48 protein-coding genes, 1 tRNA gene and 1 pseudogene (1 of these 50 only partly in view) are annotated in these 57528 nt (G+C 60.3%); 24 read left to right on the forward strand and 26 right to left on the reverse strand.

Annotated features, from left to right (window positions below):
• Positions 1 to 129, forward strand: a pseudogene (locus tag HGP17_RS25185) (bifunctional methylenetetrahydrofolate dehydrogenase/methenyltetrahydrofolate cyclohydrolase); the annotation flags it as partial.
• 81 nt (positions 130 to 210) lie between these two features.
• On the opposite strand, the gene HGP17_RS25190 reads toward HGP17_RS25185, so the two are convergent.
• Entirely contained in the window at positions 211 to 1236 is a 1026-nt protein-coding gene (locus HGP17_RS25190) for a substrate-binding domain-containing protein (protein WP_168813216.1), read from the reverse strand.
• Positions 1237 to 1543: 307 nt separating this feature from the next.
• On the opposite strand from HGP17_RS25190, the gene HGP17_RS25195 reads away from it, so the two are divergent.
• From HGP17_RS25195 to HGP17_RS25220, 6 genes are all read left to right on the forward strand, one after another.
• Entirely contained in the window at positions 1544 to 2905 is a 1362-nt protein-coding gene (locus HGP17_RS25195) for an ABC transporter substrate-binding protein (RefSeq protein ID WP_168813217.1), read from the forward strand.
• A 122-nt stretch (positions 2906 to 3027) separates the two neighbouring features.
• A complete protein-coding gene (locus HGP17_RS25200; protein WP_168813218.1) occupies positions 3028 to 4044 on the forward strand; it encodes a sugar ABC transporter permease in 1017 nt (338 codons plus the stop codon).
• Between the two features lies 1 nt (position 4045).
• The gene (locus HGP17_RS25205) at positions 4046 to 5200 is read left to right on the forward strand and encodes a carbohydrate ABC transporter permease (protein ID WP_168813219.1); all 1155 of its coding nucleotides are present in this window, start codon (positions 4046 to 4048) and stop codon (positions 5198 to 5200) included.
• Between the two features lie 35 nt (positions 5201 to 5235).
• The gene (locus HGP17_RS25210; protein ID WP_168813220.1) at positions 5236 to 6888 is read left to right on the forward strand and encodes an alpha-glucosidase; all 1653 of its coding nucleotides are present in this window, start codon (positions 5236 to 5238) and stop codon (positions 6886 to 6888) included.
• Positions 6889 to 6910: 22 nt separating this feature from the next.
• A complete protein-coding gene (gene ugpC, locus HGP17_RS25215) occupies positions 6911 to 7999 on the forward strand; it encodes a sn-glycerol-3-phosphate ABC transporter ATP-binding protein UgpC (RefSeq protein ID WP_168813221.1) in 1089 nt (362 codons plus the stop codon).
• A 191-nt stretch (positions 8000 to 8190) separates the two neighbouring features.
• Positions 8191 to 8544: a hypothetical protein gene (locus HGP17_RS25220; RefSeq protein WP_168813222.1), complete on the forward strand. Its 354-nt coding sequence runs from the start codon at positions 8191 to 8193 to the stop codon at positions 8542 to 8544.
• Positions 8545 to 8608: 64 nt separating this feature from the next.
• On the opposite strand, the gene HGP17_RS25225 is transcribed toward HGP17_RS25220, so the two are convergent.
• From HGP17_RS25225 to HGP17_RS25250, 6 genes are all read right to left on the reverse strand, one after another.
• The gene (locus HGP17_RS25225; protein WP_246704212.1) at positions 8609 to 9238 is read right to left on the reverse strand and encodes a hypothetical protein; all 630 of its coding nucleotides are present in this window, start codon (positions 9236 to 9238) and stop codon (positions 8609 to 8611) included.
• Positions 9239 to 9378: 140 nt separating this feature from the next.
• Positions 9379 to 11202: a phosphogluconate dehydratase gene (edd, locus tag HGP17_RS25230; protein ID WP_168813223.1), complete on the reverse strand. Its 1824-nt coding sequence runs from the start codon at positions 11200 to 11202 to the stop codon at positions 9379 to 9381.
• A 181-nt stretch (positions 11203 to 11383) separates the two neighbouring features.
• Positions 11384 to 12082, reverse strand: coding sequence for a 6-phosphogluconolactonase (gene pgl, locus HGP17_RS25235; protein WP_168813224.1), 699 nt, complete (start codon positions 12080 to 12082; stop codon positions 11384 to 11386).
• Positions 12083 to 12097: 15 nt separating this feature from the next.
• Positions 12098 to 13573 carry a glucose-6-phosphate dehydrogenase gene (gene zwf / locus HGP17_RS25240; protein ID WP_168813225.1) on the reverse strand — a complete coding sequence of 492 codons (1476 nt, stop codon included), beginning with the start codon at positions 13571 to 13573 and terminating at the stop codon, positions 12098 to 12100.
• Positions 13574 to 13703: 130 nt separating this feature from the next.
• Positions 13704 to 15002: an FAD-binding oxidoreductase gene (locus HGP17_RS25245; protein ID WP_168813226.1), complete on the reverse strand. Its 1299-nt coding sequence runs from the start codon at positions 15000 to 15002 to the stop codon at positions 13704 to 13706.
• A 13-nt stretch (positions 15003 to 15015) separates the two neighbouring features.
• Positions 15016 to 16452, reverse strand: coding sequence for a glutamine synthetase family protein (locus HGP17_RS25250; RefSeq protein WP_168813227.1), 1437 nt, complete (start codon positions 16450 to 16452; stop codon positions 15016 to 15018).
• 138 nt (positions 16453 to 16590) lie between these two features.
• Between HGP17_RS25250 and HGP17_RS25255 the strand changes: the two genes are divergently transcribed.
• From HGP17_RS25255 to HGP17_RS25265, 3 genes are all read left to right on the forward strand, one after another.
• Positions 16591 to 17772, forward strand: coding sequence for an NAD(P)/FAD-dependent oxidoreductase (locus tag HGP17_RS25255; RefSeq protein ID WP_168813228.1), 1182 nt, complete (start codon positions 16591 to 16593; stop codon positions 17770 to 17772).
• 156 nt (positions 17773 to 17928) lie between these two features.
• A complete protein-coding gene (locus HGP17_RS25260) occupies positions 17929 to 18069 on the forward strand; it encodes a hypothetical protein (protein WP_168813229.1) in 141 nt (46 codons plus the stop codon).
• Positions 18070 to 18391: 322 nt separating this feature from the next.
• Complete coding sequence (locus HGP17_RS25265; RefSeq protein WP_168813230.1) at positions 18392 to 20929, forward strand: HAMP domain-containing methyl-accepting chemotaxis protein; 2538 nt, start codon at positions 18392 to 18394, stop codon at positions 20927 to 20929.
• On the opposite strand, the gene HGP17_RS25270 is transcribed toward HGP17_RS25265, so the two are convergent.
• Positions 20905 to 21162: a hypothetical protein gene (locus tag HGP17_RS25270; RefSeq protein WP_168813231.1), complete on the reverse strand. Its 258-nt coding sequence runs from the start codon at positions 21160 to 21162 to the stop codon at positions 20905 to 20907. The two genes, HGP17_RS25265 and HGP17_RS25270, sit on opposite strands and share 25 nt — an antisense overlap.
• Positions 21163 to 21251: 89 nt before the next feature.
• Here HGP17_RS25270 and HGP17_RS25275 point away from each other — a divergent pair, with 89 nt between their 5' ends.
• Positions 21252 to 22124 (forward strand): LysR family transcriptional regulator, encoded by an 873-nt coding sequence (locus HGP17_RS25275; RefSeq protein WP_168813232.1) that lies wholly within the window; start codon positions 21252 to 21254, stop codon positions 22122 to 22124.
• A gap of 36 nt (positions 22125 to 22160) precedes the next feature.
• On the opposite strand, the gene HGP17_RS25280 is transcribed toward HGP17_RS25275, so the two are convergent.
• Positions 22161 to 23159: an aldo/keto reductase gene (locus HGP17_RS25280; protein WP_168813233.1), complete on the reverse strand. Its 999-nt coding sequence runs from the start codon at positions 23157 to 23159 to the stop codon at positions 22161 to 22163.
• A gap of 339 nt (positions 23160 to 23498) precedes the next feature.
• On the opposite strand from HGP17_RS25280, the gene HGP17_RS25285 reads away from it, so the two are divergent.
• From HGP17_RS25285 to HGP17_RS25305, 5 genes are all read left to right on the forward strand, one after another.
• Positions 23499 to 24587 carry a polyamine ABC transporter substrate-binding protein gene (locus tag HGP17_RS25285; RefSeq protein ID WP_246704223.1) on the forward strand — a complete coding sequence of 363 codons (1089 nt, stop codon included), beginning with the start codon at positions 23499 to 23501 and terminating at the stop codon, positions 24585 to 24587.
• Positions 24588 to 24676: 89 nt separating this feature from the next.
• Complete coding sequence (locus HGP17_RS25290; protein WP_168813235.1) at positions 24677 to 24817, forward strand: hypothetical protein; 141 nt, start codon at positions 24677 to 24679, stop codon at positions 24815 to 24817.
• Entirely contained in the window at positions 24817 to 25959 is a 1143-nt protein-coding gene (locus tag HGP17_RS25295; RefSeq protein WP_168813236.1) for an ABC transporter ATP-binding protein, read from the forward strand. Before HGP17_RS25290 ends, HGP17_RS25295 begins: the two co-directional genes overlap by 1 nt.
• Before the next feature lie 2 nt (positions 25960 to 25961).
• The gene (locus HGP17_RS25300; RefSeq protein ID WP_168813237.1) at positions 25962 to 26873 is read left to right on the forward strand and encodes an ABC transporter permease subunit; all 912 of its coding nucleotides are present in this window, start codon (positions 25962 to 25964) and stop codon (positions 26871 to 26873) included.
• Between the two features lie 3 nt (positions 26874 to 26876).
• The gene (locus HGP17_RS25305; RefSeq protein WP_168813238.1) at positions 26877 to 27692 is read left to right on the forward strand and encodes an ABC transporter permease subunit; all 816 of its coding nucleotides are present in this window, start codon (positions 26877 to 26879) and stop codon (positions 27690 to 27692) included.
• A 28-nt stretch (positions 27693 to 27720) separates the two neighbouring features.
• Here HGP17_RS25305 and HGP17_RS25310 read toward each other — a convergent pair whose 3' ends face one another.
• Complete coding sequence (locus tag HGP17_RS25310; protein ID WP_168813239.1) at positions 27721 to 29619, reverse strand: AsmA family protein; 1899 nt, start codon at positions 29617 to 29619, stop codon at positions 27721 to 27723.
• A gap of 165 nt (positions 29620 to 29784) precedes the next feature.
• Between HGP17_RS25310 and HGP17_RS25315 the strand changes: the two genes are divergently transcribed.
• From HGP17_RS25315 to HGP17_RS25325, 3 genes are all read left to right on the forward strand, one after another.
• Positions 29785 to 31737: an acetoacetate--CoA ligase gene (locus HGP17_RS25315; protein ID WP_168813240.1), complete on the forward strand. Its 1953-nt coding sequence runs from the start codon at positions 29785 to 29787 to the stop codon at positions 31735 to 31737.
• A 352-nt stretch (positions 31738 to 32089) separates the two neighbouring features.
• Positions 32090 to 34012, forward strand: coding sequence for a DEAD/DEAH box helicase (locus tag HGP17_RS25320; protein ID WP_168813426.1), 1923 nt, complete (start codon positions 32090 to 32092; stop codon positions 34010 to 34012).
• A 120-nt stretch (positions 34013 to 34132) separates the two neighbouring features.
• Entirely contained in the window at positions 34133 to 34621 is a 489-nt protein-coding gene (locus HGP17_RS25325; protein WP_168813241.1) for an AAA family ATPase, read from the forward strand.
• A gap of 18 nt (positions 34622 to 34639) precedes the next feature.
• Here HGP17_RS25325 and HGP17_RS25330 read toward each other — a convergent pair whose 3' ends face one another.
• Positions 34640 to 35536 carry a DMT family transporter gene (locus HGP17_RS25330; protein WP_168813242.1) on the reverse strand — a complete coding sequence of 299 codons (897 nt, stop codon included), beginning with the start codon at positions 35534 to 35536 and terminating at the stop codon, positions 34640 to 34642.
• A 174-nt stretch (positions 35537 to 35710) separates the two neighbouring features.
• On the opposite strand from HGP17_RS25330, the gene HGP17_RS25335 reads away from it, so the two are divergent.
• Positions 35711 to 36601: a LysR family transcriptional regulator gene (locus HGP17_RS25335; RefSeq protein WP_168813243.1), complete on the forward strand. Its 891-nt coding sequence runs from the start codon at positions 35711 to 35713 to the stop codon at positions 36599 to 36601.
• A 109-nt stretch (positions 36602 to 36710) separates the two neighbouring features.
• Positions 36711 to 37112, forward strand: coding sequence for a GFA family protein (locus tag HGP17_RS25340; protein WP_168813244.1), 402 nt, complete (start codon positions 36711 to 36713; stop codon positions 37110 to 37112).
• A gap of 17 nt (positions 37113 to 37129) precedes the next feature.
• On the opposite strand, the gene HGP17_RS25345 is transcribed toward HGP17_RS25340, so the two are convergent.
• Positions 37130 to 40729: an ATP-binding protein gene (locus HGP17_RS25345; protein ID WP_168813245.1), complete on the reverse strand. Its 3600-nt coding sequence runs from the start codon at positions 40727 to 40729 to the stop codon at positions 37130 to 37132.
• A gap of 222 nt (positions 40730 to 40951) precedes the next feature.
• Between HGP17_RS25345 and HGP17_RS25350 the strand changes: the two genes are divergently transcribed.
• Together HGP17_RS25350 and HGP17_RS25355 are read left to right on the forward strand one after the other, a co-directional pair.
• On the forward strand, positions 40952 to 41398 hold the full coding sequence (locus tag HGP17_RS25350; protein WP_168813246.1) for a phasin: 447 nt from the start codon (positions 40952 to 40954) through the stop codon (positions 41396 to 41398).
• Between the two features lie 223 nt (positions 41399 to 41621).
• Positions 41622 to 41698, forward strand: a tRNA-His gene (locus HGP17_RS25355).
• An 88-nt stretch (positions 41699 to 41786) separates the two neighbouring features.
• On the opposite strand, the gene HGP17_RS25360 is transcribed toward HGP17_RS25355, so the two are convergent.
• A complete protein-coding gene (locus HGP17_RS25360) occupies positions 41787 to 41960 on the reverse strand; it encodes a hypothetical protein (RefSeq protein WP_168813247.1) in 174 nt (57 codons plus the stop codon).
• Positions 41961 to 42360: 400 nt separating this feature from the next.
• Between HGP17_RS25360 and HGP17_RS25365 the strand changes: the two genes are divergently transcribed.
• Positions 42361 to 43542, forward strand: a complete 1182-nt coding sequence (locus HGP17_RS25365) for an acyltransferase (protein ID WP_168813248.1) — start codon at positions 42361 to 42363, stop codon at positions 43540 to 43542.
• Positions 43543 to 43544: 2 nt separating this feature from the next.
• Here the strand turns inward: HGP17_RS25365 and HGP17_RS25370 are convergent, their stop codons facing one another.
• The 13 genes from HGP17_RS25370 to HGP17_RS25430 form a co-directional block, all read right to left on the reverse strand.
• The gene (locus HGP17_RS25370; protein ID WP_168813249.1) at positions 43545 to 44096 is read right to left on the reverse strand and encodes a DUF4376 domain-containing protein; all 552 of its coding nucleotides are present in this window, start codon (positions 44094 to 44096) and stop codon (positions 43545 to 43547) included.
• On the reverse strand, positions 44089 to 46893 hold the full coding sequence (locus HGP17_RS25375) for a hypothetical protein (RefSeq protein ID WP_168813250.1): 2805 nt from the start codon (positions 46891 to 46893) through the stop codon (positions 44089 to 44091). The genes HGP17_RS25370 and HGP17_RS25375 overlap by 8 nt, the downstream gene beginning before the upstream one ends.
• A 2-nt stretch (positions 46894 to 46895) precedes the next feature.
• Positions 46896 to 47489, reverse strand: a complete 594-nt coding sequence (locus HGP17_RS25380; RefSeq protein ID WP_168813251.1) for a putative phage tail protein — start codon at positions 47487 to 47489, stop codon at positions 46896 to 46898.
• Positions 47489 to 48628 carry a baseplate J/gp47 family protein gene (locus HGP17_RS25385; RefSeq protein WP_168813252.1) on the reverse strand — a complete coding sequence of 380 codons (1140 nt, stop codon included), beginning with the start codon at positions 48626 to 48628 and terminating at the stop codon, positions 47489 to 47491. Before HGP17_RS25385 ends, HGP17_RS25380 begins: the two co-directional genes overlap by 1 nt.
• 1 nt (position 48629) lies before the next feature.
• Positions 48630 to 49100, reverse strand: a complete 471-nt coding sequence (locus HGP17_RS25390; protein WP_168813253.1) for a phage GP46 family protein — start codon at positions 49098 to 49100, stop codon at positions 48630 to 48632.
• Between the two features lie 54 nt (positions 49101 to 49154).
• Entirely contained in the window at positions 49155 to 49670 is a 516-nt protein-coding gene (locus HGP17_RS25395) for a phage baseplate assembly protein (protein WP_168813254.1), read from the reverse strand.
• A complete protein-coding gene (locus HGP17_RS25400) occupies positions 49667 to 50899 on the reverse strand; it encodes a phage baseplate assembly protein (RefSeq protein ID WP_168813255.1) in 1233 nt (410 codons plus the stop codon). Before HGP17_RS25400 ends, HGP17_RS25395 begins: the two co-directional genes overlap by 4 nt.
• On the reverse strand, positions 50899 to 52143 hold the full coding sequence (locus tag HGP17_RS25405) for a DNA circularization N-terminal domain-containing protein (protein ID WP_168813256.1): 1245 nt from the start codon (positions 52141 to 52143) through the stop codon (positions 50899 to 50901). The genes HGP17_RS25400 and HGP17_RS25405 overlap by 1 nt, the downstream gene beginning before the upstream one ends.
• 2 nt (positions 52144 to 52145) lie before the next feature.
• A complete protein-coding gene (locus HGP17_RS25410) occupies positions 52146 to 55022 on the reverse strand; it encodes a phage tail tape measure protein (protein ID WP_168813257.1) in 2877 nt (958 codons plus the stop codon).
• 134 nt (positions 55023 to 55156) lie between these two features.
• Positions 55157 to 55630 (reverse strand): hypothetical protein, encoded by a 474-nt coding sequence (locus tag HGP17_RS25415; RefSeq protein WP_168813258.1) that lies wholly within the window; start codon positions 55628 to 55630, stop codon positions 55157 to 55159.
• On the reverse strand, positions 55627 to 55989 hold the full coding sequence (locus tag HGP17_RS25420; RefSeq protein WP_168813259.1) for a phage tail tube protein: 363 nt from the start codon (positions 55987 to 55989) through the stop codon (positions 55627 to 55629). Before HGP17_RS25420 ends, HGP17_RS25415 begins: the two co-directional genes overlap by 4 nt.
• 18 nt (positions 55990 to 56007) lie before the next feature.
• Positions 56008 to 57495, reverse strand: coding sequence for a phage tail protein (locus HGP17_RS25425; protein WP_168813260.1), 1488 nt, complete (start codon positions 57493 to 57495; stop codon positions 56008 to 56010).
• Positions 57495 to 57528 carry the end of a DUF2635 domain-containing protein gene (locus HGP17_RS25430; RefSeq protein WP_168813261.1) on the reverse strand. The gene runs 212 nt beyond the window's last position, so only the last 34 of its 246 coding nucleotides appear in the window; its start codon lies off the right edge, out of view; its stop codon occupies positions 57495 to 57497. The genes HGP17_RS25425 and HGP17_RS25430 overlap by 1 nt, the downstream gene beginning before the upstream one ends.

A 57528-nucleotide genomic window follows, 5' to 3' on the forward strand; every position in this document is an offset into this window, starting at 1 on the left:
GCCGCCGATGTTGCGGCTGCGATCACGCCGGTTCCGGGCGGTGTCGGACCGATGACGATTGCCATGCTGATGGCCAACACCGTCATCGCAGCCCACCGCACCGCCGGCAGAAAGCCGCCGAAGTTTTAAAGCATTACAGGAAAGCGCGCAGCGATTTCCCCATGCGAAAGACTTGAACGGATGCAGTGTTTTCGCGGTAAAGCGAAAGCCTCACTCGGCAGGCGCAACGCCGGTCGAGGCGCGCACGATCAGCTCGGCCTTCCATAATTCCTGTGCCGGAAACGTCTCCGTGTGCTTGATTTCGCCGATCAGCCGCTCGGCGATGCGCACGCCTGCGGCTCGAAGCGACGAGCGCGTCGTCGTCAGTGGCACGGTGAAGCTTTCCGGCTTCAAAAGTGTCAGCACGTCGTCATGGGCAATCAGCGAGATATCCTCGCCAAGCTTGAGCCCGGCCTGATTGATGGCGCGTACGGCGCCAAGCGCCAGCACCGTACTGGAACAGAGCACGGCGGTTGGGCGCTTCTCCAGTTGCAGAATGCGCTCCATGGCGAACAGGCCCTGTTCGTCGGTCATCGGCGTGTGACTGGTGCAGGTCTCGTCCAGCGCAAGGCCGCGTTCGGCGAGGGCCGCTTCCATGCCGTTCCTTCGGCGAATGGCGAAATCGAGATAGATTGGCCCGTTCAGCAGGGCGAAGTGCCGATGTCCGAGTTGCAGCAGCAGCTTCGTGGCATCATAGAACGCCGCTTCGTTGTCGAGATCGAGGAAGGGATAATCCGGCTCGGAGCCGATCGATCGTCCATGCACGAGAAATGGCATGGATAGCGATTTCAGCATCTCCAGGCGCGGATCGTGGCCGCGCATGTAATTGACGAAGAGCGCATCGACATTCCCGCTGGCAGCCAGTCGTCTGAGCGCGCCCACCTCGTCGTTCGGATCGGCGGGCGTCAATACGAAATGAAAGTCATGCCGCAGGGCTTCCTCGCCAAGGCCGGTCAGGAACTCGCTGAAATGAACGTCCGAGGAATTGCCGGGCGAGGTGGGCATCACCAGCCCGATCGACCCGGCTTTGCCGGTTGCCAGTCTCTGCGCCGCTTTGTTGGGACGATAGCCGGTTTCCCGAACCGCTTTGAGGACGCGTTCGCGCGTCTCGCGGTTAACCTCGGGATACCCGTTCAATGCTCGGCTGACTGTCGTCTGCGACAGCCCGAGCAATTCCGATAGCTGTTTCAGATTCACGAATTTCGGCTCCTCCAATTCCCCGCCGCCAAATGCCGGGGCACCTCCCGAAAGCCCACAGCGTTCAAAGCGCTTTCAATTATGTAGCATCTGATGCGCGGCAAACAAGGCGATTGGCGTAAATATCAGTGCCAAACTATGCTGCAATGCGAGAAATTAAGCCGCTATCGGCCGGAATCTGAAAATCGCTTGACTTTAGCACGCGCTCAATGGATGACAGAAGCAGCCAAAGCGCTTTGAGGAATGGGGCGCACAGCACAAAACAGTGTTTGGGCTCATGTGTTTCGTTATTTGGGAGGACAATCGCATGAAGAAACTGCTTTTGATGACCGTTGCTGTTGCTGCCTTGGCGGCCGGTACGGCGATGGCCGCGGATCTGAAGTTCCAGCCCGGCCAGGACTCCAAGTTCAATTGGAAGAGCTACGACGATTTCAAGGCTGCGCACGCCGATCTGAAGGGCGAGACGCTGACCATCTTCGGACCCTGGCGCGGCGAGGATGAGGCGCTCTTTACCAGTGTCCTCAACTACTTCACTGAAGCGACGGGCGTGAACGCCAAATATTCGTCTTCTGAGAACTATGAGCAGCAGATCGTCATCGACACGCAGGCCGGTTCGCCGCCGAACGTTGCCATCCTCCCGCAGCCGGGCCTTTTCGCCAACCTCGCCAGCAAGGGCTATCTGACGCCGCTCGGCGATGATCTGGCAAGCTGGGTCAAGACCAACTACGGCGCCGGCGACAGCTGGGTCGGTTATGGCACCTACAAGGGCAAGGACGGCAAGGATGCCTTCTACGCCTTCCCCTACAAGGCCGACCTGAAGTCGCTGGTCTGGTATGTGCCTGAGAATTTCGAGGAAGCCGGCTACAAGGTCCCGACCACGATGGAGGACCTGCTCAAGCTGTCCGACCAGATCGTCAAGGACGGCGGCACGCCCTGGTGCATCGGTCTCGGTTCAGGCGGCGCAACGGGCTGGCCTGCGACCGACTGGGTCGAAGACCTGATGCTGCGCCTGAACACGCCGCAGGATTATGATCACTGGGTCGACAATACGCTGAAGTTCAACGATCCGAAGGTCGTTGCCGCCATCGAGGAATTCGGCAAGTTCGCGAAGAATCCGAAATACGTCGCCGGCGGTGTTGCAGCGGTTGCCTCGACGGACTTCCGTGATAGCCCGAAGGGCCTCTTCACCGTTCCGCCGAAGTGCTACATGCACAAGCAGGCGTCGTTCATTCCGTCCTTCTTCCCGGAGGGCACGAAGCTCGGCCAGGACGCGGACTTCTTCTACTTCCCGCCCTATGCCGCTCATCCTGAGCTTGGCAAGCCTGTCGAAGGCGCCGGCACGCTCGCCGCCATCACCAAGGACTCCAAGGCCGCTCGCGCCTTTGTCCAGTTCCTGCAGACCCCGATCGCCCAGGAAATCTGGATGGCACAGTCCGGCTTCCTGACCCCGTACAAGGGTGTCAACACTGCAGCCTACGCCAATGACACGCTGCGCAAGGAAGGCGAGATCCTGACGACGGCCACCACCTTCCGCTTCGACGGATCGGATCTGATGCCGGGCAAGATCGGCGCAGGCTCCTTCTGGACCGGCATGGTGGACTTCGTTGGCGGCAAGTCCGCACAGGATGTTGCCGACGGAATCCAGAAGTCCTGGGACGCCATCAAGTAAGACATAGCAATGAGGCGCCGTCGGCAGAAGCCGGCGGCGCGCTGCATCCTATTGCGATGTGCCTCGGCGCGTTGCCGATGTCTGGCGGGTGATCTCAAGCAGGTAGATTCGGGGAGGGAAGGATGTTTTCGCAGATAGTGTCAGCGATTGGCGCCATGATATTTGGCGTTGCCTTTTGCGCCGCATATTTCTGGTGTTCCAACAAGCTTCTGGACGCAATTTTCCCGGCAAGGGAAGGGTCTGACGTTCATCAGGCCGCCGTCAACCTTCGCCGGCGTGGTCTCATTCGCCCCTGGCTCTTCCTGGGACCGGCGCTCTTCCTGCTCGTGGTCTACCTCGTCTATCCCGTGATCGCGACGCTCATCCTGTCTTTCTACGGACCGGATGGCAGCCAGTTCGTCGGCGGCGCCAATTATGTTTGGGCCTTCAACGACACCGAATTCCGCCAGTCGATCTTCAACAACATCCTCTGGCTCGCCGTCGTACCGGCAGCGTGCACCTTCTTTGGCCTCGTGATTGCCGTCATGACCGACCGCATCTGGTGGGGCAATATCGCCAAGGCCGTCATCTTCATGCCGATGGCGATCTCCTTTGTCGGCGCCTCGGTCATCTGGAAATTCATTTATGAGTATCGCGGCGGCACGGATGCGCAGATCGGCCTTCTGAACGCTGTCGTCCAGCTCTTCGGCGGCACGCCGGAAGTCTGGATCACCATTCCCTTCTGGAACAACTTCTTCCTGATGGTCATGCTCATCTGGATCCAGACCGGCTTTGCCATGGTCATCCTGTCGGCGGCGCTGCGCGGTATTCCCGAGGAAACCATCGAAGCGGCCGTCATCGACGGCGCCAACGGCTGGCAGATCTTCTGGAAGATCATGGTCCCGCAGGTCTGGGGCACGATCGCCACGGTCTGGACCACCATCACCATTCTCGTCCTCAAGGTCTTCGACATCGTGCTCACCATGACCAACGGTCAATGGAATACGATGGTGCTCGCCAACCTGATGTTCAACTGGATGTTCCGCGGCGGCGGCGATAGCGGCCGAAGCGCCGTCATCGCTCTCGTCATCATGGCGGCGGTGACGCCGATCATGATCTGGAACATCCGCCGTGCAAACGCAGAAACGAAGGAGCGCTGATATGATTGGAACTCTCGGTCGCATCGGCCCCGCCCGCATCTTCGTTCATGCCGCGGTGCTGCTCATCGTCCTTCTCTGGCTATTGCCGACGCTCGGCATCTTCGTTACCGCACTGCGCGACAAGGACCAGATCGTCGTTTCCGGCTGGTGGACGGCATTTGCCGGCTCCTCGCGCACGACCGCTGCCCGTCTCGACGGGCCGGACAAGGCCAAGCCCGATGGCGCGAACTTCGTGATCTCGGGTAAGCTTGACGTCGAAGGCGGCGGCAAGATCCAGTCTTATGGTCTGCGCGTGCAGGAACCTGCCGCCTACAAGGCAGGCACCGCCGCCGAACTGGACAATGGCGAAGCGCTGACGATCAACGCCGACGGCAGCTACCGCTACCAGAAGAACGGCGCTTTTGAAGCTGATGCCCGTGCCAAGCGTGTCTATCTGACCGTCGCCACACCCCCGCAATTCACGCTCGACAATTATCGCAGCGTGCTCGGCGGCGAGGGTATCGGTCAATCCTTCATCAACTCGCTGACGGTGACCATCCCGGCGACGGTCATCCCGATCCTGATTGCGGCCTTTGCCGCCTATGCATTGGCCTGGATGGAGTTTCCCGGCCGCGCGCTGCTGATAGCGCTGGTCGTCGGCCTCATCGTGGTGCCGCTGCAGATGTCGCTGATCCCGCTCCTGCGCATTTACAACGAGATCGGCCAGATCTTCGGCGTGCCGTCCAAAACCTATCCCGGCATCTGGCTGGCGCACACGGCCTTCGGCCTGCCGCTCGCCATCTATCTCCTGCGCAACTACATTGCCGGCCTGCCCAAGGAGATCATCGAATCCGCTCGTGTCGATGGCGCCAGCGACTTCGATATCTTCGTCAAGATCATCCTGCCGTTGTCGTTTCCGGCGTTGGCCTCCTTCGCGATCTTCCAGTTCCTGTGGGTCTGGAACGACCTGTTGATCGCCATGGTGTTCCTCGGAACGGACAAGGATCATCTGGTCCTGACGGCGGCCCTGAACGCGCTGCTCGGCTCGCGCGGCGGCAATTGGGAGATCCTGACGGCATCGGCCTTCGTGACTATTATTATTCCGCTCCTCGTCTTCTTCGGTCTGCAGCGCTATCTCGTACGTGGTCTGCTCGCCGGGTCGGTGAAGGGGGGCTGACCGAAACATTTTCATCCCAACAGGACCTACTCAGCATGAGCATTGCCCCTCAATCGACTTCGGACGTTGACAAGGACTGGTGGCGCGGCGCCGTGATCTATCAGATCTATCCGCGCTCCTATCAGGATTCCAACGGTGACGGCATCGGCGATCTCAAGGGCATCGCCATCCGTCTGCCGCATATCGCGGCCCTTGGCGTCGATGCGATCTGGGTCTCGCCCTTCTTCACCTCGCCGATGCGCGATTTCGGCTACGACGTCTCGAATTACGAAGACATCGATCCGATCTTCGGCTCGCTCGCCGATTTCGATGCGATGGTGCAGGAAGCCCACCGCCTCGGCATCAAGGTGATGATCGACCTCGTGCTGTCGCATAGCTCGGATCGTCATCCCTGGTTCGTCGAAAGCCGCTCGAGCAAGAGCAACCCCAAGGCTGACTGGTATGTCTGGGCCGATGCCAAGCCGGATGGCACGCCGCCCAACAACTGGTTGTCGATCTTCGGCGGTTCCGCCTGGGCGTGGGATCCGACCCGCATGCAATATTACATGCACAACTTCCTGACCTCGCAGCCGGATATGAACCTTCATAATCCGGAGGTGCAGGATCGGTTGCTGGATGTCGTCCGTTTCTGGCTCGACCGTGGCGTCGATGGCTTCCGCCTCGACACCATCAACTTCTATTTCCATGACAAGGAACTGCGCGACAATCCGGCGCTGGATCCGTCGCGCCGCAACGCCTCGACGGCACCGGCCGTCAATCCCTATAACTTCCAGGAGCATCTCTACGACAAGAACCGTCCGGAGAACCTGGCATTCCTGAAGCGTTTCCGCGCCGTACTCGACGAGTACCCGGCCATTGCCGCCGTCGGCGAAGTCGGCGACAGCCAGCGTGGCCTTGAAATCGTCGGGGAATACACCTCCGGCGGCGACAAGATGCACATGTGCTACGCCTTCGAATTCCTGGCGCCGGATGCGCTGTCGCCGGAGCGTGTCGAAGAAGTGATGAAGGATTTCGAGGCAGCGGCCCCCGAAGGCTGGGCCTGCTGGGCTTTCTCGAACCACGACGTTGTGCGGCACGTCACCCGATGGGGCAATCTGGTCGCCGACCGCGATGCCTTCGCCAAGCTCTACGCTACCTTGCTTTTGACCCTGCGCGGTTCCGTCTGCCTCTATCAGGGCGAGGAACTGGCGCTGACGGAAGCCGACCTTGCCTATCAGGACCTGCAGGACCCCTACGGCATTCAGTTCTGGCCGGAATTCAAGGGGCGGGATGGCTGCCGCACGCCGATGGTCTGGGATAGCCAGGTGGCGCAAGGCGGCTTCTCCACCGTGAAGCCCTGGCTGCCGGTGCCGGTCGAACACATCCTGCGCGCCGTCAGCGTCCAGCAGGGCGATGAGAATTCGGTGCTTGAGCACTACCGGCGCTTTCTTGCTTTCCGCAGGCAGTATCCAGCCTTCGCCAAGGGCGAGATTGCCTTTGCGGAGCCGCAGGGTGATAGCCTGATCTTCACCCGCACTTACGGCAACGAAACCGTTCTCTGCGTCTTCAACATGAGTGCCGTCGAGGCAATGGTGACCTTGCCGGAAGGGCAGTGGCAGGCCTTGGCAGGACACGGCTTCATCAGCAACAATTATGGCAACAAGATCGATATTCCGGCCTGGGGCGCCTATTTCGCGCGTCTTGCCTGAACCTTTGGGAGGAGGGAGCATAATGACGGGACTTGTTCTGAAGGATATCAAGAAATCCTACGGCAGCGTGCATGTGCTGCACGGCATCGATCTGGAGATCAACGAGGGCGAGTTCATCGTCTTCGTCGGCCCCTCTGGCTGCGGCAAGTCCACCTTGCTGCGGATGATCGCCGGGCTGGAGAGCATCACTTCCGGCGACATGATGATCGCCGGGCAGAAGGTGAATGAAGTGCCGCCGTCGCGGCGCGGCATTGCCATGGTCTTCCAGTCCTACGCGCTTTATCCGCATATGACCGTCTATGACAACATGGCTTTCGGCATGCGCATCGCCGGCGAAAGCAAGCAGGAGATCGATCGCCGTGTGCGCGCGGCGGCGGCCAGCCTGCAGCTGACCCAATATCTGGAGCGTCTGCCGAAGGCGCTGTCGGGTGGCCAGCGCCAGCGCGTCGCCATCGGCCGCGCCATCTGCCGCAACCCGAAGGTCTTCCTTTTCGACGAGCCGCTGTCGAACCTCGATGCCGCCCTTCGCGTCGCGACCCGCATCGAAATCGCCAAGCTCAGCGACTCCATGCCCGAGACGACGATGATCTACGTCACCCACGATCAGGTCGAGGCAATGACGCTTGCCGACCGCATCGTCGTGCTCTCGGCCGGCCGCGTCGAGCAGGTGGGTGCTCCGCTCGAGCTTTACGAGCGCCCCGCCAACCTCTTCGTCGCCAAGTTCATCGGCTCGCCGGCCATGAACATTATCCCGGCGACCGTAACCGAGGCCGGTGCGACAACCACGGTGACGCTGACCGGCGGCAAGTCGGTGACGCTCGATATGCCCACCGATCCCTCGCAGAAGGGCAAGCCGGCGAGCTTCGGCGTTCGTCCGGAAGATCTGCGCATCGCGACCGACGACGATTATCTGTTCGAAGGCGAGGTCTCGATCGTTGAGGCCCTCGGCGAAGTGACCCAGCTCTATATCGAAGGCCTGGTCGATGGTGAGCCGATCATCGTCAAGATCCCCGGCATTGCCGATATTCAGCGTGGTCACAAGATGCGCTTCGCGGCCGATCGACAGAAGCTGCATCTCTTCGATTCAGACGGCCATTCCTATCGCAGGTAGCCGCTTACGAAACTGCGCCGGTTCAAGCAAAGGTGAACAATAAAATTCATCTTGGGCCGGCGCGCTCAAACCTTCTGTTAAAGACCCGCTGATAGTCTTGTCTTCGTAATATACCCCAGGGATTTACTAAGATGGCTGCTTTCGGCAGAGCTAATTCAGGACAACATTTTCTTAATAAGGAAGAATCCTTCATGTATGACCGCGAAGTGCGGTTCCGTATGGAGGACACGATGAACGCAGCGCGCCTCGAATACACCGAAAAGGGCGTGATGAACCTTGCGTCCCGTCGTTGCGATATTATCCGCATTTCACAGAGCAGCGCCGTTCTGGCAATTCTCACCCAGTATAATCTGCCCAAGCAATTCTATCTGGATATCCCGGATGCGCGCCTCTCCAAGATCGGCTGCGTGCTCATGAAGGTGTTCCCGAACAACACGGTCGAAGTTCGCTTCCTGCGCCTCCTGACGGAGAAGGAAATGAACAAGATCTTCGTCTACAGCACGCATCCGGCTCACAAGAACCGCGTGCTCGATATCCGCGGCTGATTGCCGAAAAGACAAAGCCCGCGCGATCGAAACCGCGCGGGCTTTTCGGCTTTGTAAGCGTGACTCAAATGCCCTTGCGTACGCGCTCGGAATTGGTCAGAGCTTCGCCGAGCCTGCCAAGCGTTTCCTTGAGCGCATGCTCTGCGGATTCCACAAGAGACTTGGCGCCACCCTCGCATGCGAAACCTGCATCGGTTTGGCCATTGCCCGTTCCCGATACCGTCGCGCCAAGAAGGCGCCCGTTAATCCCGTCAACTGTGATGGAAGCCGCGAGCTCAACTTCCGTTTCCATTCCAGCGGACCAGAAGCCCGGCACGACACGAAGACGGCCGTTTAATTCTTCGCCGCGCACAATGATCATCCCGCGCGCGCCTCGAGCTTTAAGCTGGCCGCGATCGACCGGTTGTTGGACGACTTCCAACTCGGTCACGAGGTTTGTGAATGTCTGTCGAACCGAACTCGCAAAGCTCGTCGATAGATTAAGAGGGAATGTATGGGCGGCACAATTGAAGTCTGATGGCTTAATTGGCCTGTCGAGCTTCGTCGCGTCGACATAGAGTAGGTACTTGCCTGGAAGCTTTCCGTCGTACGACGAATAGACATTATATGTTGCTACAGGAAGCGGCTCTGCTTTGTATTGGCATGCGGAAAGTAGTGCGCTCATAGCGAGCGCAACTGCGATCTTAAATTTCATGATAGTCCCCCGATTTCCGTTCAAAATGAAACAGAATCTCAACTAAAAGTCGAGGTTTGCTCGGAGCTTTTTCAATTATACACAGGTTTGAAAGTGACCACTCTGAACGGAGGTAAAACGCCATTCAGAGTGGACGCACTTCAGTGACGGAACAGCACGCTTGCGCCGTGGTCCGCAGGCCCTGCGGCGTGACGGAAGGGGGCGAAGAGTTCGCGGCCCATGCCGAACTCGTTTTCCGAGAGATCGACGACGACAGGCTCGCGCTCGGCCATGTCTGCGGCATCGACAAGCACCTCCAGCGTGCCGGCGATGGCGTCGATGCGGATCATGTCGCCTTCCTTGATACGGGCGATCGGACCGCCGTCGACGGCTTCCGGGGTCACATGGATCGCAGCCGGAACTTTGCCCGACGCGCCAGACATGCGGCCGTCGGTTAGAAGCGCCACACGGAAGCCGCGATCCTGCAGCACACCGAGTGCCGGCGTCAGCTTGTGCAGCTCCGGCATGCCGTTGGCCTTCGGCCCCTGGAAGCGCACGACGGCGACGAAATCGCGGTTGAGCTTGCCGTCCTTGAAGGCCTGCTGCATTTCCAGCTGGTCATGGAAGATGACCGCCGGCGCTTCGACGATGTGGCGCTCCGGCTTGACGGCAGAGATCTTGATGACCGCCTTGCCGATGTTGCCGCGCAGCATCTTCAGGCCGCCGCTGTTCTGAAAGGGCGTCTCGATGCTTGCCAGCACCTTCGGGTCGTGGCTCTTTTCCGGCGCCGGCTCGCGCAGAACATTGCCATCGGCGCCAAGCTTGACGTCGATCGAGTAATTGCCAAGGCCCTGACCGTAGACGGTGCGGACATCGTCGTGCAGCAGCCCCTTTTTCAGGAGCTCCTTGATAAGGAAGCCCATGCCGCCGGCGGCGTGGAAATGGTTCACGTCAGCAAGCCCGTTCGGATAGACGCGTGCAAGCAGGGGCACGACGTCGGAAAGCTCGGAAATATCCTGCCAGGTGAGCACGATGCCCGCCGCACGCGCCATCGCGACGATGTGCATCGTATGGTTTGTCGAGCCGCCGGTGGCATGCAGGCCGACGACGCCGTTGACGATCGAGCGCTCGTCGATCATTTCGCCGGCGGGCGTGAACTCATTGCCCATGGCGGTAATGGCGAGTGCGCGCTTGGTCGCTTCGCGCGTGAGGGCTTCGCGCAACGGCGTGCCGGGATTGACGAAGGAGGCGCCCGGCATGTGGAAGCCCATGATTTCCATCAGCATCTGGTTCGAGTTCGCCGTGCCGTAGAATGTGCAGGTGCCGGGGCCATGATAGGACTTCGATTCCGCCTCGAGCAGCTCGGGGCGGCCAACCTTGCCTTCGGCATAGAGCTGGCGCACGCGCGACTTTTCGTCGTTCGGCAGGCCCGAGGTCATGGGTCCCGCGGGAATGAAGACCGCAGGCAGATGGCCGAAGGAAAGGGCGGCGATAACCAGACCGGGAACGATCTTGTCGCAAACGCCGAGGAAGACGGCCGCGTCGAACATGTTGTGCGACAGGCCGACAGCCGCCGACATGGCGATCAGATCGCGGGAGAAGAGCGAGAGTTCCATCCCCGGCTGGCCCTGCGTGACGCCGTCGCACATGGCGGGGACGCCGCCGGCAACCTGTGCGATCCCGCCTGCTTCGGCTGCGGCCTCGCGGATGATGGCCGGATAGGTCTCGAACGGCTGATGCGCCGACAGCATGTCGTTGTAAGACGTGATGATCCCGAGATTCGGCACCTGGTCTCCCGCCAGTGCGTCTTTCTCGGAGGGGGAACAGATGGCGAAGCCATGCGCAAGATTGGCGCAGCCAAGCACCGAGCGTTGCGCGCCTTTCGTTGCGGCGTTGCGCAGGCGGTCCAGATAGCGCTCGCGCGTCGGCTTCGAGCGCTCGACGATACGTGCGGTAATCGCGGAAATGCGGGCGTCAGCGGCCATGGTCGATCTGCCTCCGTCTGTTCTGCGCGATGTCCCGGCAGATCGGCTTAGATCTGCCTTGGTCAAGGACCTGGCGCGGGGTCAAAAATGTCAATGCGATGCCGTTGCGCCCGTAAGGGCGCATTTCGCAGCACATGTTGCTGTGTCTTTCAGGGTTCGATGACGAGGCCGGTCGGCCGTGTCACGGAGCCCAATAAATCTCGACCGGAGACGCGGCCCGGCGCAGTATGGCGCGGATCGGCATCTCGGTTTCCTCACCGGCCGCTTCGGCCTTGGCGAGGACATCCTTCTTGCCTTCTCCCTCGATGTGGAGCACGAGCAAACGAGCATCCTGAAGGCTGGAGAAGGTGAATGTCAGGCGCGGTTCGCCGGCACCTTCCGCGTCCATCGTGATGATGCCGCGCGGGGTGTTCGGATCGATTGCGGTCTGGAGATTGCTGCCGCCCGGAAAAAAGGAGGCCGTGTGTCCGTCATTGCCCATGCCGAGTATCGCGACATCGAAGGGATGGCCGAGAGCCTTGGTCTTTTCGGTGGCGATGGTGGCGGCTTCCTCAACGGAAGCCGCAGCCTGATAGAGCGGAAGGAAGTTGGCTGCCGCCGCCTTGTCCTTCAGCAGGTTTTCTTTGACGAGCAGATGGTTCGAGCGCGGATTGTCCGCCGGCACGAAGCGTTCGTCGACCAGGGTGATGGTCACCTTGCTCCAGTCGATCGAGCGCGATGACAGCGCCTGGAAGAACGCCTTGGGCGTCGAGCCGCCGGAGACCGCAATGCTTGCGGAACCGCGTGCGGAAATGGCGTCCGAGAGGGTCTCGGCGACCTTGTCCGCGAGCTTGCCGGCGAGTTCGGCACCATTGGCAAATGCATGCATGTTCGCTGTCATCGTCATCGTCCCAGATTAGAGATCGTCATGCCAGGTGCGGCCGTCACGCTCGATGAGCGCGATAGCCTGGCTCGGACCCCAGGTGCCGGACGTATAGCCCTGTACCTGCTGGCCGGTTGCTTCCCAACCCTTGAGGATCGGGTCGACCCATTCCCACGCCGCTTCCACTTCGTCGCGGCGCATGAACAGGGTCTGGTTGGAGCGGATGACGTCCATCAGCAGGCGCTCGTAAGCATCCGGATTGCGGACGTTGAAGGCCGAGGCGAAGCTCATGTCGAGCGAGACGTTGCGCAGGCGCATGCCGCCCGGGCCCGGGTCCTTGATCATCAGCGACTGCTTGACGCCTTCATCCGGCTGCAGGCGGATGATCAGCTGGTTGGCGACAATGCGGCCAGCAGCCTGATCGAAGATGTTGTGCGGGATCGGCTTAAAGGTGATGACGATCTCGGACACGCGGCCAGCCAGACGCTTGCCGGTGCGGATGTAGAAGGGAACACCAGCCCAGCGCCAATTGCCGATCTCGGCCTTGATGGCGACGAAGGTTTCGGTGTTGGACACGCCGCCTTCGAGTTCATCGAGGTAGCCCTTGACTGCGCCGCCGGCAGAAGCACCTGCACGGTACTGGCCGCGAACGGTTGCCTGCTCGACGTTGGATGCGTCGATCGGCTTCAGTGCGCGCAGAACCTTGAGCTTCTCGTCGCGAACGGCTTCCGAATCCATGGAGGAGGGGATTTCCATCGCGGTGAGGCAAAGCAGCTGCAGGATGTGGTTCTGCACCATGTCACGCAGGGCGCCGGCGGTGTCGTAGTAGCCGGCACGGCCTTCGAGGCCGACCGATTCCGCCACGGTAATCTGGACGTGGTCGATATGGTTGGCGTTCCACAGCGGCTCATAAAGCGCGTTGGCAAAGCGCAGAGCCATCAAGTTCTGCACGGTTTCCTTGCCGAGATAGTGGTCGATACGGAAGATCTGCTCTTCCTTGAAGACCTTGCCGATCGTGTCGTTCAGCTGCAGAGCGGAAGCGAGGTCGCGGCCGATCGGCTTTTCGACGACGATGCGGGTCGACTTGGTGATCAGCTTGTGGTCATGGATCTTCTGCGAGATGTCGCCGAAGATGCCCGGAGCGACTGCGAGGTAGAAGGCGCGAACGCGGTCCTTGCCCTCGTCGAGGAGCTTCTTGAGCTGGTCCCAGCCGGCATCGCTGCGGGCATCCACCGGCACGTAATACAGGCGAGCGAGGAACTTCTTGACTTCCGCTTCGTCGTACTCGCCCTTCTTCAGGTGTTCCTTGAGGGCTGCGTCCGCGAACTTGCGATATTCTTCGTTGGAAAGCGCGCTGCGCGAAGCGCCGATAACGCGAGTCGGCTCGGAAAACTGGCCTTCGACCTGACGATGATAAAGTGCGGGCAGGAGCTTACGTTCTGCAAGGTCGCCGCTGCCGCCGAAAACGACATAGTCAAATGGTTCAACGGGAATGATTTGGCTGCTCATGAGCTATCTCTCAGTCGGTATTGGTTGGGGCCCTTTTAATCTAATCGATTTAAAAAGGCCAGTGTGCATCGCAAAATTCAGACTCGGCTTTTAGAGCGGGTTGCCGATGAAAGAAATCATCTTCCGGTTTTTAAAACCTGTCGCGCAACGCAAACCACGAGAGCGCCAGGAACAGCAGAGGCGCCCGCATGCGCGCACCACCGGGGAAGGGGGGAACGTTCAGCTCCTTGAAGAGATGAAGTTCGTCCGCATTCCCGAGAACCGTTTTCGCATAGAGTTTACCGCAATAATTTGACAGCATCACCCCATGGCCGGAATAGCCGCCTATCGAGGTGACGCCGGGCATGACCTCGCGCACGAAGGGCTGCCTCGGCATTGTGATGCCGACAGAGCCGCCCCAGGCATAGTCGATCCTGATATCGTTCAGATCTGGATAGATTTCCGCGATCTGCCGGCGGATGTGCTGCGTTATGTCGCGCGGGTTATCGGCCGTGTAGGCTTCGCGGCCGCCGAACAGCAGCCGTCCGTCCTTCGATTTGCGGAAATAGCGCACGACAAAGCGCGAATCGGCCACCGCCTCGTTGCCGGGCAATACACCTGGAAAGCGATCGAGCGGCTGCGTGGCGCCGATAAAGGAGCGGATCGGCATGACATGGCTTGCCGTGACGGGCTCGAGATTGCCGATATAGCCGTTGCAGGCAATCAGCACCCGATCGGCGGTGATCTCGCCGCCATCCGTGATGATCGTCGTCTTTCCGCCCGATTGCCGGAAGGACTTGGCCTTCGTCATCTCGAAAAGCGACGCGCCCGCCTCCGCCGCGACACGGGCAAGGCCGATCAGCAGTTTCAGCGGATGGATATGGCCCGTGCCCGTGTCCCGCACGCCGTAGAGATAGAATTTCGAGCCCAGCCGCTCCTGGGTTTCGGCCTGTTCCATGAACTTCATATGCGGATAGCCATAGCGGGTCGCTGCGATTTCCGCGCTATCCATATAGTCACGCTTGTAGCTGCGCTTGTGCGTGACATTCATCTGGCCGGGCAGGAAGTCGATGTCGATGCCGTGCTCGGAGGCAAAATCCAGAAGATGCCGCTTGGCATCCTCGGCAAGATCGAAGAGCGCCTTCGAGCGCTCGTAGCCGATCTTTTCTTCGATCTCCTCCGGCCACCAGCGCTGCCCGGTGCCGAGCTGGCCGCCATTGCGGCCCGATGCGCCGTCGCCGAAGCGATTGGCGTCGATCAGGACGACATCGACGCCGCCCTTGGCCAGATTATAGGCCGCCTGGAGGCCGGTATAGCCGCCGCCGACGATCGCAACGTCGGCCCGGCGCGATCCGTCGAGCTTTGGATAGCTCGCGCGCGGCCCGACGGTGGCTTGATAGAAGGAAAGGCCCGGCGCGATAGGGCTCTGCCATGTTTCCTGCAAAGTCATCAGCGGTCTCCCTTCACACGTTGAGCAGAAGGAATTCCCGCTCCCACGGGCTGATCACCTGCATGAAGGTCTCGAACTCGCCGCGCTTGACGCCGGCATAGATGTCGATGAAGTCCTTGCCGAGCACCTCTTCGAAAGCGGGCTCGTCCTCCATCAGCGCGATAGCCTCGAGAAGGCCGCGCGGCAGGTCGATCGAGCCTTCATTGGCCGAATCCTCGGTCGGAGCCGTCGGCTCGACTTTCTTCATGATGCCGAGCAGGCCGGAGGCGAGTGAAGCGGCAAGCGCCAGATAGGGGTTGGCATCGGAGCTCGGCAGCCGGTTTTCGACACGGCGCGCCTGCGGATCGGAGACCGGAACGCGGAAGGCCGTTGTGCGGTTGTCGTAACCCCAAGCATTGTTGACCGGGCAGGACATGTTCGGCGCCAGACGACGGTAGGAATTCACATAGGGCGCCATCATGGCGAGTGCGTTCGGCACGTAGCGCTGCATGCCGCCGATGAAGTGGAAGAATTCCTGCGACGGACTGCCGTCCGGGTTTGTGAAGACGTTCTTGCCGGTCTCGATGTGGACGACCGACTGATGGATATGCATCGCCGATCCGGCCTGGCTCTGCATCGGCTTGGCCATGAAGGTGGCGTAGATGCCGTGCTTCAGCGCTGCCTCGCGGATGGTGCGCTTGAACATGAACACCTGGTCCGCAAGCTCGATCGGGTCGCCATGGCGCAGGTTGATTTCCAGCTGTGCCGGACCTTCCTCGTGGATCAGCGTGTCGATCTCCAGACCCTGCTTTTCCGAGAAGTGGTAGATATCGTCGATCAGTTCGTCGAATTCGTTGATGCCGGCGATCGAATAGCCTTGTCCGCCAAGGATCGATCGGCCGGAGCGGCCTTTCGGCGGATGCAGCGGATAGTCGGGGTCGTCGTTCTTGGCGACGAGATAGAATTCGATTTCCGGTGCCACGACGGGCTTCCAGCCGCGCTCGCTATAAAGCCCCATGATGCGCTTCAGCACGTTGCGCGGCGTATAAGACACTTCCTCGCCTTCGGAATTGACGATATCGCAGATCACCTGCGCAGTCGGGTCGCTCTCCCAGGGTACAACCGAGAGTGTCGAAAGATCCGGCACGAGTTTGAGGTCGCTGTCGCGCGGCTCGTAGCGGAAGCTCTCTGTCTCCTCCGGATATTCGCCGGAGATCGTATGGCGATAGATTGCCGAGGGCAGCGCCAGCGACGTGTTGGAGGTGAATTTCGACGTCGGCATCATCTTGCCGCGGGGAACGCCGGCAAGGTCCGGCGTGATGCATTCTATGTCCTCGATCCCGCGTGCCCGGAGCCATTGAGCCGCTTCTTTCCAGTTTGCCACACCGCGTGCCGATCTCAGGCTGGGAGGCACCGTCGGGATTTTGGAGGCAGGCACGGAAGCTTTCAGCGGGGTCTTTCTCGCGGGCATAAAACACCGTATTTGGTTGATCGGTGATTGCATCATAACCGCAGTTTGCCAATTGGCGAGGGGGAAAACCGCTCGGACTTTCGCCGTATGATGGAAAAATCGGCAATAAATAGACGTGAATGACAAGGGGTTCGAGGCGTGGTCGGCAGATATGATGTGGTCGTTCTTGGCGCCGGCGCTGCTGGGATGATGTGCGCCGTGCGGGCCGGGCAGCGAGGGCGCTCCGTCGCCGTTCTCGATCACGCCGCGGCACCAGGCGAGAAGATCCGCATCTCCGGCGGCGGGCGCTGCAATTTCACCAACATCCATGCCGCGCCGAAAAACTTCCTGTCGGCCAACCCGCATTTTGCCAAATCGGCCCTGGCGCGTTTCACGCCCAGAGACTTTCTCGGCATGGTCGAGGCGCACGGCATAGTCTGGCACGAGAAGACGCTCGGTCAGCTTTTCTGCGACAACAGCGCCAAAGATATCATTCGCATGTTGACCGACGAGATGCGGGCGGCGGGCGCGGAGCTATGGTTGAGGACGGAAGTAGCCAGCGTTGAGCAGGCAGCAGGCGGCTATCGCATCAGCACATCCGAAGGCGTTTTCGAGGCCTCGTCTCTGGTTGTCGCAACCGGCGGCAAGTCGATCCCGAAGATGGGAGCCACCGGCTTTGCCTATCGCGTTGCCGAACAATTCGGGCTGCCGCTCATCGAGACGCGGCCCGGCTTGGTTCCCTTGACGCTCGATCCGCAACTGCTGCAGCGTCTTGCGCCGCTTTCCGGTATCGCCGCACCCGCTGAAATCCGCAGCGGCAAGACGTCCTTCCGTGAGGCGCTGCTTTTCACCCATCGCGGTCTCAGCGGCCCTGCCATCCTGCAGATCTCTTCTTATTGGCGGGAGGGCGAGGAGATCACTCTCTCGATCGAGCCGGATGCCGACATAGTGGCGCGTCTCAAGCAGGCAAAGCAGACCAACGGCCGCCAGTCGGCCCAAACGGTCCTTGCTGAAATTCTGCCGAAAAGGCTGGCGCAATATATCGTCGAGAACGAGGGCTTGACGGGCAATCTGGCCGATCAGTCCGACAAGCGCCTGCAGCAGCTTGCCGCCGCCATCCAGTCCTGGCCCGTCAAGCCATCCGGTTCCGAAGGTTACCGCACAGCCGAAGTCACGCTCGGCGGCGTCGACACAGCCTGCCTCGATTCAAGGACGATGCAGGTGAAAACAGTCCCCGGTCTCTTCTTTATCGGCGAATGCGTCGATGTGACCGGTTGGCTCGGCGGCTATAATTTTCAATGGGCATGGGCATCCGGCCATGTCGCCGGCGAGGCTGCATAAACCATCCGGTTTCAACTGTTTGTGTGATGTGCGCGAAAATGGAACTCGCCTCTGGTTCTCGCGTTTTCCTTTCCTACATCTTTGCTGGATACATTGACAGTTGCCTTAAAGACCATTTGCCGGTTATCGTGTCAGTGCGAAAATGGGAATATACTCATGAACAGAACACAGCGTCGCGCTCGCGCCATTGCAATCGCCCAGACCCAGGACAATGCCAAGCTCTTGGCCGTAAAGCTTCTGATGCTCGCCACAGGCGTGACCGCCGCTTGCATCGCTCTTCTTTTGACACGCTACTGACATCTCGCTTTTAGACGTCCGAGCCGTCGGCCGACGGCGGCTCGCCGCGATGCGCGTAAACAGGTTCTTGCCGCGCGCTTTTTCAGCGTTTGATTGTATCTTGCGCGCCGCACCACTGCCTTATCTGAATATTAATTAATCAGACCCACACTTCCTGACGATTTATTGGGACGCTCCGCCATATGCTGGAGCCAAAGCAATGATTGCTTGCCGAGAATACTCGGGAATCCCGTCTGCGAATATTTCAAGAACGATGGTTATACATCCGGTCAACGCCTTGGCGGCGTCGACGGGGAGCGGTGTGTGAGAGGTTTGAGCCACTATGTTCATTGATAAGATACTGTCGCGTTTCAAGATCAAGACGAAGGTTCTCATATTCGTCCTTCCGTTCGTCATCAGCATTTCCGCGGTCGGTCTTACCGGGCTCTACGCATCCGGCCTCCTGCAGGGACGCATGGAAATTTCCAACAGCGTGCTGCAATCGCTGACGGGCTTCAAGAATCTCTACGGTTCGATGGACGACTTCCTGCGCATCACCAACGCGCAGCAGCGCGACAAGCTCTACGAAGACATCAAGTCGCAGCAGCAGCTGCTGACGGCAACGCTCGGCCAGCTTGGCAAGGATGCAGAAGGTCGCGACAATCTGACCGACGCGGCATCGAAGACCGCTGATCTCTCCACTCTCGTCGGCAGATTGTGGACGCTGCACGATCAGGAGCTTGGCTTTCGCAAGGTGATCGACGATGCGCAGAGAGCGCTGATCAGCGCCCGCTTCAATGTCGATTTCAACAGCCAGCAGCTGGAAGACCAGATGCGTCAGGATCAGGCCGATGCCACTTCGACGCTGCGCTCCGCCGACCGACTGTTGAAGGGCGGCGACCTGCTCGTTGCCGTCGCCGAAGATTTCAGCAAGGCCGCAACGCCTGCCGACAAGCTCAAGCTGCTCAAGGATCGCATACCCGATCTCAACAAGGCGCAGCGATCCATCGATCTGGCGCTTCCCCAAAACCAGAAAAGCGTGGTCCAGTCGCTGGTCAGCACCATCAAGGATCTGACCGTCTTTACCGAGAGCAACGATGCGCCGACCGATGACACCATCACCAATATCGGCCGCCTTCTGTCGCGCTTCCGTCAGACGTCGACCTATACGCAGCTGACCGCCACGCAGATGATGCGCCAGGCGACCACGACCTTCGTGTCGCTCGATGCCCGCGTCGCGCAGACGAACTCCGTTCTGCAGGATACGCGCCGCCTGGAAGACTCGGTGTATTCGCTGCAGCTCGTCCTTGCCGATTTCAACGCCAACACGAACAAGGACAACCTCGTTCGTCTTCGCCAGGAAATCTCCAAGCTCGCGGGCGATATCGATACGCTGAACCAGAGCGCCAAGAGCATGGACTTCGCCACTGATATCGATGCGGCCATCCGTCCGGCAATCAAGTCGATGGATGACGCCGGCGGCAAGCTCGTCGATACCATTACACAGCGGATTGCCGATTATGCAGGTGCGCGCCAGCAGCTCGATCAGGTCTGGGGTCAGCTCACGGCCTTTGCCGAGACGCAGAAGCAGAGCGCCGGTACGGAACGCAACCAGGCAAACTACATCTCGATCCTTGCAACCGCTCTCGGCATCATTCTTTCGGTTGCCGGCGGTATCGCGCTGGTCCTGACCCTGCAGCGCCCGATCGGCCAGATCACCGCCGCCATGCGCCGCATTGCCGACGGCAGGCTCGAAACCGCGATCTCCGGCGAGCAGCGTCATGACGAAATCGGCGACATGGCGCGTGCGCTCGGCATCTTCAAGGAAAACGCGATCTCGAAAATCCGCATCGAGGAACAGAGCGACGAAGAGCGCGCTGCCGCCGAGCACGAGCGCCAGCGCAATGACGCCGAGAAGCGCGAGCTCGATCGCCAGATCGACTTTGCAGTCAGCGAGCTTGCAGCCGGCCTCGAGCGTCTCGCTCAGGGCGATATCTCGGCGACCATCGAGACGCCCTTCATCGGCCGCCTCGAACAGCTCCGGCAGGACTTCAACAGCTCGCTGTCCCGCCTGCAGGAAACGCTGAGCCAGGTGCGCGGCAACGTCGTGATGATCCAGAGCAACGGCAGCCAGATGGCCGCCTCCGCCGAGGATCTCTCAAAGCGCACCGAGCAGCAGGCGGCATCGCTCGAGCAGACCGCCGCAGCCGTCGACGAGATCACCGTTACCGTGCGCTCGTCGGCCGAGCGTGCCAAGGATGCGGACGCCATCGTGCGCGAAGCCAAGCGCAGCGCCGATGACAGCTCTGTCGTCGTTGGCAATGCCATCGACGCCATGACGCGCATCGAGGATGCCTCGCGCAAGATCGAGCAGATCATCGGCGTTATCGACGAGATCGCCTTCCAGACCAATCTCCTCGCCCTCAATGCCGGTATCGAAGCCGCACGCGCCGGGGAGGCGGGCAAGGGCTTCGCCGTCGTCGCCATGGAAGTGCGCGAGCTTGCACAGCGCTCGGCCGCTGCCGCCAAGGAGATCAAGGGCTTGATCAACAAGTCGACGCAGGAGGTCAATTCCGGCTCGCAGTTCGTTCAGGAGGCCGGTTCGGTCCTCGCGCAGATCAGCAGCCAGATTGTCACGATCAGCCAGCATGTCGAAATGATCGCTCGCGCCAGCCACGATCAGGCAAGCGCGCTGCAGGAGGTCAACGCTTCTGTGAACCACATGGACCAGATGACCCAGCAGAATGCCGGCATGGTGGAAGAGACCACGGCGGCCAGCCGCGAGCTGGCCAGCGAAGCCGATGCCCTGTTGCATCTGATCCAGCAGTTCAAGATCGAGGCCGGACACAACGTCAGCTACATCCGCGAACAGGCGGCCTGAGGAAAACAATCCTTGCGATCACAGGCGGATTGGCTGGTTTCCAGCCGGTCCGCCTTTTTCGTTGCCGTGCCATGGCCGCGCATGGCTGCCAACATTCGCAGGAGCCAGACAAGCAAGGGCGAGGGATCTCGCGCATTGTCGATATAGAATAGATCTTCGTTGCGGCGCCACTCTTCTTCGCGGGCACGGTTCTGCAATTCGATGGCCTTGGCCAAAGCGAAACTTTCCATCATGAGATGTCTCCATAGGTTTGAGGCATCCCTTTAATTACGCATCCGAATTTTCTTTATAAACAGCCGTTTTCGCCCTATGTTTTTCAATTATGAAAAACATTACTTGGGATGCCTATCAGCTTTTTCTCGATGTCGCCCGGGGCGGTGGGCTTACCGGCGCAGTCGGTTCGAGTGGCCTCAGCCCCGCGACGATCGGTCGACGCATGCTCGATCTGGAGGGACAGATCGGTCGCCTTCTGTTCGAGCGCAGCCAGACCGGATATGCGTTGACGGGTGACGGTCAGGCCTTGTTCGACCAGCTGCTGGAGATGGAGGCGGCCGCCCGCAAGGTCGATAGCTGGCAGCGCGATGCTCAGGGCATGTCCGTCGTACGCATCGCAGCCGGGACATGGGTTGGATGGCTGCTGAGCCAGAACATGCCGACGATCTGTTCGCAACGCGATCCTTTTCGGATCGACCTGCATCTGGGTGAGCGCCGCGCCAGTCTTGCCCATCGCGAGAGCGATATAGGCATCCGCGCTTTCGAGCCGGAGGAAGTCAATCTCGCCGCGATCAAGACCGGCGATGTTGCCTACGCTGCCTATCAGGCCCGCAACATGCGCTTTGCCGGACCGCAGCGCTGGATCGCGGTGGCGGAAGACGAGGCGATCTCAGCCTATCTGCGTTGGCCGCACCAGAACCGGCGGGACGAGATTGCGTTTACCGTCAGCCGCCCGCGTTCGCTTCACGATCTGGTGTTGGCCGGATCGGGTATTGCCGTCCTGCCGTGTTTCGTCGGCGACCAGGAGCCCCGGCTGGAGCGCGTCGGCGAGGAAATTGCCGAGCTGCGGCATCGGCAATGGATCGTCATGAACAATGCCGATCGTCACCGCAGCGAAATCCGCACGGTGGTCGACCGTATGACGCGGCTGCTGAAAAGCCATGCGGACCTGTTTGCCGGCAAGCGCCCGACCTACGCTTGAGAAACCGACGGCGATCTGCCGCCGGTTTGTGTCTGCTCAACGTGGTGCGTCGCCCCAGCGGTATTCGACGGTAGCGTCGTCCAGCCTGGCTTTCAGCTCAGGATCGAGCTTGTAGTCGATGGCGGCGAGCGTGTCGGTCAGCTGCTCGGGGCGGCTCGCGCCAATGATGGCCGATGTGATGACCGGATTGGCTGCCACCCAGGCAACGGCTAGCTTGATAAGCGGCTCGCCGGCTTCGGCGGCAATGCCGCGCAGTTTTTCGACCGTCGCGAATTCCCGTTCGTGCCAATAGCGCTGAAGGTAGTTGGTGCCGGCGCCGCGCAGCTGGGCGCTGAAGCGACCCTCGGTCGGCGCCACATCGTGCTTGTGCTTGCCTGTGAGCAGGCCGCCCGCAATCGGATTGTAGGGGATGACGGCGATACGCTGCTCTTCCGCAAGCGGCAGCAGTTCGCGTTCGATTTGGCGAAACAAAAGATTGTAGCGCGGCTGCACGGAAACGAAGCGGGCGGTCCGCAGGAAATCCGCGCGGCCGAGCGCCAGCGCCAGCCGGTAAGCCAGGAAGTTCGACACGCCGACATAGCGGGCCTTGCCCGAGCGCACGATGATGTCGAGTGCTTCCAGCGTCTCGTCGATCGGCGTTTCCCGATCGTCCGAATGCAGCTGGTAGAGGTCGACGTAATCGGTGCCCAGGCGCCGCAGCGATGCGTCGATGGCGTCGAGAAGGTGCTTGCGCGATGCACCCTGATCCCATGGCGACGGACCGACCTTTCCGACGGCCTTGGTCGCGACGATGAAGCGATCGCGCTTGCCCTTCAGCCAGCCGCCGACGATTTCCTCGGTGCGGCCGGCAAGCTGCTCGCCACCGCCCAGCGGATAGACGTCAGCCGTGTCGATGAAGTTGACGCCGGCATCGGCCGCCTTGTCGAGAATGGCATGCGCCACGTTTTCCTGTTCGATCTGCAGACCGAACGTCATCGTGCCCAGACACAGGCGCGAGACGCTGAGACCGGTATTGCCGAATTTTTGATACTGCATGATGAGTCCCCGGTGATGGGTTTGAGTTTGCCCGCTGGGCAGGATGGCGAACCAGATTGAGAATGTTCGCAAGGTAGAGCTGCCCGATGTTAGCAAAGCCGCTTTGCGCATTCACGCATGAAGCGGACCTTGAGTTCACAATCGCGTGCTCGGGTCATGGTCTCTCTGCGGGGAGCCTCCGGCAGCGCATCGATGCTCTGCGGGTAAAATAGCCAAAGCTCATCTTGCCTTGCTTTTTCCCTTGTCGCCTTCCGATTTCCTTTCTAGTCTAACGGGAAAAACAGAGGGTTGGGTGTCGCCTGGATACCCGTGAACAAAACAGGAGAGACTATGAAGTCCATGTTCGCACGGCTTGCAGCAACGGCTTTTGCGGTCGTTTCGCTGGCGACAGTCGCTCAGGCTGAAGACAAGGTCGTCAATATCTACAACTGGTCGGATTATATCGATAATTCGATCCTGGACGATTTCACCAAGGAAACCGGCATCAAGGTTGTCTACGACACGTTCGATCAGAACGAGACGTTGGAAACGAAGCTGCTCGCGGGCAAGACCGGCTATGACGTCGTCGTGCCAACGGCCTACTTCCTGCAACGCCAGATCAAGGCCGGCGTCTTCCAGAAGCTCGACAAGTCCAAGCTGCCGAACCTCTCCAACATGTGGGACACGGTGCAGCAGCGCATCGCCACCTACGACCCCGGCAACCAGTACGCCATCGACTATATGTGGGGTACGAGCGGCGTCGGCTATAATGTCGACAAGGTGAAGCAGATCCTCGGCACCGACGCGGCGCCGGATATCGATGTCATCTTCGATCCCAAGCTCGCCGCCAAGTTCAAGGACTGCGGCATCTACATGCTCGATTCCGCGACGGACGTCATTCCCGCGGCCTTGCGTTATCTCGGCCTCGATCCGAATTCGACCAAGCCGGAAGATTTCAAGAAGGCCGAGGAGCTGTTGACCTCGATCCGGCCTTTCGTCCGCAAGTTCCACTCCTCGGAATACATCAATGCGCTCGCCAACGGCGATATCTGCATCGCCTTCGGCTATTCCGGCGACGTGCTGCAGGCCCGCAATCGTGCGGCCGAAGCCAAGAACGGCGTCAACATCGGCTATTCGATCCCGACCAAGGGCGCGCAGATGTGGTTCGACGTCATGGCGATCCCGGCCGATGCGCCGCATGTCGAGGCGGCGCATATTTTCCTCAACTACATCATGAGGCCGGAAGTCATCGCCAAGGCGAGCGATTCCACGACCTATGCCAACGGCAACAAGGCGTCACAGCAGTTCGTGAGCAAGGACGTGCTCGATGATCCGGCCGTCTATCCGACCGATGCGGTGCGTGAGAAGCTGTTCACGCTGACCCCGTGGGACGCGAAAACGCAGCGCGTGGCAACGCGGCTGTGGACAAAGGTCACCACCGGCCAATAATTCGAAGCGGCCCGGACGGCAACGTCCGGGCCTTTCCTTAAGAGGATGGGCTTGAGAACTATGAGACTGCGGCGAAGGGAAACCCCGCCGTGACTGCGTTTCCGGAAAAGCTGCTGCGCGGTTTCGCTCCGAACGCGGAAATCAATAAAAAGATGGGGCATTGGGCGTTTCAACGAAAAGCGGCAATGCTCGGGGAAAGCCCGAAAGGGCATCCATTTGGGGATAGATGATGAAGTCACTCGGTAATATCCGGCGTTCCTTTGCTCCTTGGACCGATCCCTCGGCCAAGCCGTACATTTCCTTCAAGAACGTTACGAAGAAGTTCGGTGATTTCACCGCCGTCGACAATCTCTCCCTCGATATCTACAACCGTGAATTCTTTGCTCTGCTGGGCGCTTCCGGCTGCGGCAAGTCCACCTTGCTGCGCATGCTCGCGGGCTTCGAGCAGCCGACGACCGGCGAAATCATCCTCGATGGCCAGAACCTTGCGGGCACGCCGCCCTATCGCCGGCCTGTCAACATGATGTTCCAGTCTTACGCGCTGTTTCCGCACATGTCGGTGGAAAAGAACATCGCGTTCGGTCTGCGCCAGGACGGCATGCCGAAAGCCGAGATCGACGATCGCGTCGCGCAGATGCTGAAGCTCGTGAAACTCGAGCAGTTCGCCAAGCGCAAGCCCAATCAGCTCTCCGGCGGCCAGCGCCAGCGTGTGGCCCTCGCTCGCTCTCTTGCCAAGCGCCCGAAGGTGCTGCTGCTCGACGAACCCCTTGGCGCGCTCGACAAGAAGCTGCGTGAGGAGACGCAATTCGAACTGATGGACTTGCAGCAGAGCTTGGGGTTGACCTTCGTCGTCGTCACCCACGATCAGGAAGAGGCAATGACGATGGCCGACCGCATCGCGGTCATGAGCCACGGCAAGGTGGTGCAGGTGGCAACGCCTGCGGAAATCTACGAGGCGCCCAACTGCCGCTTCGTTGCCGATTTTATCGGTGATGTGAATATCCTCGACGGCAACGTGACGTCGGCGCAATCGGGCATCGTGGAAATATCCGTCGATCCCGATCTGACGCTGCGCACCGCCTCCAGCGATACGCCGTCCACCGGCAGTCGCGCCAGCCTCGCCATCCGGCCGGAGAAGCTGAGAGTATCGCCGCGCCCGCCCGCCAACGCGTCAGTCAACGCGGCCGAGGGTGAAATCTGGGATATCGCCTATCTTGGTGACATGACCGTCTTCCACGTAAAGCTGAAGAGCGGGAAGGTCCTCAAGGCCTCGTCGTTGAATGCGGTTCGTGCCGTCGAAGAACCCTTCGCCTATGACCAGAACGTCTGGGTCTCCTTCGACGAGAATGCCGGCGTGTTGTTGAAGGACTGATCATGAGAGCGCTCGGTTCCTCCATCTATCAGCGCCTTGTCATCATCGTTCCCTATGCTTGGCTGCTGATCTTTTTCCTTGCACCGTTCCTCATCGTCTTCCGCATCTCGCTGTCGACGAAGGCGCTGTCGGTCCCGCCCTACGACCCGTCCTTCAACTGGACGGACAGCTTCGGCGACTGGTGGGACAAACTGCAAGCCATGTCGTTCGACAACTACGTATGGCTGACCGGCGATCCGCTCTATATGAACGCTTACATACAGAGCCTTCAGATCGCCGGTATCTCGACGCTGCTGACCCTGATTATCGCCTATCCGATCGCCTATGGCATGGCGCAGGCCCCGCGCACGATCCGGCCGACGTTGTTGATGCTGGTCATCCTGCCGTTCTGGACGAGCTTCCTGATCCGCGTCTATTCCTGGATGTCGATCCTCAGCACGACCGGCCTCCTGAACCAGCTTCTGATGGGGCTTGGCATCATTCATCAGCCGCTCGTTATCCTGAATACCAACACCGCCGTCTATATCGGCATGGTCTATTCTTACCTGCCTTTCATGGTGCTGCCGCTCTACTCGTCGCTCGAGAAGATGGACGGCACGCTGATCGAGGCGGCTCAGGATCTTGGCTGCACGCAGATCGGCGCGTTCTGGCGCGTTACCTTTCCGCTCTCCATCCCGGGCGTCATCGCGGGCTGCATGCTGGTGTTCATTCCGGCGGTCGGCGAATTCGTCATTCCCGATCTGCTCGGCGGTTCGGAGACGCTGATGATCGGCAAGGTGCTCTGGACCGAATTCTATAGCAACACCGACTGGCCGCTGGCCTCGGCGGTGGCGACCATCCTGCTTCTGGTGCTGGTGGTGCCCATCGTATTCTTCCAGCATTTCCAGGCCAAAGCAGACGAGAAGGGGAGATAGTCCATGATCCGCTGGTCCCGCTTCAACATCGTCTCCGTCACCCTCGGTCTGGCCTTCCTCTATCTGCCGATCCTGCTGCTGGTGATCTATTCCTTCAACAGCTCGCGCCTGGTCACCGTCTGGGGTGGGTTTTCGACGCAATGGTACGTGCATCTGTTCAGCAACGATACGATGCTGAGCGCCGCATGGCTGACGGTGCGCATCGCGCTGCTCTCGGCGACGATCGCGACCGTGCTCGGCACCTTCGCGGCAATCACGCTCGTGCGTTACACGCGCTTTCGCGGCCGCATCCTGTTTTCGGGCATGATCTATGCGCCGCTCGTAATGCCTGACGTCATCACCGGCCTGTCGCTGCTGTTGCTCTTCGTCACATCGGGCGTCGACCGTGGCTTCTGGACGATCGTCATGGCGCACACGACGCTGACCATGTGCTTCGTCGCAGTCGTCGTGCAGTCTCGGCTCCTGACCTTCGATCGTTCGATCGAGGAGGCGGCGATGGATCTCGGCGCGCCGCCGGTGCGCACGTTCTTCGAGGTCACCTTGCCGATCATCGCGCCGGCCGTCTTCTCGGGCTGGGTGCTGGCTCTGACCTTATCGCTCGACGATCTGGTGATTGCAACCTTTGCCTCTGGTGCTGGCGCCAAGACACTGCCAATGCTAATCTACAGCCAGGTGAAGCTCGGCGTGACGCCGGAAATCAATGCCATCTGCACCATCCTGATCGGCGTCGTCGCCTTCGGTGTAATCTGCGCCTCGATCGTCACGAAACGCCGTGAAGTGCAGCGGCAACGCGACGAGCATGCGGCGGCTGCTGCCTGACGCGCATCGGTCGCTCAGGCGGTCATGATTACTGCTGGACGGGCTGCGGCTTCTGCAGCAGGGTCGTGACCGGTGAGACGACGGGATTAGGCCAGCTGCCGCCAAGGAAGAACGGCAGCATCGGCAGCTCGTCCGCGTCGGACGGCGATGTCGCCTCGATCGCTCCGGACAGTGCCAGACCGTTCGTCCGGAAGGGAACGACGCCGTTCAGCGTAATGGTTTCGTTGCGGCCGGCGATGGTCGCGTTTTGCACTTCGGCAGAGCCTTTGGCGAAGGTCGCATCGACATTGATGCTGTCGAAATCGAATGCCGCGTCGCCGATATCGCTCATCCGGAAAAAGGCCTTCTCGGCAGCCTGCGAGCGGAAGGTCGAGATATCGAACTGGCGGAAAGAGCCTGCCGCAGATCTGAAATGCATCTGCCCGGCAACGTCGCTCAAGGTGGCCACCCAGATTGGCCTTGTGGTGCTGAGGGAGAGATCCAGGGAGCCGCTCGAAGTCAGCGGCAGCGGTCCAGGCAGTTTCAGGCGGGCAAACAGGCCGCCGAAATCGGCATTGCGGATCGAAATCTGCAATTTGCCGCCACCATCGAAGTCCCCCGGAGCGACCTCGAGATGCGCCGTCAGTGAGCCGCTCTCGAAGCCGCTGTCGCCGATATCGAACTTGGCCTTGCCGCCCGCCACAAGCAGGCTCGCGCCGATATTGTCGAACTGGAACGGGCCGAGCGCTGCCTTGTTGGATGACAGCCGCAGATCGAGATCGAGGCGTTGCAGCGGATTTCCGTTCAGCAGGGCGTTGATCGCTGTTTCGGCGGCCAGACGCATGGAGAAGGCCGCCAGGAACGGATTGAGGTTCATCTGGTCAAAGGCGAGCGTGCCGGAAAACTTCGGCTTGCCAGCGGCCGTATAGGTCAGGTCCATGACGCCGGAAGCGGCGGAATCGTTGACCTTGAAACTGAGATTGTCGAAGCGCACGCCGTGCTCGATGGCGGCGACATCGGCATTGAGCGAGACGTTCTTGAGCGTATCGGCCGCTGGCAACCGTTGGCCGCTCCAGGCCAGGAAGGACGGCACGTTCGGAACGTTGAGCTGCAGATTGCCGGAAAGCGTCGATAGGTCGGATATGCTGGCATTGCCGGCATAGGCCCAGCTGATCAGCGACGAGGAGAAGCTCGCCTTCGCATCCACGCTCTTGCCGGCAAAGAACAGCAGCGGCTGCGTCGAATCGAAGTTCAGCTTGATGTCCTGATCGTTGAAGCGCGCAAGAATGACGGCGCTCATCGGCCGCGAAAGACGCGGCCAGGAAATATCGGCATTGACGCCGTTCATCTTGTAGGTGTTGCCGCTGCGCTCATCCACCATCTCGACGCTGCCGTCTTCGATGGTCAGCATGCCGATATCGGCGTCCTGGTCTTTTCGGATCGTGATGCCTTGCCCCGATGTGGCTTCGGCCTGCTCGATGGCCTTGGAAAGGCGGCCCTCGTTGGTCCAGTCGAACAAGCCGTTCTCGTCGCGTCGGATGTAGAGGATCGGGCGCAGGAAATGGAACTCATGAAAGCGCGCATGGCCGCGGATTGCCGACCACAGCGAAAAATCCGCCGAGAGACTGTCGACATGGCCGAGCACCTTGCCGTTCTTGTGCGGCTCGCGAATGGTGACCTGATTGAGGGTGACCCGCGGCGTCGGCCAGAAGTCCAGCGTCGGATCGCCTTCTATCTGCGCGCGGTAGCCCGTCCATTCCGAAAGCGCCCTTTCGATGCCGGAGCGGACCAGGTTGCTCGAAATAAGGAAAGGCGCTGTCGCCCTGAAGACAGCAAAGACGATGAGGACGGTGAGAAGAATAACACCGGTTGTTCGGGCGACGGCAGGCAGCCAGCGCGAGGCCGAACGCATGGTCATCAACCACTTCTTGTTTCTCGACGCTCTCATATCCCGTAGAAACTCTCAAACTGATAGGGACGATCTGCCTATGCTTGCCGGATATAGGAAATGTCTAGCGGATGCAAACATTGCACGCTGGAAAGGCCCACGACTCCGTGATTTTATAATGCGCTGCAGCATTGCTATATAAGTCGACAAACGGGGAGGAAAAATATGCAAGATCAGCAACTGCTTTGGACACCATCCGAAGAGTTTCGCCACAAGAGCCCGATGTTCGCCTTCATGCAGGAATGCAACCGGCGCTTCGGCCTGTCAATGTCCGATTTTAACGGCCTGCATGCGTGGTCCATTGCCGACCGTGAGAACTTCTGGACGGCGATCTGGGATTTCTGCGGCGTGAAGGGCGAACGCGGTGAGCGTGCGCTCATCAACGGCGATCAGATGCTGGACGCCCGCTTCTTTCCCGATGCCGAGTTGAATTTCGCCGAGAACCTGTTGTCACGCAGCGGCGAGGGCGACGCGCTGGTCTTCTGGGGTGAGGACAAGGTGCGCGATCGCTGGTCGTGGGATCGATTGGCATCGATGGTATCGCGCCTGCAGCAGGCCTATCGGGGCATGGGCATCGGCAAGGGCGATCGGGTGGCGGCCATGATGCCGAACATGCCGGAGACCATCGCCTGCATGCTTGCGGCGGCCTCTATCGGTGCGATCTGGTCTTCCTGTTCCCCGGATTTCGGCGAGCAGGGCGTCATGGATCGCTTCGGCCAGATCGAGCCGAAGCTGTTCATCGTTTGCAGTGGCTATTGGTATGGCGGCAAGCTGCAGGATGTCACCGCAAAAGTTGCCGCGATTTCAAAGCGCCTGAATGCGCCCACCCTGGTTGTGCCTTACGCCGGCAGCGCCGACGCCGTTGTGGCAGCAACGCCCGATGCGCGGACCCTTGAAGATTTCGTCTCTCCCTTCGAGGCAAAGGCGGTCGAATTCGTCGCCGTGCCTTTCTCACATCCGCTGTTCATCCTGTTTTCCTCGGGCACCACAGGCGTTCCCAAATGCATCGTGCATTCGACGGGCGGCGTGTTGTTGCAGCTGCTCAAGGAGCATCGCCTGCATTGCGGCGTCGTTCCCGGAGAAAAGGTCTTCTACTTCACGACCTGCGGCTGGATGATGTGGAACTGGCTGGTTGCCGGTCTCGGCGCCGGCGCTACGCTTTGCCTCTATGACGGCTCACCCTTTGCACCCGATGGCAATATTCTGTTCGATTATGCTCAGGAGGAAGAGTTCGCCTTGTTCGGCACTTCGGCCAAGTATATCGATGCCGTCCGCAAGAGCGGCCTCACGCCGAAGACCTCGCACGATCTCTCGACCCTGCGGCTGATGACATCAACGGGCTCGCCATTGTCTCCGGAGGGTTTCACCTTCGTCTATGAAGGCATCAAGGACGATATTCAGCTGGCCTCCATTTCGGGCGGTACGGATATCGTGTCCTGCTTCGTGCTCGGCAATCCGCTGCAGCCGGTCTGGCGCGGTGAAATTCAGGGGCCGGGTCTCGGCCTTGCGGTCGACGTCTGGAACGAGGATGGCAAACCGGTGCGCCGGGAAAAGGGCGAGCTCGTCTGCGCCAAGGCCTTCCCCTCGATGCCGGTTATGTTCTGGAACGATCCGGACCGTGCCAAATATCATGCCGCTTACTTCGAGCGTTTCGACAACATCTGGTGCCACGGCGATTTTGCCGAATGGACCGAGCATGACGGCCTGATCATCCATGGCCGTTCCGACGCTACGTTGAACCCCGGTGGTGTCCGCATCGGCACGGCCGAGATCTACAATCAGGTCGAGCAGATCCCCGAGGTGCTGGAGGCGCTGTGCATCGGCCAGAATTGGGATGACGATGTTCGTGTCGTGCTTTTCGTGCGTCTTGCGGCCGGCGCCTCGTTGAGTGAGGAACTGGTCAAGACGATGAAGACGCGCATACGCACGGGCGCTTCCCCACGCCATGTGCCGGCCAAGATCATCGCCGTTGCCGATATTCCGCGCACCAAATCGGGCAAGATCGTCGAGCTTGCCGTGCGTGAGGTCGTTCACGGCCGCCCCGTCAAGAACAAGGAGGCACTCGCCAATCCCGAGGCGCTTGATCTCTTCGCCGGGTTGGAAGAGCTGAAAAGTTGAACTGTCAGAATTGAGGGGCAAACCATTACCCTCGGTCGGTAACCTTGCGTTAGGAAAGATTGGTCAAAGGTAAAAGCCAACTTGAGACCGTTCGCATGAGCTAGAGCGGATAGGAGCCACCCCCGGTTCCCGAAACATGAAGTTCACCGACTCGAGCTTTGTTTAGACACAGCATGACTTCAAAGGCAGCAAGCTTAGCTGCCTTTTTTTCGTTAGATTTCACTCAAATACGCCGCCGCTCTGTACATTGCCCTGTCGAGCAAGTATGTGCACGCTTGAAGAAGAGGTTCGCGACGTGCGAACCACGATGATCGCCGCCTCTTGGCGCGCGAAGAATTCCGAAAGACAGATGATGACTGAATTCGAAGGCATCGCTCCTGCGATCGCCCAGGCTTTGGCAAAGCGTGGTTATGAAACGCTGACGCCGGTACAAAAGGCCATGCTCGATCCAGGCCTTGCCGGCAAGGACGCTCTTGTTTCCGCCCAGACGGGTTCGGGCAAGACTGTTGCCTTCGGCCTGGCGCTGGCACCCGGCCTGCTCGACGGCTCGGAGCGTTTCGGCCCGGCCGGAGCGCCGCTGGCATTGGCGATCGCCCCGACGCGCGAGCTGGCGCTGCAGGTTCAGCGCGAACTGGAATGGCTTTACGCAATGACGGGTGCGACAATCGCATCATGCGTCGGCGGCATGGACATGCGCACCGAGCGGCGGGTGCTGGAACGCGGCGCCCATATTGTCGTCGGCACGCCTGGCCGCCTTTGCGACCATATCCGCCGCAACTCGCTCGACATATCGCAACTGCGCGCCGTCGTCCTCGACGAAGCCGACGAAATGCTCGATCTCGGCTTCCGTGAAGATCTGGAATTCATTCTGGAGGCCGCGCCGTCCGAGCGCCGTACCCTGATGTTTTCCGCGACCGTGCCGCGCTCGATTGCCAAGCTTGCCGAAAACTATCAGCGCGATGCGGTCCGCATTGCCACTGCTTCCGAAGCCAAGCAGCATGTCGACATCGATTACCGCGCGCTGACCGTGGTGCCGAGCGACAAGGAAAACGCCATCATCAACGTGCTGCGCTATTATGAAGCGCGCAACGCCATCGTCTTCTGCTCGACCCGTGCCGCCGTAAATCACCTGACCGCACGTTTCAACAATCGCGGCTTCTCGGTCGTGGCTCTCTCGGGCGAACTCAGCCAGAACGAGCGCACGCACGCGCTGCAGGCCATGCGCGACGGCCGCGCCCGCGTCTGCATCGCAACGGATGTCGCCGCCCGCGGTATCGACCTGCCGGGCCTCGATCTGGTGGTTCATGCCGATCTGCCGACCAATCCGGAAACGCTGCTGCATCGCAGCGGCCGCACCGGTCGCGCCGGCAACAAGGGCGTCAGCGCCATGATCGTGCCGCTCAGCGCGCGGCGTCGCACCGAGCGCCTGCTGGAAGCTGCCCGCATCAGTGCCACATGGGCCAAGCCGCCCTCCGCCGACGAAGTGAGCCAGCGGGACGACGAACGTCTTCTGGCCGATCCGGTCTTCGCAGGCCCGCTTGCCGAGGACGAACAGGCGATCGTCAAGCAGCTGCTGGAGCGCCACGGCGCCGAGCAGGTTGCGGCCGCATTCCTGCGGCAATATCGTGCCGGCCATTCCGCGCCGGAGGAATTGCAGGACGTGCCGGCCGAAGGCGAGCGTAGAAAGCCCCGGCGGGACGATTTCCCCGTCACGCCTCGCGATGAAGGTTCGTCTGCGGGACGCAATGACTTTACCGACGGCGTCTGGGTATCGCTATCCGTCGGCCGCAAGCAAAATGCCGAGCCACGCTGGCTGATCCCCATGCTTTGCCGCAACGGCAATCTCACCAAGCGCGACATCGGCGCCATCAAGATGCAGCCCGAGGAAACCTTCGTCGAGCTGGCGCCTGATGGTGCCGAGCGGTTCCTTGCGGCCATCGGTCCGGACAAGACGCTTGAGCGCGGCATCCGCGTGAAGCCTCTTGCCGGCATGCCGGATTTCCAGGCCAAGCGGGACGGCGGCTTTGCCAAGAAGAAGCCTTTCAACGACAAGGGACCACGTTCGAACGACGGCCCGAAGCCGAAGTGGAAGTCCGACCGCAAGCCGGATCGGGCCCATGCCGGCGATGGCAGCGTTTCCGAGCGATCTGATAAGAAACCCTGGACAAAAAAGCCCGGCAAGCCCGGCTTCGGTAAGAGCGATGGCGGCCCCTCGCAGGGCGGCAAGCCGAATTCCAGAGCTGCGCGCAAGGCTGCGAAGTCGCGGGGCGAGTAAAGAGCTCGCCGCGCTTCAAACAGGTGCGGCGAACATCCTTCCTCCCTGCAAATTACCGGCCATGGGCCGCACCTCAGCGCCTGCCCGTTTGTGGCGGGGGCTTTTGCAGGAGAGGGAGAAATGGGCGTCAAAAACTATTTGATCGAAGGTGTTTCCGGCACCGGCAAGACATCGGTTTGCCGCGAACTGCGCCGGCGCGGCTACCATGCGATCAATGGCGATACCGATCTGGCTTATCAGGGTGACCCCGTGACGGGCCAGCCGCTCGATGGCGCTTGCCACGAGCATCACATCTGGCGCGTCGAGACGGTGAGAATGCTCGCGGCGGATCATGCCCATGCCGCATCATTCTTCTGCGGCGGCTCCCGAAATTTTACCAGCTTCATCGATGTGTTCGATCGGGTTTTCATTCTCGACGTCGATCTGGACACGCTGGAGCGGCGGCTTGCGGGACGGCCGGAAGATGAATGGGGCGGTAGACCTGCCGAGCGGCAATTCATTCGGCGATTGCATGAAACAAAGGAAGATATTCCAAGCCAGGGCATCGTCATCGATGCTACCGCGCCGCTCGAACATGTCGTGGACGCGATTTTGAAAAACTGCGCCTAGATCGCAGACGCTGCCGCTTTATCTCCTGGAAGTCAGCCAGACACCCACCAGCGTTACTCCAAGCCCCAAGAACATCGCGGTCGTCAGCGGTTCGGAAAAAAGAGCCCAAGCCCAGAGCATGGTCACTGGTGGGCTGAGATAGATAGCCGCGCTGACTTGCGCCACCGGGAACAGCCGAAGGCTGGTGTAATAGACCGAATAGGCGGTAAAGGTCGCGATCAGGATCAGCCATATCATGCCAATCGCAAAGCCTGTTGTCAGTGGCGGCGCAAGATTGCCCTGCATCATCGCGCAGACACCGAAGAGAAGTGCGCCCGTCAGCGTATGGATGCAAAGGCTTTGGTGAACGGGCAGATGTGCGGTGCGCCTTCGCTTGTGCAGGACCGAGGCGAAGGCAAAGATCAGCATTGATCCGACTGTGACCCCATAGGCCCAGATCGGAGCCGAGCCGAAGCTGAGGCTATCGACCGATACGATCAGCACGCCTGCGACTGCGATCGCCGTTCCCAGCCATTGGCGGCGGCTCAATCGTTCGCCAAGGACCGGTTGTGAAAGTGCGGCGATCGCCAGTGGCAGAAGATCGGAAATCAGCGCCACCAGCCCCGTCGGCACCCGCTGCTCGATCGCGAGCGCGAAGCCGCCGAGATAAAGGAAGACCGACATCACGCCGAACAGCATATGCTCGCCGATCGCGCGCAGCCGCAGCCTTGGCCCGATCGTCAGGGCGAAAGGCAGCAAGATCAAGCCCGATAGAAGCGTGCGCCAGAACAACACCAGCATGACGCTGGCCTCCTGGCTTGCATATCGAATGCCGATGAAGCCCGAACTCCAGCTGAAGATCAGCAGTGTCGCCATCAAGGGCCATAGGAAACGGCGTTCATTCGGCGCGGGTTGGGATAAGCTGTGGTCGGTCATCAGGCATCTCGATGCGGTGTCGTCTGCTTTAGCCATAGGCGAGCATCAGCGTCATGGCACATGACAAATATCGATGGCCGCATGACATTTCAGTCTTCATGCTCATGTTTATTTGCCAAAAACTGCCTCGATGTGCATTCTCCCCTTCAGACCATTATCGCAACCGGGTTTGCCATGAACGAATTGACGAGCCGACGTTTGGAAATCGATGCCCTGCGCGCCTTGTTGGCGATCCGCCATCACGGCGGCATCACCCGCGCTGCGGAAGCGCTGGGCCTCTCGCAATCGGCCGTCAGCCACAAGATCAAGCGGCTTGAGACGAACCTCGATTGCGATCTCTTGAACCGCCGGCCGGGAGGATCGATGTTCACCGCGGCAGGGGAGGATTTGCTGGAGTATGCCGGGCGCATTCTCGGTCTGCACGACGAGGCGTTGCTGAGCCTGTCGAAAACATCGCTCGCCGGCCGCGTCGCCCTTGGGCTGACCGAAGATACGACCTGTTCCGATCTTGCGCGTATCCTGGGACGTTTCCGTCGTCTGCACCCGCATGTCTCCGTTCGCACCAAGGTCCGCATGAGCCTCATCCTGCGCGGCATGCTGGATCGGGGGGAGCTCGACGCGGCTATTATCCAGGTTTTCACCCATGACGTCCGCCCGACGGACGTTGTTCTTTTTCGGGAGCAGCTTCATTGGGTCAAACATCCCGACCTGAGCATGGCTCCGGACGCTCCGATACCCTTTCTGTCATTTGACGAGGAATGCTTCTATCGCCGCTGGGCGCTCGACATCGGACAGGATGGCGGCGTCGTTCTGGAAACCGTGTTCGAGTGCACGAGCTCGGCCGGGATTATCGCCGCCGTCAGTGCGGGTCTCGGTGTCGCGCTGCTGAACGGCCGACACCTGCAGCCGGACATGGAGATCATCAGTCAAGGTCTCCCTGTCCCACCTGACTTGGCCTACGTGGTGCGCCGCGGCCGCAAGGCCAGGAATCCCGCGCTCGATACGCTTGTCGCCGAGATCGAGAGCGAAATCAGCCGCTATGGCGGGTTGGCTTTGGTGAGTTGACGGGCGCCATTCCACGCTTATCGGATTGCTTGAGCCCGGCGGATTTGCACGCTCTGAATGACTAGGGCAGAATGCGCAATTGGGACAGGCAAGAGAGGGGGCTCGCTGCATGCTGATCGGCTCATGTCACTGCGGAAAAACCGGCTGGACGCTTGAGGGCTATCCGGGCTCGATCACGGCTTGCAATTGCACGCTCTGTCGACGCTATGGTGCGCTGTGGGCCTACGATTTCGAGGGAGAGCGTGTTGCCGTCACGGGAGAACCGTCTTCCTACACCCGCGCCGGCAGGGACGTTTCCCCTCTGGAAATCCTGTTCTGCCCATCCTGTGCCGGCGTCTTGAGCTGGCGCGGCCTGCGGCTCGAGAAAGACGGCCGTCGACGCATGGCCGTCAATATGCGGCTGGCGCAGCCGGATCTGGTCGCCGACCTGCCGATCGATCATTTTGACGGACTGGACAGCTTTGAAGATCTGCCATCGAAGGGTCGATGCGTGCGCGATCTCTGGTTCTGAGGCGCAGGCCTCTCAGTTCAGTTTGCCAGCACCCTCGGCGACGGGAAAGTGATTTCGACCAGCGTTCCCTCGTTGGGCGAGGAATTGATCGAGAAGGTTGCCCGGTTGGCGTCGACCATCGCTTTGGTGAGCGGCAGACCGAGGCCGGTGCCGTCGCCGCGCTTGCGGCTATTGGCTGCCACCTGCCGGAAAGGCTTCATCGCCTGCTCGAGTTCCGAGCGCGTCATGCCGACGCCCGTATCCCGGATACGCATCACGACGCTGCCATTGCCCTCGTAGGAGGTCGACACGACGATCTGGCCGCCCGACGGGGTGAAGCGGATGGCGTTGGAGAGGATATTCAACGCGATCTGCTTGATCGAGCGCAGATCGGCCACGACGTTGGGCACCGCTTGCGAGAGCGCCGTGCGGATAATGACGCGCTGGCTATTGGCCTGCGGCTGCACCAGTGACACGGCTTCGGTGATCGCTTCGTTCAGACCGACGGAGGCGAAGTCGAGATCCATCTCGCCGGCCTCGATCTTCGAGATGTCGAGGAGATCGTTGACGATGTCGAGCACATGGCGGCCGGAGCGGCCGATGTCGGTCGCATATTCGACATAGCGCGAATGGCCGATCGGCCCGAAGCGCTCGCCGGCCATCATGTCGGAAAAGCCGATGATGGCGTTAAGCGGCGTGCGGATTTCATGGCTCACGCGGGCCAGAAAGTCCGTCTTGTGGGCATTGGCCGTTTCCGCCGCGCGCTTGGCATTACGCAGTTCTTCCTCGGTGCGCTTCCATTGCGTGATGTCACGGATGACGGCGCAATAACCGTTGGAGGAATTCAGCCGACCCATGGTCATGAACAGCGGGACGAAGCCGCCGGACGCCTCGCGGCCGATCACCTCGCGGCCGTCGTTGAGCACGCTGGCAACACCATGGCCCGACAGGCCGCCGAGATAGTCGAGGACTGCCTTCTGGCTCTCATGCGCAAATAGCGTGACGAAAGGTTTGCCGCGAATTTCCTGGTCGTCATAATTGAACAGCGCGCTTGCCGAGCGGTTCATGGAACGGATTTCGCCATCCTGTCCGACGATGATGACGCCGTCGGTCGCCGTTTCCAGCGTCGAACGAAGCTCCTCGATCTCCACCTGCAGCTTGGCGACTTTTTCGAGAATGCGCTCCGGGCGCGCTTCCTCCGAGACGGGCTCCGGTGAAGGCTGAGCGGCAGCCTTTTCCGCGGGCATCAATGCCAGCATCAAGGCGGTCCCGTCTTCCCAGCGGATCGACTGCAGTCGCGCGGTGACCGGCACAAGTGCATCGTCGGCGCGCACCACCATCATCGTGCCGGGCTGCTCGGTCTTGTCTTCCAGGTCGTTCCGCTGCAGCAGCGCGTCCAGGCCGCCAACCTGTTCGAGATCCGCAAGGCTCTCGTAACCGGTGAGCCGCAGGAATTCTACATTGCCATGGATCAGCCGGTCGCCAGCATGAATGAGTATGGCGAGCGGCAGCTGATCGACGATATCGGACGACAGTCCGGTGCGCATTTTCACACGCGGCGGAATGGCGGCGCTCAGAGCGTCGAGCGGATCGAAATCTTCTTCCGGCTCTGCGGAGGCGATCGGCGATTCCATAAGGTCGTTGTCATCCGCTTTCGCGCGGTCATCGACCTCTATGGCTTCTTCGGCCTGCGATGTCTCGTCCTGCCGGTTATCGTGACGATCGTGTTCCGTCGCCGCGTCATGGGCATCGGAAAGGATTTCGTCCGCCGCATTTGCCTGTGGGGCGACATCTGCATTATCTGTGGGCGCTTCGACCGAAGGCTGCTCGGCGGGCAGTTCGCTGCGCTTGCCAAAGGGTTCGAGCTGCCGGGCGATCTCGCGGAAGGCAGCCTGTTCGCTGAGCGAAAGGCCGGCCTGCGTCAGCGTCCGGTGTTCATGCAGCCGAATGACCTTGTCCGTTTCCCGGCGGTTCGGCGTCTCGACGATGCGCAGCACCGGCGGCTCGGCAGACGTGGAATCCGGCTCGACCGGGGCTTCTTCGTGGCTTTCGGCCGCGGATGCATGTTCCTCTTCGATATCCGTCTCTGCGGCGTCGACAGCTTCCGCATCCACCGATGGGGCGGAGGGCTCGGTCGGGGCATCGGGGCTGGCCTGCGTGTCCAGCGACATGCCGCGCCGTGCCGGATCTTCGATGGCATCGGCGAGGCGCACGACGCCGAAGCCTCTGAAGCCGTCGAATTCGCGGCTGCGGGTATAGGTCGGCAGTGCTGCCAGATCCACTGGCACCATCAGCGCCGTGCCCTCGACTGGCCAATAGATTGTGCGGCCGGACCAGGTGTCGCGTCGCGCCAGCAATTCCGCGATCTTGCCGTCGGGATCGAGATTGAAACGCCGGGCGACATCGGAGAAGGCATCGCCGGCGATCTGCGCTGCCTGGGGGCCGACAGCCTCGGCAAACTCACGCGAGACTTCGCTGAAGTGGCCGGCAGCATCGATCTTCCAGACGAATCGGGTCGCGCGACCGTTTCGCTGGAAAACAAATCCGTCCGAAGGATGGTCCGAGATATCAGCCGTTTCAGGCTCCGTCTGTTCCGGCGGCGTCTCGGCGTGAACATCGGCCACAGGCGCCTCGTCTTCCGTCACGACATCGGATGCCTGATCGTCGGAAGGCGCTTCCGTATGGGTTTCTTCGACAATATCTGCTGGCGCCGGTTCCGGGGCAGGCTCGCCTCCATCGGCTGCGGTCAAGGCTGCCTCGGGTTGTTCGTCTGCCTGATACTCGGGCGTCTCGTCCAGTTCCTCGATATGCGCAACTGTATCGATGACATCACCGGACAGCGCTGAAGGAGCGGTCTTCGGCGTGTCATCAGCCGCCGCGGCCTCGAGCTCTTCGCGGGTCTCTTCTGTCTGCGGTTCCGCCGAAACCTGCGGCGCTTCGGCCGGCAGAGTTTCCGTCGGATCGAGATGGCCAAGCACGGTTTCAACAACGAAGAGCAGATGCAGCGCCGGGATTTCCGACAGTTTGCCGATGGCGGCGGGCAGATAGCCACGACCGGTCGGGATCGGCCGCTTGATCAGACGATCCGAGTGCGCGCCGGCCATCGTCGTCAGCATCCGCGACGTCTGCGGGGTGATGTCCAGCATGCGGAAACGGGCAGAGGACGCAACGATTTCACCGTCGCGGCCGATAACGGCCATATGGGTATCGGGATCATCGAAGCCGTCGATCATCCGCCTTGCACATTCGGCCGGGGTCATCGGCTTGGAGGAGACGGGAGAGGAAAAAAGCACCGCTTCTTCACCCGCCTGGATGCGGATAAGTTCGACGGCCGCATTGACGACGGCGCGCTGAAAGCCCGAGGCCATGCGGATCAGGAATGTGCGCTGATCGCCGATCGTGCCAAGGCCGCGCGCGGTGGCCTCGATCTGGCGAAACGAGACGTCGCCGGGCTTTGGCCCCTGATCGAGAAAATCATAGATGACATCATAGCCGAAGAGGTTGGCGCCGGCGCCATTGGCCCAGAGCACGCGATCCATGCCGGTCGAAAACATCACCATGGCCTCGCCACGGGCAAAGCGTTCCCGAACGCGCGGGTGCACGGCAATGTCAATGAACGGATATTGAATTGCGGGCATATTCCAACCTGTTTTGCGGGCGTGAGCGCCTCTCTTGCTTTAATGATTTATTAATAACGGCGCCCCGCTCTCCGGTCCAGCGAAGCGCCCATCTTTCGGCCGGAAAGGTTAACGCGTTGTGCGGTGCAAAATTATGTTGCAATGCACAATTCTTTATATTATATAAGCCTCACAAACTTTAACGACTGGTGCCTCCGGGAGGCCCCCCTAAGGAGCGTAATCATGGCTACTGTAAAGAAAGACGACGTTTTTTCAACGGCTGCATTCGACCCGTCCAAGTTCTCCGAATCCTTCCGCGACTTCGCCGAAAAGGGCGCTACGCAGTCCAAGGAAGCCTTCGCCAAGATGAAGGCTGCCACCGAAGAAGCAGGCAAGACGGTTGAAGCAACCGTGCAGACCGCACAGGCTGGTTCCGTTGAAATCGGCCTCAAGGCCATCGACGTCCTGCGCACCAATGCCGAAAGCTCGCTGGCGCACATGGAAGCCCTGCTTCGCGTCAAGTCCGTTGCCGAACTCTTCGAGCTTCAGACCGCTTTCATCCGCAAGCAGGCCGAAGTGACCGTCGAACAGGCCAAGTCCATCCAGGACACGACCAAGAAGGTCGCCGAAAAGCTGGCAAAGCCTGCCAAGGACGCCGCTGAAAAGGCAATGGCCTCTTTCAAGGCCTGATATTTTCACGATAGCCTCCCAAGGCACGAATGTCCCGTTTTCAGGTGAAAACCCTGAAGGCGGGACTTTTCATATGAGCAGGCTGCTGCGCCGGGAAAACCGATTGTCGGCGCACATCATCGTTTGGATATCTTCGAAGCTTTTTCATATTGCGGGTAGATAGGACTTGAAATAGTTTTAAAGTCCTCGTATGTCACCCCCGTTCGCGGCGACGCGAGCAAGTGCGGTTGTAGCTCAGTTGGTTAGAGCGCAGGTTTGTGGCACCTGAGGTCGGAGGTTCGAGACCCCCCAACCGTACCATTTCCCCCTTGATATCTGTGGTATGCATGGCTGCCTGAGTGTAGCCGGACGCGACTTTCCGGAATTTTGACACGGTAAACCGGAATTTCTATTTCTGCGGGATTACCTGCCCGATTGATCCTAGGACGCCCTTACAGACTTCAGCGATGTCGATCTTGCGTTCGGCAAAGCGTGCTTTCAATTCGGCCCGCAACCTTTCGACCGTTCCGATGTTGGCTCCGTTGAGCGTCATCGCCGCGACCATAGCCGTCATGGCCGGCATTTGAGACTGATCGCAGTTCCCCATAGCCCACTCTACTACTAGGGCTGAGCGCACCTGTCCTTCTACGATATCAGATGCGTGAGCCGCTGAGGTCCACGCGAACAGCGCCGATGCCGCGAGGACTGCGGTCGTGGCGGTCTCTCCCCTAGTCACTTTCATTACAACCTACCTCACGGTCTAGCTCTTCCATTTTTCCTACTCTTTTGCCCCCACGTCGGCTATGCCAAATCGGGCGATGTAAATTGCCATCCGTAAGTGCGCCACCTCCATCCAAACGTGCTTCGAATGCGCTTTGAGACAGATTTGAAGCCCTGCGCTGAGTGGCCGACACTTCGTTGCAAGCCCATGACACATTCGATAAAACCCTAAAAGTTCCCACGGAAGGAGCTTCGAGGCGACCATGAAATCCTTAGCGAATGTGTCATCAGGTCAAAATCTAAGCATCCAAGGCCTACGTGGCGTCGCAGTGCTAGCCGTTCTTATCTTTCACTACGTTTCGGTCTACCGGAACGACATTCTATCCGGCGTGACGCCTGGCCATGCACTCCTACATCTCGCTAACGTCGGCTGGGTAGGCGTGGACCTGTTTTTTGCGATTTCCGGATTTGTGGTAACGAGTTCGATATTGTCATCCGTCCGAAAGCCAACGGACGTTTTCACATTTTGGCGGCGAAGAGCGTTAAGGCTGTTTCCAGTCTATTATCTCGCAGTTTTTGTATTCTCGATATGTCTTATCCTGGGGCTGGCCACCACAGCGGGCTACGCACGGGCAATTCCGTTTCTTCTATTGCACCTCTCGAATATTGGCATTGTCATTGGGGTGCCTATGCAAGACCCCATGATCTCAATAACGCACTTTTGGTCGCTAGCTGTTGAGATGCAGTTTTACTTCGCATGGCCGTGGCTCCTCGTTTTCAGACACCGTCTACCGCTTAAGAGTTTGATGCTGGCGGTTGTTATTTTGGCGCCGCTAGCAAGGGGCGTGGCTCTCCTATACGGGCTTCAGCCGAACACCATTTATTCGCTCACCCCGTTCCGCCTAGACGCGTTCATTGTCGCAGCGCTGATCGCTCTGCGCCATCACGAGGGCGGCCTTACTCAGCGGACCGATGTTCTGATGAATTTGATATTCCCAACAACTGGCATCTTGGCACTCGCGTATCTAGCCAGTAGCGAGGAGTGGCATAAGGCTGATCCAACCGTCCAGATTTACGGCTACTCGCTACTAGCCATATCGTCCGGCTGTCTGGTTGGATCTCTATTTCGGCAAACAGCTCCCGTTTGGCTTCAGGCTTTGCTCTCGCGGCCAGCCATCGTTTGGATCGGGACGATCAGTTACAGCCTTTACGTTTGGCACCTTCTGTTCAGCGGTTTGATATCTGCCCAGTTTCGCGCGTTCTGGCTCGGAACTTCCGATTCAAAATGGACTAGTTTTTCTGGTCTCCTCGGCGATGTCACCCTCAACATCGCCGTGGCTTTTTTGCTTGGTGTTCTCAGCTATAACTTAGAGCGCTGGGGCCAAAACCGTAAACCTAGATACAGTGATCCTCAGATAGTCGCGGGTGCCAAAAAAGCCGCTTGATATCATAAGACGTTCGAAGGCCACGTTGCCGTGTCAACATCGCTGAGCGTTTTAATCGTGCCATTCGTGATCCCTAGCGCAACTCCGGCTTCAGCATCGAAGCAGGCACTTATGAAATTCATGATTGCCGTTGCCATGGACAATGCGTCCGTCTGATCCAAGGTAAAAAATGATCCGTCCGAGCATTTGAAGCTCGTTGAGAACCCCGACCCTACGATGTTTGCCGCGAGCGCGACGTTACCAATTTTGCTCTGGCTGGTGGCATCTGTGGCAATCGGATGGCCTTTAAAGCTGAACCCTCCCGTTTCCAGAGAGTACCGTTTCGCAGCCGCATAGGCGGGTAAATCGAGATAAAGATTGTATCCCCCGATAACAGCCTGAAGCGAAGCGTCCGTCTGATTACCGTTATCATCGAGCGGCCACTTAGATGGCGTGTTGCCCACCGCCAGCCACGCTTTGTACTGGGCATCTTTCTTTGAGACGATTGACGAACTCGCACTAGCGAAGATCCGTCCATCATCTGACAGCCAATAGCAATTCAACGGGTCAAACATACTGTCCTCCTGAAGATTGACTTCCGGCGGTGTTACCCGGAAGGAAATTTGCGCCTTGGCCCGCAACGTTGATGACACCATTTTCGGTGACTGAATAACGGGGTCCGGTGGCCGCGCCGGCAAAAGCCAGAGCGCCAATTTCCGCCCTCGCCTGAGAACAATTCACGAAGCCCACCTGAAAGAAGGGCGTTCCTGAAAGCGTGACTGTTTGAGTGCCACCAGAGACACCGATTACCCCAAAGCTCTGTACAAGGAACGGTGATGAGCAAGTCCCAATGATTTTGATTGGGCCGGTTATGCCGATACTGCCGCCGTTCAGGGTATATGAGTGATATTGGCCGCCGCCCACGGCCGCGCCGGTAGCCTCAAGCGTAACGTTCTGGATGTTAACTTGCCCACCAAAATTGGTGTAGATGTCGTATACACCGACGGTCGATTTTGTAACCTTCACACCGTCCAGCGTCACGCTGTACATGGCGCAGCGAATGCTCCAGATTTTTCCGGCTTGGGTATTGATTACATAGGCATCTTGATTGGCCGGATCACCACGCACCGTTACCACACTCGATGCAGCATCGAAGCTGGCACCCTCATAGGTCCCTGCAACACCCAACTGGATCGTTACGGCGTAGCCAGCCGTATCGTAGCGCGATTTGATCGCGGTCCAGCCGCCTTGAAGGGTTTTAAATGCCGCAGCTGCAGTGTTGTCCAATCCCGTATTGGCATCGTTGCCATCGGGTCTGATGTAGAACGTCGTGTCTGCCGTGAGCTTCACCCGAACCTGAGAAGGAACGATCCCGGCCGTGTAGAACCGAGCGCCGTCACACAGCAGGAACACCAGCGCGTTAGCTGGAAGGTCGTTGAGCGCAACGGGCGCACCAACGGGGTTTACGATTGGAAGCGCGCCCAAGCCATTCACGTTCAAGGTCGCGCCGGCAAGGTTGCCGTACGCTGGAGCCTTGAAGATGATGCTTTTCAGATCGGCGTAGGATGCCGGCGCGGGCGTGAGAACGGCCGTGTACGCCGCCGCCGTGCCGCCCGCTGCGGCGTAACCCCATTTGCTTGCCTGCACGGCTGAGGACATTCGCGCGACTGAAGCCGGCCGGGTTTGATCGGCGCCTGCAGCCGTTTCAGCGGCTGAAGCCAGCTCGACAAGTCCTCGACGAAACTCGCTTGCCGGCGTCGTGCTGAGGATAAGGAATGCGGAGCCGGCACATACCAGAGTGACGTTGCCGCCAAGGTCATTGGCGACCACGGCAATACCGTCGCCGCTCAAAATAGGAAGCGCCCCGAGACCGTTCAGATTGAGAGTGGAGGGACCTGTGTTTGCAGTCCCGAACCACAGGTTGACGATCATTCCCCAGGTGTATGCGGGCGGAGCGGGCACCAGGCTGGCGGTATAGGTATTCGCAGGACCAGCCGTGTTGCCAACTGTCCAAGACCCAGACTGAACCGCGTTCGCCATTCGGGCAACCGACGCGGGGCGGATCAGATCTGTTCCAGCGGTAGCCTCCGCAGCCGACGCCAGCTCGACAACGCCTTTGTTGGTCTCTGACGCAGGGGAGAATTTCAGCAGAACGAAGCTGACACCGTCATAGATGAGGGTAACGATCCCGTACAAATCGTTGGCAACCAGCGGGCTCCAATCGGAATAGAGGATATTCTTCGCGCCAAGACCATTGACGTTCAGTGTCGCCGGCCCGGTGTTTGGCGTGTTGATGTAAGTGCAGACGATCAAACCTGCCGTGTAGGCGGTTGGCGCGGGTGTGAGCGTCGCGGTTAAGGCATTCGCCGTTCCGCCCGGTACAGCCCAATTCCAAGAACCGGACTGCGCTGTGGAAGCCATCCGGCCAACGGAAGCCGGCCTAGTCAAATCCGTGCCAGCCGCCGTCTCTGTCGCTGATGCCAGCTCGACAACGCCACGCACAACCTCATTGGCTATGATCGTATTTACTAAAATGAATACGCCGGATGCATATACCAGTGTGACGATGCCCGCCAATTCGTTAGCGGTTAAGGGATTGCCGTCGCTGTGGAGGATCTGAACGGCACCCAAGCCATTGACATTTAGAGTGGCTGCGCCGGTATTTGGAACGGTAACGTTGAGATTGACCGCTAGTCCATTGGAATAAGCCGTAGGGGCCGGAGACAATGTAGCCGTGAGGGCGTTCGCCGTGCCTCCGGCAACAGCAAAATTCCAAGCTCCCCGCTGGACTGCTGTTGCCATCCTCCCTGACGAAACCGGTCTTGTGAGATCAACGCCCGCCGCTGCGTCTACTGCCGAAGCCAGCTTGACTATGCCACGCACAGTTTCCGACGCTATGGCGAGCGTGTCGAGAACGAAGGAAGCACCATCGTAGACAAGACTTACAATGCCGATCAGGTCGCCCGCAGCAAGAGCGCTGCCATCGGATGCGACAATGTTCTTTATGCCGAGGCCGTTGAGATTAAGCGTTGCCGCACCCGTATTTGCGGTGGCCACCTTCAAGTTGACGCGCATGCCCGCCGTGTAGGCGCTGGGTGCGGGCGTGAGCGTCCCCGTCAGCGCATTGGCGGTTCCGCCGCCTACGACATAGTTCAGCCGGCCGGACTGGATGGCTTTGCCGAGCTGGCCGCGATCGGCGGCGCTTGGGACAATGCCGCTCGTCTCGATGATACCGAGGATTTCTTCCTGGGCGGAGTTAAGCCAGTCGGCCGTCACCTCGGTACCAGGCGTACCGGTCGGCAAGTCCTCGTCGCGGAAACCGCGCTTGCCGCCACCGAGATCGACGAAATCAGCACCATTGATGCGGTCCATATTCAGGCTCCGTATTTGAAGACGATGTCGGTGTGCCCCGGTCGTATCCGGCGCAACTCACATTCGATGTTGGAAAGTTTGAACGTGCCAAGCCGATTACCGGCGACGCTTGCGCCGGCGCGAAAGTTGACGACGGTGATGAGGCCAGGGATGTTCACGCGGTAGACGAATTGAGACCCTTGCGGGCGGAGCCGCTGGCCGGCGCGCAACCGCCCCGCGACGGAAGGCCAGAACTCTTCGATCGTGATCGGAACGCCGAGCTTCTGTGCGACCGAGACCATGTAAGGGATGGATTGCCCGCCCGTCGCGGTCCAGCGCTGATGCGCCAGGCGCTGCCTGTCTTCGAGCGAAAGCGGATCGAGATCTCGGCCGCACGGATCGGGACCGAGAACACGCTCGAAGTCAGAGAGAAGGTTGACGGCCGAGCGCGGGTCGGTCTCAACCATGAGTGCTTCAGCTTCTGCCTCGGCCTCGGCAATTCGTTCCGCACCGGAGGAAAGCACCGTATCGAGAATGCCGTCGCGAAAGCCCAGCGCCCACCCAGGCGCGAGCTTACCGATGATGCTGGCAAGGACCGTCGTAACCGAACGCGCCATCAGCTTGCCTCGAACAGGGGATCACCTGCGATCGGGTATTCGGTGCGATCAAGGGTGAAGCGGGCGAGCGGTGAAAGAAGGTCGTGCGCGTACTCACCACTGGCGGCCGAGATCGCTTCGGAGATACGCGAAGGCTCGATCGTTGCGCCGATCGGGCTTGCGTTCTGATCGTCGTCATCGTCGCCGATCGTGGCGACGAAGCGCCGCCAGGCGTCGGCGACTGCGGCGCGGGTTGAAAGCGTGTCCGGACGAAGGCGTACGCTGATTGTCAGCGTGCGAAGGACACCGGGAACCACGACGACATTCGCCGTCACAGGTCGGACGCCGGTCTGGCTGCCAGGCGCGCCGAGATAGGAGAGGATTGCGGCAACCTCGTCGGCCGAAGGCGCGCGCGGTGAGCCGTCGTCATTCTTCATGACAACGACGACGCCGACCGAACCTCGGCCGATCCAGCCAGGGACAACGCCGACAGCCTTGACCGGGAACTGATCGCGAACCCACGTCGAATAGTCGAAGGCCGCGCCGCCGTGGGGTGGTTGGCGGATACGCTGCAGTGTGGCGACCTGCAGCTCCTCGGGCGTTTCTTCTTCAGCGCCGCCCACGAAGGCAGCGGAAACAGTGATCTTTGACACGGCCGGCTGCGCGGTCACGGTGGCAAGAAGCACGCCGGCTTCCAGATTGCCAATCGTGCCGCCCAGGACAGCGGTTGCCCCGACTTCAATGCTGCCTCCAGCATCGATGGTTGCCGGCGCGGTCGTGACATACTGGACGCTGTTAGACGCGGCGAGGAGCAGGCCGGCCGGAAGTGGCGTGCCGGCGACGCCTACGATGACGACACGACCAATGGCTTTGGTCGCACCACGCTGCGGGACGTTCCAGATGTTTGCGTGCCGCAAAACGAACTCGTCTTCTGCGGTATCGACGAAATACTGCCGTCCCCACCAGGCGATATGGTCGTGAGCTTCGCGCAACTCCAATGAGAGCGCTCGGCCGATCTGCGAGAAGACGCCTTTTTCCGAGCGCACGGCGCGAGATACAGCACGAGGATCCAGCTCCGGTCGAAAGCGAAGAAGACCGGCTTCGATAGAGCCGGCGATCTTGGCAGCGATGGCGGATGCTTTCGGGATTGGCCAGGGCAAGTTAGCCTCCTACGCGACGGCTGAGGGAGACGCTGGCGTCCTGAACCTGCGCGGTATAGCCAAGAACCGGGGTATCGCCCATGCGAACCCAATCGACTGATATCGCAGCCGGTTCGCCTGTCTCTGCCTCGGCCCATGCCAGGCATTCTTCCAGCCAGAAATTGCAAAGCTGTCGCGTCGTATCGGTCGCCTTGGCGCGGTCGAGCAGCCACAAGCGGCTACCGGACTTATTGCCGGCCGGGTCGAGCGCGTCACCGGGAGCGCCACGACGTTCGGAAAAGCTGGCGGGAGCAAGAAATTGCGAGCGACCCTCCGGCAGCTGATCGTCAGGTGCCGCGCGCCGGTCAAGGCCGATCGACAACAGCATCGCCGGGACTGGCGTGAAGTCGAGCAGGAGATCGCAATCCTCGTCGAGGACGAGATCGCAGCGCCGCTTATCGGGATCGTATTGAAGTGCCAGATCGCAAAACATGGCGCGAAACTAACGCGCGCGCGAACCCTGCATCATGCCTGCCTTGGCAGGCGGCTAGGCCGGAGGACCAGTCAGCGCCGGCCCTGGCGTTACATCTTTATGCTCATGATCGAAGCCGATGTTCTTACCGTTGTGCGTGACTTTACCGCCCTGAATGTCCACACCCTCAGCGGACACCACGAACGTCACGCCACCAATCTTCACATTGAGCGCAGTCCCGGCCGCAATCTCGATCGTGCCGTCCGGTCTCAGCATGAGCCTGTCCCCGCCGGCGTTGTAAATCCCAACCTGCTTGGCTGGCAACTTGCCCATGCGCTGCGACGGATTGCCGAGCGGGAGCGCGATCAAGTCGCCCTGATCGCCGCCAACGGCAATCAGGAGGTACTCAGCGCCGTCCTCGTCGGCATGACCAGCGAAACCGTAGGGCTGGGCGATCTCAACGTTTTCGCGCCATACGCCGGGAGCGACTTCGAAATTGGCCGTCTGCATCTGACCATCGTCATTGACGTTCTTGGCGGTGGCACGGCGCGCCATGCCGCGAATGGTGTCTGCGGTTTCCTTCGTGGTCATATCGCCTGCGCCGAGCCGTCGAGCGGCCCGCCCTTGTGCTTCGACTTCTTGCCCTTGCCATTCTTGCGGCGATTGCCCACGGCCTTCTTATCGAAAGATTCGGGGCTGACGATGCTCAACTCGGTGATTGCGCCGCGTTCATCATGGCGGTTGGCAACGCGAGAAATCAGCATGTCGCGGCTGATGTTCTGATAGGCGTCATCGACGGCGGCAATTTCGTTGACGCGCCAGAGCTGACCGTTGGCCGAGAACCCTTGAACCTTGTAGGTCAGTTGCTCGCCTTCAGTGCGGGAGTTGCGCATACGCCAATCCGCTTCGTCCTGGCATGCCTGCCCATCGGCTTTGCTGCGCGCCAGATGCACGATCGGGCGATGACGGGTGATCTCCTCGTCAACTGAAACGCCCGATGCCACCGTGCCTTTGCGCTCTTGTTCGGTCGCCGAACCATCACCGGGCTTGCGATCGTCCGGAGAGAGCGGTTCGGCGCTGACATCGAGGTTGGCAGCGCCGCGCTTCTTCTGCCCAGCGCGCTCGCCCTGGCCTCGAACGTGGGTCTTCGAATGGCGGCCGCGATGGCTGTAACGCCGGGAAGAGCTTTGCACGTTTCCGGGTAGGGTGAGATCGTCGGGTGCGCGCTTGGCTCCGGTGCGCGTGATCACGATGCCCCCGACGCCATCGGAGAGGACCAGGGCATGACGGGAGCGTGCGCCTTTCTCCGAAGCTGAGAAAGCGGTTTCGGCCAGGTCGAGCGAGTAGCGGGAGAACGGCTCGCCGGTATCGACTTCAGAGCGAACCGTGAGGCCAAACGGTTGCGCGATGCGCTTGATCGCCTCTTCGAGCTTGACGTTGTTGAACTCGGCAGGTCCATCGGTCAGCGCCGCGCTGTCCACCAGGTCGCCGGTCTTGTCGCGGCCGGTGATCTCGACCGAGGCATGCCCTTCGTCGATATCGACGCTCACGTCCTCGATATGCCCCTTCAGAACCAGCTCGCCATCGACAAGGATCTCCACGGCCGGTCCCGGCTCCAGAGAGATGAGCGGGCCGGTGCTGGCGTATGCAAAGGTGTTGCCCGAACGCAGCGGATCGTAAAGCGCAAACCGAAAAGACCCCGAGAAGTCTTTCAGGTCGCGCACGACCTCGGCACTTGTCCACTGGTCATAGTGCGTGCCGGCAATGACAAGGACGATGCGGGATTGAACGGCCTGAGGCAAGACATACACAGCTTGCATTAGCGCAGTACCTCGATATCGCCTGGCTGCAGCGCGGCGGGATGACGTGGGCGATTGCGGCCGACGATGTCTTCATATGCGGCTTCGATCGCTGAAGGTCGATCGCCAAAGACATGCTGTGCCAGCAGCCAGCTATCCAGTGGCCGCTCCGGCCGGAATATGAGAACGGCCGGCAAGCGACCGATCGTCTCGTTGATGTCGGCAATCAACGCGGCCTGCAGATCGCGGGCCGCACGACGCAACGATGAAGCTGCCGGGAGCAGGGACGGCGCGGAGATGGCCTCGAGCATGTCAGTGAGGGCATCGATTGCAGTCGTGGCGCGACCGCGAAAGGCCTGTGCCTGCTGGCTCGATTGATAGTCGGCATAGGCCGATTGAGCGGCCGTCTGTCCAACGAAATGACAGGCGGCGCCAAAGATCAGCATGGCGTCGGTATCGGACGGCGCGGAGGCGCTTTGCGTGCTGAAGCCTTCGACAAAGCTCATGCCGATCGACATGAGGCTGAGTGCCGAGGCCGGGCTTTCCGATAGTGCCTCGGCAGCAGGCGACACGGCAGGGGCCGGAGCGGCCAGGCCGATAATGGATGCGGCCGCGATCATCTGCGCATCGAAGCTTGCGGGATCGGTTGCGGTTGTCGCTGCGAGTGCCGCCTTGATGCGCGGCATTGTGCGAGCAGCGCCGGCCGGTGCGGTTATGGTGCCAGCAAGCTCTACTGCCATTCGTGTCGTGCGGGCGATTGCCTTCGATCGGGCTGCCGAGATGTTGGCCGTGGTAGCGGTGATAGCAGACGAGGCCGCCGCGAGGATCGCCGAGGTTGCCGACGACAAGCCGGCCGAGCTGCTGAAGGAAACGCCCAGGCTCAACGCGGGCAAACGCTTGAAGGCCGCCGAGAAGCGGACGACACGCAGCTCCGAGGCCGACAGGGAGATTTGCGCCGGCTGTTCCATGATGACGGTCATCGGGCCGCGCCAAGGATGTATCAAGGTCGCGGGACCGGGAGCCTGAAACGCGGCCTCCAGGGCGGCTGCCTGGACAACGTAATCGTCGCCCACGATCAGCCCCTCGATGGACACCACGGCGGGCGCCAGACCGAAATCGTCATATGCCGGCATATCGACGCCGGGAAAGAGATACTCGACGACGCGCCGGCCGACTTCGGTGCTTGCGTCCGGAACGTGGAAAGGGATGCCGCGAAAGCTACCCGGAAGAAGACCGGGCAAGACCCAATCGAGACTGTCGAACATCGTCAAACCCTTCCGATCGCGCGGCCGGTGTTGGTGTTGACAGGAACGGCGACGGGCGCTTGCGGCGTCTGGCTAACCACGCGGCCGGGGCCGTCAACAGCGACCTTCACTTCGCTCTTCACCACAACTTCACCCTTTACCGGTCCCTGGGCGGGAGCCATCGTCTGCTTGCCTGGGATGGCCGGGGGGCCATTCAGAAAGTCATCCAACGATTTTTCTCGCCCGTCGTCGCTGGCCGGTTGACGGCCTGGGGGAGTGACCTTCCCGGCATCCTTCAGCTTTTCGACAGCGCCTTCCACGCTGTTGTCGTTGGCTGGGGTGTTCCCCGAAGATGACCAACTAGACAACGAAAAGCCCCCTGGGAAGTTAAAAGCTCCAGAGAGATTGATCTTCCCGATCGCGCCGAGAATGCGAGCCGGAAGGGCCTTGAACCATTCCACCAACCCGTCGATCGCATCCTTGATCCCTTGCACCATGCGGTTGCCAGCATCGATGCCGATCTGGGCCAGCTCGCCTGGCAGGGCGCGGGCGGCGGAAAGGAAGTCTGCGAACTTCTGCGAAACCGTCGCCCATGCATCAGCAACGCCAGTCGGGACGAGCGTAGACCAGTCCACTTTCTTGCCTTCAGCCAAATTGGCGATGGCCTCGGCAACAGCGGCAAGCCCATCCGCCAGCTTCCTGATTATGAGGGTTGCGACCATGATCGAGCCGCCGACCAGATCTCCAAGTGTCTTGAAGACGCCGGTCACAGACGATGTGTCTACGTTCACAAGTTGACCAAGCGCGGAGATCAAGCGGCCGAACGCGGCGGCGACACGGCCGACTGCATCGTTTACTCGGATTAGATCCTTGATGGTGGCACCAAGGTTTTCGCCGATACCTTCCATGTAAGGCTGAAGCCCAGTCGCAAAATCTTTCATGGCTTCATAGGCAGCCTTCAATCCGACCAGAGCGGCATCGAGCGCGCGCAAGGCCCCGATCTTGGCGTCATCGATCGTGAGGCCAGAGAGATCGAGCTTGAAATCCAGCCCCTTCATAAACCCTTTGAAGAGCCTTTGAACGTTCTCCAAACTCACACGCAGATAGCCAATCGCCTCGGTCGAGATGGCGGCATAGCCGGACTTCAGCCTTGACCAGAGACGCGGAGCCACATCGATCAACGCTTCCCAGGCTTGGGTTCCGCCACGCTTCATGGAGTTCCATATGCGGGCGAAATACGGCTGAACGGTTGCCCAGGTCGATTTGATTTTCGTCCACGCCTGGCCGGCCACTGTCCGGATGCCATCCCAAAGCTGCGCACCGACTTTCTTCAGGCCTTCCCACGCGGCTTCGAGATAGGGCGTAGCTTCCTGCCATGCGGCTTTGATGCCTTCCCAGGCAGCGGCTGCGCTGTCCTTTATCGTTGTCCAGGCGTCGTTGAGGTAGGGCGCGACCGTGTCCCAATTCTTCCAGGCGAGATACGCGCCGCCAGCCAGCGCGCCGACGAGCAGGCCGATCGGCGACAAGAGGACACCGATCAATGAGGCGATGGCAGACAGACCAGCGCCAATGATTGGCAGGGCGATACCGAGCGCGCCAAAGGCTGCAGCGGCAAGCACGCCAACGCCGGCAAGGGCAAGACCCTGCTTCACCCAGCCGCCCGTCGCGGTGTCCAGTTCTCGCAGCCACTTCAGCGCCGCCATCAGGCCTTCATTGATCATTGGCAACCAGGTGCCAAAGGCGAGCCCGACTTCGCGGGTCCCCTGCGTGCCGATTTCCTTGAAGATGGTGAGCTGCTGGTTCAGTGCCTGCATCTGCGTATTGAAATCGGTGTCGATCATGCCACCGGTCGCCTTGGCAACCTCTTCCTTGATCTGTTTGTAGTCGTCGATGTTGCCAAGCATCGGGATCAGGAAGTCCATGACCTGCATGTCGGAAAAGAGATCGCCGAGCTTGCCAGCGCCGTGAAGCTTGACGAGCTGTTCGCGCACGTAGCCGAGCGCCTCGGCACCTTCCATGCCGTTGGCCTTCGCCTTCTTCATGAGGCCGTCGATTTCCTTGCCCGATGCGCCAGTCAACTTGCTGATCTTCTGCACGACGGCTTCGATCGGGTTGATGCCCTTGGTGGCGGCATCCTTCATGACCGCCTCGATATCGACGCCGGCATCCTTGAAGTTCTTGATGGTCACAGGGGCGAGGATCTTCGACAGGAAGTTTTTCAGGTTGTTCGCCGCCTCGGCCGGATCGGAGGTGCCCTTGCGGGCGATCTGCAGGGATGCGCCGAGGAAGTTGATCGCCTCGCGGCCGGTGACGCCGAGCTTTGCCATCTGGCCGGTCAGCGTCGGGAAGTATTTCGCCATGTCGCGAAGCTCGAATGCACCCTGCTTGCCGGAAACGACCAGCGCCGCCATGCTGTCGTCGAGCTGGTTTGCCGGAACCTTGAGCGTCTGCATCATGGAGGTGGCAACGCTTGCCATGTCGGAGAACTGCGCGTGTGCAGCGGTCGCGGCACGACCGATGCTGCCGATCGACTGGTCCACCAGCTTTTCGTCGAGGCCGGCTGCGATCATCTGGCCAGCACCTTCCGCTATCGTGTCGGAATACTGGCCGATCTTCAGCGCCAGATCTTCATACTTGCCCTTGGCCTGGTCAACGAACTTGAAGGCCGCTTCGCCGGAATAGTTGGCGGTCGCGGCGATATCGACAAGCTTTTGCTGGAATGCAGCGGCCTCCTGAATAGGAGCCATGAAGGAGATGGTCGCGATCGCGGTTCCGATCAGGCCGATCTTCTTGGAAAACTCGGTAATCCTCTGAAGCTGGTTGCGCAGGCCGCGCAAAGGTCCGGAGAGCTGATCTTTCAAACGGACGAGGACGTCCAAGGCCATCGAACGTGCAGACATTCAGCTCTCCTATTTTGGGGCGATGCTTTCCCGCCATTTCATCAGGCAGTTCCACCAGAAAATTATGCGGCCGATATCGAAGCTCTCGATCTCGGCCGCAGAGAAGCCGGTGCCATCAGCGATGGCGCCGAGCTTTACCTGCCAGTCTTCGGGCCATTCGACAAAAAATGGTTGAGCACCCGCCCGGCGTCCCCAATGTCAGCCGCATCCATCTTGTCGTAGAGCGCGTTCATGACGGCCTGGCTGAGCTTGGTCGATCGTGAGATTGCGACAACGCTCATCATCTCTTCTGAGGTTGCGGCGATCGCGCGCTGGTCAGCGCCGGTCAGGCGATGAAACGTCAGCTCTTCGAACTTGCGCTCCCTGATCTGCCCGCCCTTCTGGGTGGTCAAGGTCTTGGGATAGTAGAGCGGCAGCGTGACCGAGCCATCGCTATTCTGCTTGGCGTGCGCCGGCAGCTTGTCGAGTGGATTTGCGTCCTCGTCGATGATGTCCGGATTGGAGCCGGTCAGTACGATCGGCCCGTCCTCGTTGATGATCGTGGTTTCGGTCTGACTGCCCGCGTCTTCGTCCAGATCGATCTTGATGTTCGTGCCCGTCGTTTTCATCCGATGATTTCCTCAGGTTCGGAGCCTTCCCACTGCAACTTGATCTTGCCGCCCTCGCCACCGGTAATCGTGGGGATGTCACCGGAATAAAACGCGTCGGGAATGATGAAGGTCTGGCCGGTATCGCACCGGACCTGCAGCTCGCCTTCGCCCGAGGTGAAGAGCGCGCGCCAGCTTTGACCCTTGATGAGGTCAGTGGTGCCGGTCACGAGCGAGCCTTGGACTTCCTGCGCGTAGCCGGTCTTGCGGCCAACCGTGACGGAGGTGTTCTTGATGCCGCCAGGGCGAATTTCCGCGCCTTTTTCGACGGGGACGTTCACCCCTTTGTAGACAATGTCTACGATACCCAAAACCTGCATAGGTTGGTTCCTTTCGGGTTAGACCTGGAATTCAAGAGAGGCGGCAAAGACCATGAGGTTGCCGACAATCTTGACCTGTTGGCGGGCTTCAAGACGGTTGCGATCGTTCGCAGCGATGGCAAAAACGCTCTGCTTGACCGTCGTCTGTGTGTCCTCGATCCAGACGTTGTCCGAATAGAGCTTGCACCGCGCCGCCCACGACGCCTTCATTCGGCCAGGCGTCACGACGGCGGTGTTAACAGCGCCGTCATTGTCGTAGCTGACGGCGAATGCCGATGCGCTATCGTCCTCGGCAAGCTTGGAGCGCGGATACATCAGCGTGACATAGCCCGCCCAATCGTAGCGGATGCGGCTCATCGTGGCCGGGACCATGATGTCCAGCCAGGCGCGATCGGGAATGCCAAGCGATGACATCTTGTACGTAGTCACGATGCGCGAAATCGTCGTCGTGCCATCGGGCAGGTGATCGAACGTCGAAATACCGGAGCCGAGAAGCAGGTTCTGCTCGGTCTCTTCGAACTGGTCGATTTCGTCCGGAGCTTCCACACCAGGCACCACGAGCGAGCGGAGCTGACGCGCCGGGTCGTTGGTGAGATGGAAGGCGGCAAGGCCGCAAACCGCTGCTGCCAAGTTCCACGAGCTCGTCGGGGAGTTGCTGAGACCCATCGCAGACAGGAACGGCAGATTGGTGAGGTTGCCGAAGGTGGTGAGCTGGCCGAACGTGCCGGCCTTGGCCACGAAGCCATGCACATCGAGCTTGGCGGTCGCGGTATACCGATCGCCCAGCCACTGCGCCAACGCGGCCATGTTCGTGACATCGCTCCACGGCATCAGGGCCATGGTGAACCAGGTGTTTGCGATGGTATCGAGCGCGGCCTGGACGAGCGGATTTCCAGCACCGCCCGTCATGGCGTCGATGGCAATCGTCAGGCTCGGAGGCAGCGCCTGGGCCTTAACGTCCACGCGCAAATTGATATCGTTGCCGACTTCGCCACCGCTCCTGGCCGTGCATGTCACCACGCCGGCCGCAGCTGCAGCCGTGACGACATTCGCCGTGTCGGCATTGATGGCGGCGGCAAGCGCGGTCGCCATGGACGCGGCCGTGTCAGTTGAGCGCACGGTGATGCGGATCGGCCGGCCACCGATCTTGAAGCGCAAGACCATGGCGACGGGAACCGTGCCGGTAAAGGTCAGCTTGCCCGCCGCCTTCACCGCGCCGACAGCGTCGGCGAGCGCGGTCACGTAGAGAGGCGTCGTCTTGTTCGCCTTGCGAAAGCTCGCGACCATCTCAGCGCCGATCGAGCCTTGACCGAAATAGGCGATGCCTTCCTCGCCACGGGTGATCTGGACGATCTGGCCGGGTGCGAGCGTGCCAGCGGCAAGCTTGTGGCCGACGATGACAACCTTCTGCGGATAGGGCAGAACGCCGACATTCTGATAGTTCGGCTTGATTTCGATCAGGGTGGCGGGTTCAAGCCAGTCCAGCGGGATCTCGTTGAAGTCCATTACTTAGCTCCTTTGCCTTTGCCGGTGGCCGGC

Source organism: Rhizobium sp. P38BS-XIX (assembly GCF_012641435.1).
Lineage (GTDB): Bacteria > Pseudomonadota > Alphaproteobacteria > Rhizobiales > Rhizobiaceae > Rhizobium.

Excerpts from the sequence above, each read along its gene's own strand:
- HGP17_RS25195 (WP_168813217.1), top strand. The coding sequence starts at position 1,544 with ATGAAGAAACTGCTTTTGATGACCGTTGCTGTTGCTGCCTTGGCGGCC.
- HGP17_RS25200 (WP_168813218.1), top strand. The coding sequence starts at position 3,028 with ATGTTTTCGCAGATAGTGTCAGCGATTGGCGCCATGATATTTGGCGTT.
- HGP17_RS25205 (WP_168813219.1), top strand. The coding sequence starts at position 4,046 with ATGATTGGAACTCTCGGTCGCATCGGCCCCGCCCGCATCTTCGTTCAT.
- HGP17_RS25210 (WP_168813220.1), top strand. The coding sequence starts at position 5,236 with ATGAGCATTGCCCCTCAATCGACTTCGGACGTTGACAAGGACTGGTGG.
- ugpC (WP_168813221.1), top strand. The coding sequence starts at position 6,911 with ATGACGGGACTTGTTCTGAAGGATATCAAGAAATCCTACGGCAGCGTG.
- HGP17_RS25220 (WP_168813222.1), top strand. The coding sequence starts at position 8,191 with ATGTATGACCGCGAAGTGCGGTTCCGTATGGAGGACACGATGAACGCA.
- HGP17_RS25225 (WP_246704212.1), bottom strand. The coding sequence starts at position 9,238 with ATGAAATTTAAGATCGCAGTTGCGCTCGCTATGAGCGCACTACTTTCC.
- edd (WP_168813223.1), bottom strand. The coding sequence starts at position 11,202 with ATGGCCGCTGACGCCCGCATTTCCGCGATTACCGCACGTATCGTCGAG.
- pgl (WP_168813224.1), bottom strand. The coding sequence starts at position 12,082 with ATGACAGCGAACATGCATGCATTTGCCAATGGTGCCGAACTCGCCGGC.
- zwf (WP_168813225.1), bottom strand. The coding sequence starts at position 13,573 with ATGAGCAGCCAAATCATTCCCGTTGAACCATTTGACTATGTCGTTTTC.
- HGP17_RS25245 (WP_168813226.1), bottom strand. The coding sequence starts at position 15,002 with ATGACTTTGCAGGAAACATGGCAGAGCCCTATCGCGCCGGGCCTTTCC.
- HGP17_RS25250 (WP_168813227.1), bottom strand. The coding sequence starts at position 16,452 with ATGCCCGCGAGAAAGACCCCGCTGAAAGCTTCCGTGCCTGCCTCCAAA.
- HGP17_RS25260 (WP_168813229.1), top strand. The coding sequence starts at position 17,929 with ATGAACAGAACACAGCGTCGCGCTCGCGCCATTGCAATCGCCCAGACC.
- HGP17_RS25265 (WP_168813230.1), top strand. The coding sequence starts at position 18,392 with ATGTTCATTGATAAGATACTGTCGCGTTTCAAGATCAAGACGAAGGTT.
- HGP17_RS25270 (WP_168813231.1), bottom strand. The coding sequence starts at position 21,162 with ATGATGGAAAGTTTCGCTTTGGCCAAGGCCATCGAATTGCAGAACCGT.
- HGP17_RS25275 (WP_168813232.1), top strand. The coding sequence starts at position 21,252 with ATGAAAAACATTACTTGGGATGCCTATCAGCTTTTTCTCGATGTCGCC.
- HGP17_RS25280 (WP_168813233.1), bottom strand. The coding sequence starts at position 23,159 with ATGCAGTATCAAAAATTCGGCAATACCGGTCTCAGCGTCTCGCGCCTG.
- HGP17_RS25285 (WP_246704223.1), top strand. The coding sequence starts at position 23,499 with ATGTTCGCACGGCTTGCAGCAACGGCTTTTGCGGTCGTTTCGCTGGCG.
- HGP17_RS25295 (WP_168813236.1), top strand. The coding sequence starts at position 24,817 with ATGAAGTCACTCGGTAATATCCGGCGTTCCTTTGCTCCTTGGACCGAT.
- HGP17_RS25300 (WP_168813237.1), top strand. The coding sequence starts at position 25,962 with ATGAGAGCGCTCGGTTCCTCCATCTATCAGCGCCTTGTCATCATCGTT.
- HGP17_RS25305 (WP_168813238.1), top strand. The coding sequence starts at position 26,877 with ATGATCCGCTGGTCCCGCTTCAACATCGTCTCCGTCACCCTCGGTCTG.
- HGP17_RS25310 (WP_168813239.1), bottom strand. The coding sequence starts at position 29,619 with ATGAGAGCGTCGAGAAACAAGAAGTGGTTGATGACCATGCGTTCGGCC.
- HGP17_RS25315 (WP_168813240.1), top strand. The coding sequence starts at position 29,785 with ATGCAAGATCAGCAACTGCTTTGGACACCATCCGAAGAGTTTCGCCAC.
- HGP17_RS25320 (WP_168813426.1), top strand. The coding sequence starts at position 32,090 with ATGACTGAATTCGAAGGCATCGCTCCTGCGATCGCCCAGGCTTTGGCA.
- HGP17_RS25325 (WP_168813241.1), top strand. The coding sequence starts at position 34,133 with ATGGGCGTCAAAAACTATTTGATCGAAGGTGTTTCCGGCACCGGCAAG.
- HGP17_RS25330 (WP_168813242.1), bottom strand. The coding sequence starts at position 35,536 with ATGACCGACCACAGCTTATCCCAACCCGCGCCGAATGAACGCCGTTTC.
- HGP17_RS25335 (WP_168813243.1), top strand. The coding sequence starts at position 35,711 with ATGAACGAATTGACGAGCCGACGTTTGGAAATCGATGCCCTGCGCGCC.
- HGP17_RS25340 (WP_168813244.1), top strand. The coding sequence starts at position 36,711 with ATGCTGATCGGCTCATGTCACTGCGGAAAAACCGGCTGGACGCTTGAG.
- HGP17_RS25345 (WP_168813245.1), bottom strand. The coding sequence starts at position 40,729 with ATGCCCGCAATTCAATATCCGTTCATTGACATTGCCGTGCACCCGCGC.
- HGP17_RS25350 (WP_168813246.1), top strand. The coding sequence starts at position 40,952 with ATGGCTACTGTAAAGAAAGACGACGTTTTTTCAACGGCTGCATTCGAC.
- HGP17_RS25360 (WP_168813247.1), bottom strand. The coding sequence starts at position 41,960 with ATGCCGGCCATGACGGCTATGGTCGCGGCGATGACGCTCAACGGAGCC.
- HGP17_RS25365 (WP_168813248.1), top strand. The coding sequence starts at position 42,361 with ATGAAATCCTTAGCGAATGTGTCATCAGGTCAAAATCTAAGCATCCAA.
- HGP17_RS25370 (WP_168813249.1), bottom strand. The coding sequence starts at position 44,096 with ATGTTTGACCCGTTGAATTGCTATTGGCTGTCAGATGATGGACGGATC.
- HGP17_RS25375 (WP_168813250.1), bottom strand. The coding sequence starts at position 46,893 with ATGGACCGCATCAATGGTGCTGATTTCGTCGATCTCGGTGGCGGCAAG.
- HGP17_RS25380 (WP_168813251.1), bottom strand. The coding sequence starts at position 47,489 with ATGGCGCGTTCGGTTACGACGGTCCTTGCCAGCATCATCGGTAAGCTC.
- HGP17_RS25390 (WP_168813253.1), bottom strand. The coding sequence starts at position 49,100 with ATGTTTTGCGATCTGGCACTTCAATACGATCCCGATAAGCGGCGCTGC.
- HGP17_RS25395 (WP_168813254.1), bottom strand. The coding sequence starts at position 49,670 with ATGACCACGAAGGAAACCGCAGACACCATTCGCGGCATGGCGCGCCGT.
- HGP17_RS25400 (WP_168813255.1), bottom strand. The coding sequence starts at position 50,899 with ATGCAAGCTGTGTATGTCTTGCCTCAGGCCGTTCAATCCCGCATCGTC.
- HGP17_RS25405 (WP_168813256.1), bottom strand. The coding sequence starts at position 52,143 with ATGTTCGACAGTCTCGATTGGGTCTTGCCCGGTCTTCTTCCGGGTAGC.
- HGP17_RS25410 (WP_168813257.1), bottom strand. The coding sequence starts at position 55,022 with ATGTCTGCACGTTCGATGGCCTTGGACGTCCTCGTCCGTTTGAAAGAT.
- HGP17_RS25415 (WP_168813258.1), bottom strand. The coding sequence starts at position 55,630 with ATGAAAACGACGGGCACGAACATCAAGATCGATCTGGACGAAGACGCG.
- HGP17_RS25420 (WP_168813259.1), bottom strand. The coding sequence starts at position 55,989 with ATGCAGGTTTTGGGTATCGTAGACATTGTCTACAAAGGGGTGAACGTC.
- HGP17_RS25425 (WP_168813260.1), bottom strand. The coding sequence starts at position 57,495 with ATGGACTTCAACGAGATCCCGCTGGACTGGCTTGAACCCGCCACCCTG.